We start from the raw sequence: 57,671 nt of genomic DNA on the forward strand, positions 1-57,671 counted from the left end.
CTCTAATTCCATTTGGTTTGCGTTCTCTCATATCGCTTTTAGTCTAAACTCCAGTTGACAGGCTCTTAGATAAAAATTGCAACACCCTGCACTTTAGGAGTACAGGGTGTAATACAGCTAAATTTTGTGTGATTCCCAGTTTCTATTTACCTCAAAGCCAATCTCGGTAAGCTGATATTTCATTTACGCTGATTTCAAATGGCATCCCCTTGCCAAATGGCGGATAAACGCGGATTTTGCCATTGCTAGCAAACCGCTCTAATCTATTACCCAACTGGGCAATATTGCTAACAATATGCCAGTAAGATACTAAATCAGGGCAGTCAACAATTAATGTGAGGATGCTAGCATTTGTTGTGATATACCACTGACAATTAGACAACAGGACTCGCGTAATGCGATCGCAGGCTAGATAAAAGCATCTGCCAGTAGACTGTTCTAGCTCCATTTGCAGCATTCCATCCTGTTTCGTTACCTCAGTGGGAGGTAAATCATCGGGAGGAAGCAAGTATAGTTTAGAAGACATAATTTCGCACCTCTTGGTTGTAGCGCGTCAAACTGTCCAGGTTTTTTTGCAGATCCGCAGACGAGGGTTTGAGTGCTAGCGTACCTAAATCTAATTCGTCCTGAAATTTCTTGATTTTGTTTCGACAAGTCTCCACATCACCGATAATTGAATTCTCAATCAAATAATCTTCGTCGAAACAAATATTTGTGCGATCAAATGGTTTTTGGTTGGGATTCGCACTATTTTGCAATACTTGAGCCGTATTAGCTTTCATTTTCTGGCTAAATTGGCGAACGAAAGGTAACGCTTCACTCACAGCCTCATCAAATGTTTTGCCAACAAAAAAGAAGCGTGCCAGCACCAACTTTTCCGCACCACTAGAATTTAAGGCTCGATATTTGGCAACAGTATCTTTCAATCTCTCTAGGGAAAATGGCGGCCCACCCATCAAGCTGAAGGAATGTTTAGCGGCAAACTCGATACCATCATCGCCGCCAGTGGCAACATACACTGGTATTTGACTCTGCAATGGTTTTGGGTAAATTGTCAGGCGATCGCACTGATAATACTTACCGTTAAATGATACATCAGTTTCATATAACAGCTTGTGAATCAGTGCGATCGCCTCTAGCATCTTGGGACGGGCTTCACTGGGGAGTGTTGCAAAATGCTTATTTTGTTGGGGAAAGGGGCCACCTTTAGCAACTCCAAACAATAATCGTCCATTGCAAAGGTTATCCAGAGTGGCAATATCTTCCGCTACCCGAATCGGGTTATGGAATGGCAGTAACACCGCCGCCGTCCCTAATTGGATAGTTGAAGTCAATCCCGCCAAGTGTGCCATTAACAGCAACATAGACGGGCTGAGATTGGATTCACTAAAATGATGCTCACTCACCCACGCTTCCTCAAAACCTAAGCTTTCAGCCTGTTTTACCAGCGCTACTTGCTCAAACATGGCACGATGAGCATCTTGGTGAAAATTATCGTAATTGCAGAAAATTCCAGTTTTCATTACTTGCGTTAATACTTTGTACTCACCGTAGGTGCTGGCTATTCTGGTTTGTAGTAAGCACTTTAGTGCTTAAATATTTGAAGACTAAATTCCTCTCTACAAACACATTTCCCCTCTTAATTAATGCGATGAATTACTAAGTTGCAACCCACTGCAACTCCAACCATAGGCGTGGGTTGTTCTCTTTTACCTTCGACATCGGATCGCGCAATAATCGCTTGGCATTCATGCAGACAACCTGGATTAAACCCATATTGTCTGCTACTTCTCTGAGTATTTCTTTTTGAGCTTGCACACAGGAAATCATTTCGTCAGAGCAATAAATTCCTATATATTGCAAACGTCTGGCAGGTCGTCCCCAAAAACAGGTGATGACTTTCACATAACACCCATCCAGCAATTCCCCAACTTGCGGATAGTAATGGTTGACGACTCTTGTGAATTCTTTGGCTAAGATATCTTCAGCAATCATTGGAACTGATATTTCTGTAGCGTCCATCACGCTATTTAATATAACATAATTTTGTCAGTTAAATATGACAAAATAGCCTATTAGGCTTAAATAAAATGTTAAATATTAATTGAATAATAATTCAGGAGTCAGAATTCAGAATTCAGAATTTAGAATCAAGATGCGACGCTCTAAAATACTCACTATCCGCTTTTTCGGTCAGAATTTATTCTGTTACACCATTTCACGAAAATCTTGATACATATAGATTTTTCGTAGGGGTTTAGCACTGCTAAACCCTTACCCACGTATTTGTATCATTATTAAAGTGAAATAGTATTAGCGGGGCATTTAGCCCATTCTGGCTCCTGACTCCTGAATTCTGTTCAATAAAAAAAGAGGTGTACTTTATTTAGTATACCTCCGTGCGTAAAGCATCTTTATAGGACTTACGCAAAAATAATTGAAAAGCCTATTATTCCGTAGCGGTAATTCATGAATTACCGCTACTTACGACGTATTTTGCGTAAGTCCTACTTTATTGTTGAATTCTAACTTTTGAATTTTAATTATTATTATCGAGCATTGCGTTCACAAACTAAAACCTCTGCTACGATATCCGGCACATTCATAAAGTCTGTAAATCCTTCAGAACCACGGATTGGTGATATAAATGTATAGTTTGGATCACACACTCCATTGTCATACACTTGAATAAACCACCTATCGGGAAATCCTTCCACACCTAATTCCACAGTGTACCAACTCTCGCCAATCAGACGAGAGTTAAAGATTGTGAACCACTCTCTGTTTTCTTCTGAGATATTCCAATCTGCCATGAGCAGTTCTAAAGCTATTTGTCCTGCATCCGTTGAAGTCAACAGCATTTTTACTCCTTATTTGCAACTTCAGTATTTGCAACTTCAGTACTGGGAACTTCCGGGTATAAACCCAATTCTTTAGCTAGCTCACGCGCCACAAAAAATAAAAATTTGGCACCATCTTGATTGCCTTCATGGGCAAACATAGTTGCTACTTGTAACATTGTTTCTACGAAACCAGAATCAATCAATTCTGGCTTTGATTCCAAAATTTCTGGTTCTTGACCATTAGGGCATCTGAGTAATTCGTCAATCAGATTAAAATACAGTTGTTGGCGTTGTTCTGACATGGTAATTTTGTTGATTTGAGTGAGTAAATTGTGAATAGGTTACTGTTCGATACTTTGCTGCCACAGTCTTTCCAACATTTCAACTTGTTCTTTTAAAACAGCAGCACGATGAACAAGATACCTGTCGTAAAAGAGAATCCCTAACCCAACACAAATCGGGGTTAACAAGAAGAACCATTGCAGGATAGTAGCAAATTTATATTGTTCAGCAACAATCAGCATTTGATGAACCACATTACGATCAGAGGATTGAATGCTAGTCTGAGGGGAATGTGTACCCTCTGTTCGGGGAGCCAAGGTGGGAGCCTGTGTACTAGCATTGTTCACTTCGTAAGCTAAATTCTGGGATTTTACTAACTCCAGATGTCGCTCCCAAACTATGCCAAATACTACTAGCTCTGGTGAAAGCACTGCTAAGGTAACGACGAAAACTGTAAGGACATTTAAAAGTTTGGCTTTCATCTTGGCTCTCCCTTGCTAGGTAGTATGCACCCCAATACTTCTCGGATTTTGGGGAAAAGGGGAACGGGAAAGGGAAAAGAAAAAATCTTTACTCCTTAACCTTTAACCTTTAACCTTTTTCCCAAACCCGATTCCGAGTTAAAAGTGATTAACCGAGAAGTATTGATATGCACCCAGTAAGAAAATATCTTTTGCTGTTTAGCTAAAGTAGTTATATATTTCTACCTCTGAAACAGTTTTGATATTAAAATATGTGTAAACGGTAATTTTCACAATTGTTAGTTCTCAGTTATTTTTCTAATCACCACTGATCACTGACTAATGAAAATTTACCAACTTTTTCACAAAACGTAGGATTATTCAGTCAGAAATAACGCACTTAGATTCTGGAATCTGGTTGCATCCTAGTCTCAAAAGAGAGATTAAGAAGTCCCCCCTAGTTCACTAAGCTTTCGCTTAGGAATGTTGGGGGGTAGAGGGGAATCTCTGCGTAAATCCTATACGATTTATATCAGCCGCTCTCCACAAAACAGTTTACCCCAGCCCTGTTAAGATTATTAAATTCATTAGAATAGTACTCAAAGGCTGTAATTCCTATCTGATAAGTCTTATAAAAATTAATTGGGGTATGGGTGCTAGTGTTTTTGAGACGAGGTGCTAGTGTTTTCGAGGTGGGGTTCTGGTGTTTTTGTACTCAACCTAAAAGCAATGTAGACAATGATTCAGGACTATTTTTGATGCAAATTTGGTCGGGTAAAATCTGCACTCAAAAAAGAATACCAATGTCTCTTGATCAAGATAGACTAATAATTTATGAAAAGCAATTAAATGTTTGGAAAGTAGATTATCTTTCCCTAACAAATAGAAAAAATGGTGGAAATTATTCATATATACAGAATTACAGAAATCGAATCTCAAGCAAAGAGACAATAGTCAGCAATTTCAAATGGTAAAATAGAAGGATGCTTCCCTAGTCCTCTGCTGAAGTGAGAATCAATCGGAACATCTAATAAAAGTTCTTCCTAAACTTTCATATTTTGTGGTTTAGTTAGAATACATAGTATATGCACTCATTGACACTACACTACAAATTAAATACACAAAAGCTTATTGTTATAAGTAAATACTCTGTACTAAGATTTAGGATTTTAGGAGATAAATAATGCGGATTGCTCAAGACATCACAGAACTGATTGGACGAACTCCTTTAGTTCAACTGAACAAGATTCCCCAAGCTGAGGGAGTAGTAGCAAGGATAGTTGTCAAATTAGAAGGTATGAACCCAGCGGCTTCGGTGAAAGACCGCATTGGTTTAAGTATGGTACTCTCAGCAGAAGCGGCTGGCTCAATTTCCCCTGGAAAGACCATTTTAGTTGAACCTACCTCTGGTAATACAGGAATTGCTCTAGCGATGGTAGCAGCAGCGCGTGGCTACCGTTTGATTTTGACAATGCCAGAGACGATGAGCCAAGAACGACGAGCTATGCTCAGAGCTTATGGTGCGTCTTTAGAATTGACACCAGGTGCTGAAGGAATGCGGGGAGCAATTCGCAAAGCCGAAGAAATTGTCGCTAATACTCCCGATGCTTTTATGTTGCAACAGTTCCGCAACCCTGCTAATCCCAAAGTTCACCAGGAAACCACCGCCGAAGAAATTTGGGCAGATACAGACGGGGAAGTAGATATCGTCATTGCTGGGGTAGGTACTGGTGGGACGATTACTGGGATTGCAGAAGTACTCAAACAGCGCAAGCCGACTTTTAAAGCGATCGCAGTTGAACCCAGCAACAGCCCAGTTCTCTCTGGTGGTGAAGCTGGCCCACATAAAATTCAAGGTATTGGGGCGGGATTTATCCCAGATGTTCTCCGCCTAGAATTAGTTGATGAAGTAATTAGAGTCAGCGATGAACAAGCGATCGCATTTGGACGACGCTTGGCAAAAGAAGAAGGCTTATTGTCTGGAATATCTTCTGGCGCAGCTTTGTGTGCCGCCATTCAAGTAGGTAAACGTCCAGAAAATGCCGGACGTTTAATCGTGATGATTCAGCCTTCCTTTGGTGAACGTTACCTCAGCACACCTATGTTTCAAGACTTGTCCTTAGAAACTGCTGGCGTCCGTTAAGGATAACTGTAGGGGCATACAGCTGTAGCCCCTACTTCATACAAACGAAAACTGCTTTCTGCCTTTCTTTGTAAGTATTAAAGAGTGGTATTTCAAGCAACAACAATGTTCTTGCTAATTTCCTGTGAAAGTGGAATGCGGATTTGAAACTCCGCTCCCTGTCCGGGTTCTGAGATGCAAGAAAGTGAACCACCATGTTTTTCGGTGACAATTTGGTAACTAATCGACAAACCCATACCTGTCCCTTTGCCCACAGGTTTTGTGGTGAAGAAAGGATCGAACAGGCGTCGTCGAATAGACTCTGGTATACTTAGACCATTGTCTGCAATCCGAATTTCCACTTGATGAGTATTAATTTGCTCAGTATGAATAGTAATGGTTGGAGTTGTTATTTGTCCTTGATTGTCTGCTAATGACTCTTCCAAAGCATCGATCGCATTACTCAACACATTCATAAACACTTGATTCAGCTGCCCTGCATAGCATTCCACTTGGGGCAGATTGCCGTAGTTTTTCACAAGCTGAATATCGGGACGATCTGACTTTGCTTTAAGGCGATGTTGCAGAATCATTAGGGTACTGTCGATCCCCTCATGAATATTAACGGCTTTAATCTCGGCTTCATCCATGCGTGAGAAGGTTCGTAGAGAAGCGACAATTTGTCGAATCCGGTCTGCTCCAACCCACATAGAAGACAGTAGCTTAGGCAGGTCTTCCAGCAGGAATTCCAGATCAATTGCCAGGGCTTCTTCCTGAATCTCTGGATGGGGAGATGGGTAATGTTTCTGGTAAAGTTCCAGTAGTCCCAGCACCTCTTGGGTGTAGTTGTTGGCATGGGTCAGGTTGCCAAAGATAAAATTGACCGGATTGTTGATTTCGTGGGCAACACCTGCTACTAGTTGCCCCAAGCTCGACATTTTCTCGGTCTGCACAAGTTGAGCCTGGGTTTGTTGGAGTTTGTGCAGGGATTGTGCGAGTTGTTCTGCTTTTTCTCGCTCTCGCGTTTCGGATGCTTGGAAAGCTTCGTTTTTAGCTTCGAGTTCTTGTGATTTGGTTTCCAGTTGTTGCGAGTAGGTTTGCAGATTGGTGTAGAGACGAGCGTTGTCGAGCGCAATGGAAATTTGTGCTATCAACAGACTCAGCACATTTACCCGTTCTGGGGTAAAAGCACCAGTAATGAGATTATTTTCCAGATAAATAATACCAGTAAATTTGCCAGAGTGAATCAACGGTAGACACAAAATCGACTTAGATTGATAAGTGGTGATATAAGCATCAGCCGCAAAACGGGAGTCTTTAACAGCATTGTCTAAAACTAAGTTGTTTCTGGTTCTTTCAACATAGTTGAGTAAAGCAACTGGGAGCAAAGCTGAATCAATTTCATCTTTCGAGTTAACAATAGCAGTTGATACACTAACGTCCTGACCTTCAACAATTCCCACTGCTTCTAGCAGCCATTGATTATCGTGCTTGGCAATAAAGTAACCTTGTTCAGCGCCAGCATTTTCGATGACAATCTTCATCAATTTTTCAAGCAGGTGAGTTAGCACCATTTCTTCCGACAGCACCTGAGCAGCTTTCATCACTGTCATGAAGTCGAGAATGTGAGCGCCTCCAGTGGTCGTAGAGTGTGTTTGAATAGTGTGCAGGTAATTCGTTTCTAGTTTTTCTGTATTTGATTGCACAATCAATTGCGGATAACGTGCTTCTAAATCTTTGACTTTAGCAACAGCGCCCCAATGGCTATAGGCGTAGTAGGCATTGGTCATGTAGGTTTGAGCGATCGCTTCTTTACCCCATAACAAATAGAATTTGGCTGCGAGTTCGTAAGCGATCGCTTCTTCGTTGATGTACTTGTTTTCTTTCGCAAGTGCGATCGCCTGATCGTACATCTCAATGGCTTCTATTTTTTCGCCTAAAATTCGATGCCGTTCTGCCTCTACTAAATAAAATTTGTGTAAATGATTCATTGGGGCATGATCCGCCCATTTTTGCATTTTTTCTTGATTAGCTTGGACGCGATCGCGAATTTCCTGTTGCTCTGACTCTGAGCGATCGCCATACACCGCTAGCCGTACTAAAGAATCGTAACAATGGAATACAGGAACAAAGGGCATTCCTACCACTGTATCTAAATACTTCTCTGCTATAGCGAGATTCTCAATCGCTTCTGAGTAATTTTCAAACCAATAACAAAGTAAAAATTTGTTCAAATATATGTAGCCAACTCCCGCATTATCGTTCGCTTGCTGGTGCAATGGCAACCTGATCTGCTCATCGCAGGCATCACCCTTTAGAAGGCACGGATTTTCACTTTTTCCGAGCAGATTTAAGGTAGCCTGCCAATAGATTTCTATATAATTAAGCGCTGTTTCTTGCTTGATTTTATGAATAGCATCTCTGTTTCTTGCTATCTCTCTTTCAAGGACAGTCAATTCTTTACCGCTAAAGTAAGCTAAACAGGAGTACTGGAGTAGACTATAGCCTGCATATTCTAAATCTCCTGTTTCCATCCCGCTAGAATAGCCTGATAACAAAGGCTCTAAGGTTTCTCTTAAATGCTCTTTCCAATGTCGGATAAATAGATTTACGATGAAAAGTGTCTTAGGTTTGATTTCTTGAGCATTTAACTTTGACAATAGATTTAAAGCTAATTGGCCGAACTGATAACCTGAATCAATATCTCCCACAATGGCACAAAGAAGAAAACCATAATTGGCATAAGCAAAGGGAGAAACGGAAGCATTACCATATTGGACGGATAATTGTACTTGTTTGCACACCGTCAATGGCAATAGTGCCGGAGCAGCAATGTATGCAGGAGCAAAAATACTTGACAATAGTCTCATGGCTGCTAATTTATAGCGATCGCTCATTTGAGGCAGGTCAATTAAATCCTCAATTTGTGTTCCACTCAAAATTGCCGCAGTTTCTGCCAATGCTTGCCCAATATCTGATGGGTTCGGCTGTTGGGGAAACTCAACTCCCAATAGCTTTAAAACTTCTAGCGCTGTGTTAACCGCTTCTAGCAGCCTGTTCTGCGCCATATAAGCTTGCATCTGGACTTCATACACTTTAATTTTGTCCAGTAGCGTCATAGCGCAGTTTTGGATTATTTCAAAGAATCTCTGCATTTCTTCAAAATCACCGCTCAAAAAAGCCGCCTCTGCTGCTTCTGAGTAGAGTGTTAATGTCAGTTCATATTCACACTTCCAGCTTTCTTCTACTAACAGTCCTAAAGCAACTTGCAAATATTTGACACCGGAATCGTGCGCTGTGGCTGCTTTAGCTCTCTGTCCGGCGATGAGATTGAGTTCTGCAAGTTGATATTTTTCGGTTTCAGATATCAGTAAATCAGTACCGTAATTGAGTTGATTAACTAAAGCAAATATATTTTCTTTACGTTCTTCAGGTGTAGTGTTTTGCAGTAGTAATTGACCAATTTTCAGATGCGTTGCTTTCTTCTGCTCATCGGGAATCAGACAATATGCCGCTTGCTGTACTCGGTCATGTAAAAACTTGTAATCAACTTTGATATCAGTTAAAGCAATTTTGCCAGATTCCTCCTGACTAAAGACTAAGGGAATTTTGTAATCCTGACTTAAAGGCAAAATTAACCCAGCTTGCAGGGCTGACCACAATTGCGCCGCAGTCGTTAGAGAAGATGTTTCATTAACGATCGCCAATACATCTAAGTTAAAAGTATTACCAATACAAGCAGCCAGTTTCAGGACTTTTTGCGTTTCTAATGAGAGTTTACGAATATTTCTCGCTGTCAGTTCAACAACATTTAGGTCGCTAATGCCAATCGCTTGAATATGTTGAATATCCCACTGCCACATCCCAAACTGGAAGTCATACGTTAGCAAGTCTTCTTGGTGTAGGGTTTTCAGCAATTGTGTTAAGAAGAACGGATTTCCCCCGGTTTTGTGGAATAGTAATTCTGCTAGTGGCTGACTGCATTCTATGTGATTAAATGTATCGCCAATTAACGCTTCCACATTCATTAACTGCAATGGTGATAAGACAATGTTATTCACTAGTGCACCAGAGGCTTGAATCTTGGACAAACTCATCATCAGTGAATGGGTGGGCGACACTTCATTATCACGGTATGCCCCGATTAGCAATAAATATTTGCGTTCAGTATCCGTTATTAATAGCTCAATTAAGTTCAGCGATGCCGAATCTGCCCACTGTAAGTCATCAAGAAACACAACTAAGGGATGGTCTTGGTTCGTGAATACCCCAATGAATTGCCCAAAGACGCGATTGAAGCGATTTTGCGATTCTGTCGCTCCCAATTGTGTTACATCTGGCACAGTTCCAATAATTAGTTCGACTTCTGGAATCACATCAATAATGACTTGTCCGTTTTCTCCCAACGCAGTTAACAGTTTCTCTTTCCACCCTTGGATTTGGGCAACGCTTTCGGTGAGTAATTGCTGAATCAAAGATTGGAATGCCTGAATCAACGACGCATATGGAATATTGCGCTTGAACTGGTCAAACTTGCCTGCAATGAAATAACCCCTTGCTCCCACAATCGGTTTATGAACTTCATTGACGACACTTGTCTTGCCAATACCCGAATAACCAGAAACTAGCATGAGTTCGCTGCTACCATCTGCCACACGCTCAAATGCAGCCATCAATGTTGCTACTTCTGCTTCGCGTCCATACAGCTTTTGCGGAATCAAAAAATGCCCAGATTTGTCCTGTCTCCCTGGTACGAAGTTTTCAATCTTGCCAATCACTTGAAGCTGAAACAAGCAGTCCTCTAAATCCGCTTTCAGTCCCCAAGCGCTTTGATACCGCTCCTCTGCTGTTTTCGCTAACAGCTTCAAAATAATTGCACTAATCGCCTCTGGCACATTTCCCAGAACGCGACACACGGTTTTTTGACAGGGTACGGCTGGCATTTTGGCGATGTGACAGTGTATCAACTCCATCGGGTCAGCAGCATAAAACGGCAGCGTACCCGTCAGCATTTCATACAAGGTGACACCCAACGAATAAAAGTCGGTGCGATAGTCGCACACCCGATTCATTCTGCCTGTTTGCTCAGGCGACATATAGGCAAGGGTACCTTCGAGCAAATGAGGATTGCTCAAGGTGGTATTTTCTTGATCAAGGCGTGAGGAGATACTGAAGTCAATCAGTTTAATTTCCCCAGATTCAGGATTAATTAGAATATTGTGCGGCTTAATATCTTTATGTATAATTTTTTGGGCGTGCAGCTCTCCTAATGTGTGTGCCAAATTAATCGCCACCTTCAGAAAAATAATTAAGGTGGTTGTTTGAGTGGCAATAAGTTCTTTGAGCAAGCAACCTGGAATATCTTCTAAAACTAAAGCTAGACCATGCTGATAATTCTTTAACTCGTAGGCTTTAACAATGCCAGAAATTCGTAGCGGCTCAATGATTTGATATTCGTGGCGCAGTCGAGCAACATCTTCTAGAGGTGGATGTTCGCACAGAAGAGTTTTGATTACGACAGAAGCATTATCGGTTTCTCGCCGTCCACGATAAATGACGGTTTTACTACCGGAGTGAAGAGTTTCGAGGAGTTGATAACCAGATAAAGTGGCTGTCATAATTTTTTCTTGCAATATAAGCATTCTTAATATGCCCATGCAAGTTTAGCTTCGTAACATCTGAGACAAAAATAAGCATATTTTTACGAGATGTTACGAACACTAATTCACTCCGAAGTTGTATATTGATACTTGAGGTATTGTTACATCTCAAACTCAATAATTCAGGTTTTAATAGATTACATCACTTTGACATCCTCCCACCACTAATTCGGAGTACCGAATATAGTGGGGGATTCCAAAGATTACTCTTTGGGTTTCCTCTTTCCACGAGTTGATTTGCTTGAAGGAATTTCTTCACTCAAGTATTGATCAGTCTCTCCAGAGGCGTTAGTTCCGACGTGACCCGCCGTACTCAATCCTTTTTCTAATATGTTCCGTGCTGCGTTCCAATCCCTATCTTGGGTATGTCCACAATGAGGACAAACATGGGTTCTAGTGCTAAGAGTTTTTTTCACAACCTCTCCACAATTAGAGCAATTTTGCGAAGTGTAGTGAGGTGGAACGGCAACCGTTACCACGCCAAACACTTTACCAAAATATTCAACCCACTCACGAAACAGCGACCACGACGCATCACTGATAGATTTAGCCAAGCGATGATTCTTGACCATATTACGCACCTGCAAATCTTCATACGCCACGAGGTCGTTAGACTTCACTACGCACCTTGCTGTCTTAACAGCAAAGTCTTTACGTTGGCGACTTACTTTGAGATGTTTTCGCGCAAGTTTATTTCTAAACTTGACTCTGTTATTAGAACCTTTTTTAGTCTTAGACAAGCGGCGTTGCAACCGTTTCAAAGACTTTTCACTCTTACGCAGGTGTCGGGGATTGGCGATGGTTTCCCCATTACTATCGGTCAAAAAGTGGTTCAATCCAACATCAATACCAATAGTTTTACCTGTTGGTTCTCGCCTTTCTACTCGCTCTTGGTCGATGCAAAACTGGGCATAGTACCCATCGGCACGACGAACGACACGAACACGCTTGAACTGTTTGAGTTGGTAGAAATGCAGGTCACGGGTTCCCCACAACTTGAAGGTTCCTGCTTTAAACCCATCTGAGAAAGTGATATGCCTGCGGTCGTCAGAAAGTCGCCATCCACAGGTTTTGTATTCAACAGAACCATGTGTTTGTTCTTTCTTAAACCTTGGAAATCCTTTCTTGCCTGGTTTAGACTTTTTGCAATGATCAAAAAATCGAGCAATTGCAGACCACGCCCTTTCAGCGCTGGCTTGTCTTGCCATCGAATTAAGCTTGGCGACCCAAGGGAACTCAGTGTTAGCAGCAAGTACAGCGCAGAATTTACTCAGATCGTATCGCCCAACGCCCTTGTTATCCATCCAGTACCGAAGACAAGCATTGCAAACAAACCGCGCAGTTCTAATCGCTTCATCAAGCGCTTGATACTGTACGTTTTGTCCCTCAAGTTTTGCTTCAAATACCAGCATATTTACGTCATATCTACTAACGTAAATCATTAGCATGGATTTGCGAAAAACTCAACTATTCTCTCTCCCCCACTGGCTTACAGCCAGTCATTTGTCGGAGAATGTCTCGTTTTTCGCCCTCGATTCATCTCGCCGCCAAATCACAGATTATGGCGGGAGCCTTCTCTCCGATTTAGGTAAAAATCCTCTACTAATGTTTACAGTTGCCTTTCTTTTGGTGTTCATGACCATGTTCATGATGACCATGACCGTGGGAGCAGCCTTGCAAATTTTCCTTCATCAGATTGTCGCTAATTTGTTGCAAGGATTCATCCACAGCTTGTAAGCCAATCCAAGCATCAATCTTTTGTACATCAAATCCTACCTCGCGCTGTTCGCCTACTTCTAACAAAGGACGGCGAATCAACAACGGCTCTTTCAGCATCAGCGCCAAGGCGGTTTGTTCATCTAGTTTTTCAGGAACTACCTCACCAGATTTTACCTTTGGGGCGGAAGGATTAAACCATTCAGCTACAGGGCGATCGCCAAAAAATGAGCGCAACCGTTCAACTGTCCAAGGTTCTGTTAGCAGGTTGTATGGTATCACCTCATGACCAGCAGCTGTGAGCAAAACTTTTTGCTTAGTACCACCTTTACAGCCTGGTTTGCTATAGAAACTTACTCTTGCCATGCAATTATCTCCTAATTACTCAATTGTTTTTAGTTGGCGCTTTAGCGCTAAAGCGTCTAACTATAAACCCTGACGATGCCTAATTAAAAATTCCTAGCCTGATGAGTACCTAAGTCAAACTCAAATCTCTCATCTGGATCAGTTTCGCCGTAGATATTAAAAGTCACAGTTGGTTCATCACCCATTGCTTCTACACTGTGAATTGCATCAGGAGTGAAGCTAATAATATCCCCTGGCAATAGAGTTATCTCTCCCGTCTGTTCAATTTTGTCCTGAAATTCTGGGCTATGAGTGCGTCGCCAAAAAGTATTTTTTTCCTCACCTTTTAACACCGCTACTATTCCCCATGTCCCATGATTATGAATGGTTGATCGAGTTCCTGGTGCAAATGTTACTGTTTGCACCGTCAACGGAAAACCCAATTCATCATATAGGAGTAAAACAGAGTTTCCCGTTTTGGGTGAAGGCTCTAAATGTTGACTTTGCACCCAGTAGGAATTTACTATCAAGCGCCTTACGAGCATCCGAATTTCTGGCAGACAATTGGCTTCATTGTCACCACTATTGAGAACATCTTCCACCTCAGTTAAAAACCGATAAAGGCGGTAGTTTTCTCTCAATAAATCCCATGCTCTCACAGATTTACAGGCTTGATACTGACCGTCCCCCGTTAGCAGCCAATCCCTACCTTTCATAACTTTTAAATTGATAACGGCGAAGATTGGATGATCAGGATCGGAGAGACATTAGGAATATTGCCTACAGGAAGTTTAGTAGGTATGGTGATAGGAGGAAAGATAGAGTTACTATCAGTAGCCGCTCCTAACAGGGAGTAAGAGGAATATGATCTAGTAGATAACCAATTGTTCATGATTGTTCACCTTGATTTTTGATTGCTGACTAATTAATCATCTTCTTCTGGTGGACGTGTCAAAATATCCAGCAGAATCCCAGCACCAAAATCATTCTTTTCATCTATCTGTTTGACTCTGGTGCTGATTTCTTTTGCTTCCTCGATTGCCCCTAAATTTGCTAGTACTAATCCAGAAGCAGCATAAGCATTTAAGTACAATCGAATTTGTGGGTCTTCTTTGCGATTGACTAATATCGGCTTAAGTTGCTCCCAGTCATCAGGTAATTTTTCTAGTTCTTTAATTTTATCTAATAATTTGATTGTTGTTTGTAGTGCAAGAGAATAATTATTCTTATAATAGAAAAATCTATATGCTGCTACTAAGACATCTGTATTTTCACCAGTCTTAGCTAAAGCTTGTTGAATATACTTTTCCGATTCTGATGTGTTCTCCCAGTTTTGTGCAGCTAAAACTAATAGATTTTTGATGTCTTCTGGAACCTCGAACCATGAGAATTTGTTTGTATTAGCTTGCATAATTAACTCCTGAATGGAGATAAGGAATATCAGGGATATGAGGCAATACGGTTCGGTTAAAGCAAGAGAGGCGACAAATCGCCATCAAGACGAAAGATTGATTATTGTAGAGACGGCGATTTATCGCGTCTTTGCTTTGCCCAATGCCCAATGCCCCACTCCCTTTTAAAACAAAGTAAGAACGTACACCAAGGTGAATAATACAATCCAAATAATATCTACGAAGTGCCAGTAAATTTCTGTCATTTCGATGAAAGTATGATTGGTTGCAGAATATTCACCGGGAAGACGCGATCGCCACAATACTCGTAATATCAATAACAGTCCCACAAAAACGTGCAAACCGTGGAACCCAGTCATGATATAAAAGCAGTTGGCGAAGACGTTGGTAGTCAGACCATATCCTAATGTTGAGTACTCATAAACCTGACCACCCAAGAAAATTGCCCCCATGATTGCAGTAATCGCGTACCACAGTTGCATTCCCTTGACATTATTCTTTTTAATCGCCTTATCACCGAAGTGAATCACGAAACTACTAGACACCAGAATAATGGTGTTAATCGTCGGCACAAGTAGTTCTACTTCAGTTTCTTCTGGAGGCCAAACTGCTGTAATACCTCGGAAAAACAAATAAGTGGCAAAAAATCCGCCAAACATCAGAGATTCAGAGGCGAGGAATGTCAAAAGTCCCCAAACTCTTAAATCGGGATGTTCTTCGTGTCCTGCACTGTGATCTTCGCTTGTCGTAGCTATGGTCATATTGTTTACCCTTAAAGGTGAAGCGTCGGGCAATTGAATTCTTCACAATCTTGATTCTCTTGTGGGATGGGTGTCTCACCCGTCTTAGATTCAGGGCGGGCAGGATGCCCACCCCACAAGAGTTATTGCATAACTAAGCACTAGCTTCCGGTGTTGCAGATGTCTCTACTTCAGTACTATGACCATGACCGTAGTCATAAGGGCCATGAGTCACAACTGGCAACACTTCCCAGTTTTCAATTATGGGTGGTGAGCTAGTTGTCCATTCTAAAGTCAAAGCTTGCCAAGGATTATCACCTGCCAAAGGCCCCTTCAGCCAACTGTAGATCATGTTGATAGCGAAGGGAATTACCGATATCCCTAAAACAAATGAACCAAAGGTACAAATTTGATTGAGGTCGATAAATTGGGGGTCATACATTGCCACTCGTCGGGGCATTCCTTTCAAGCCCAACTCGTGCATGGGTAAAAAGGTCAGATTAGTACCGATAAAGGTGAGGGCGAAATGAATCCGTCCCCAGGTTTCATTCAGCATTCGTCCGGTCATTTTGGGGAACCAGTGATAAATACCGGCGTAGATACCAAAGACAGAACCGCCAAACAGAACGTAGTGGAAATGTCCAACAACATAATATGTGTCATGGACGTGAACATCAAAGGGGGCTGTTCCCATCGTCACACCACTTAAGCCGCCCATGACAAACATGGATAACAAGCCAATGGCGAAAAGCATCGCACCGGTGAAGCGGATTTTACCACCCCAGAGGGTAGCAACCCAGGCAAAAATCTTCACGCCAGTGGGAACTGCAACTATAAGAGTGGAGATGGTGAAGAACATCCGCATCCAACCGGGTGTGCCACTGGTAAACATGTGGTGTACCCAGACAAACAAACCGACAACGCAGATGGCTACACTAGAATAAGCGATCGCTTTATAACCAAAGATTGGCTTACGAGCGTGAACTGGAATTACCTCCGACATGATGCCGAAGATGGGCAGAATCATTAAATATACTGCCGGGTGAGAATAAAACCAGAATAAGTGTTGATAAATTACAACGTTACCGCCTGCATCTGGTTTAAAGAAGGAGGTGCCAAAGTTGAGGTCAAACAACAGCAGAACTAAACCGGCTGCTAATACAGGTGTGGAAAGCAACGCTAGAATAGAGGTTGCCAAGATTGCCCAACAAAACAGGGGCACTTGATCCCATTTCATGCTAGGAACTTTCATCATCAAAATGGTGATCACAAAGTTCAGTGAACCCAAAATTGAAGAAGTTCCTACCAAGACGATCGCAAGTATCCACATAGTTTGAGCAATTGGTGCTGTCACCAAACTCAATGGTGGGTAAGCTGTCCAACCAGATTGGGAACCGCCAAAAATGAAACTACCTAAAATCAGCGCACCGGCTGGTGGGTTTAACCAAAAGGCGATCGCATTCAGCTTCGGGAAAGCCATATCCCTAGCACCGACCATCAACGGCACTAAATAGTTACCAAATCCCCCAATGGCGCTAGGGACAATCCACAGGAAGATCATAATCGTCCCGTGATTGGTCATGAAAGCGTTATACAAATTGGGGTCGAGTACGTCTGCATCTGGTGTTGCTAATTCGACACGGATAGCGATCGCCATCAGTCCGCCAATGAGATAGAACACAAACGCCGTCACCAGGTATTGAATACCAATAACCTTGTGGTCAACATTAAATGTAAAATAATCTTGCCATTTCCACGCCTTCGGATGAGAGGTGTGGCCAGCCACCATTTCCGGTTTATTTCCTTCTGGTGGAGTATTCCGTGGAAATTCTACCTGCGTCATATTTTTTTACCACTATGGGGAGTCCAGGGTCAAACGTCCTGCAATTTTAGATTTTGGATTTTGGATTTTGGATTAAAAGAATGTTTTGGTTTATGTCTCGTCCCTTGTAGGTAGAACCAATCTAAAATCTAAAATCTAAAATCCAAAATCGTTTGACTAATGACTAATGACCAATGACTCTAGAGTTGCTGCACTGATTCCCATTTCATGGGTGTGGGGTGCGAGAAACTCTGATGTTGATAAGTCGGCTGGATTAACCGCAACGACTTGATTGAGATTTTGTTGTTGAGCAATCTGGTTTTCTGTCCGCCAGCTATCATATTCTTCCGCTGTGTGGACAATTACCTCTGTCCGCATTGAACCGTGATAACCACCGCACAACTCAGCACAAACTACAGGATATGTACCTGGTTTGGTAGCAACAAATCGTAGTTCGGTAGGGATACCGGGAAGTGCATCTTGCTTCAAGCGGAAGTTTGGAACCCAGAATGAATGAATTACATCTTGTGCTGAAAGGTTGAGTTGGACATCAGCACCGACGGGAATATGCAATTCCCCAGAGGTAATGCCACTATCAGGATAGTTAAATATCCAGGCATACTGTATGCCTTTGACATCAACAACTAAGTCGGCTGGTTTCCCCAGGGTTTGAGGAGATGCGCCAATCCCAATTGTTGGAGAAACTGTTGTTTCAGAAATATCGCTTAATGTAGCTGCAATAGCTGTTCCCGACTTATGAGCAACATGAGCTGCTGAATGAGGATGACCCGCAGGCTCAAAGCCGCCCATTTGGTTAAAAACATCTACGCTGTAGATGCCCAAACAGAGAACAATCACTGTTGGAATTGCTGTCCAGAAGATTTCTAAGGGAACGTTACCTTCTATTGGCAAACCATCGGTATCATCACCGCGACGGCGACGAAACTTCACCAAAAAAACTACAATTGTTCCTTCTACCACCAAAAAGAGTGCGATCGCAATGGTAAACATAACGTTGAAAAAACCGTCTACCAAAGGCGCTTGTAACGATGCCTGCACCGGCATAAGAGTGTGGTTTTGACCAATCCAAATACTGATTGCTGTAACTACTATCCCAGCAACCAGAGTCCATAGTGAAACAGGAACTTGTTGCATACATGCTACCTGTGTAAACAGTCTTTTAAGGTGTGATTTTTTGGGTTTTAGATATTAGGTATTGGGCACTCAGCATTTTTATCTATTGCCTATTCCCCATTCCCCATTCCCTATTCCCCATTCCCTTTTCACTTATTAACTTTCTAACGTGCAGTCATAAAAAAAGGGGGAAACTTCCAGATTTTTTCCATATCTTTCCCCCAGAAAATTACAAATTATATTTCAACTCCTATGACAAAGTTAGCCCCCTGCTTTCAGAAAAGCTAGTTGTTCCAAGAGGGCACTGTTAGTCCTAATATTGATTAGGCTATATTAGCAGCAAGTTTAAATTTGTTAATAGCTAACATTTTGCGATTTACGGATTTGTTTACTGTGAACTTTTTATTAATTACAGTAAATATTTAGTATTCCCCTCAAGTTACCTTGCCTAGCGCATTAGCGCTTTATACAAACAGTGCCTCCTTGAATGAACAACAATTTTGACTAACTTCCAAAACCTTAATTGTTTAATACAACATGGGTGTAGCAATTCTTGGGGCAAATCCTTGAACAAGCTTCACAACCAATACAATTCTCTGGAGAAGTAACTGCCATTACTTTCCGTTCAATTTCTTCATCATCTTCATCTTCTACAAATTCGCCTTCTTCATTGAGCGCCTTCAAACCTAGCACATTGTAGCCGCATACTTTAACGCATCTGCCACAGCCGATACATTTATCCTTGTCAATTTCTTGAGCGAATTTTGGTGTCCAAGCCTTACCACCAAATGTCAAACCTGTTAGTTGTGCCATGAATAATTCCTCGGCAATTTTGCCTGTCAATCTGTGTGTGCATTAATCATCATATTATCCTAATCTTTTCTTTTTTTGTATTCAAAGCTGACTTTTGTCTCATCAAAATTCGATGACTATGAACACAATTGCACATTGTTTTTTATTTCAAATAATAAATGAAAGTTATTGCCAATAATTATTATACATATTTGGTTATCAACTAACTTATCAGCCATTAACCCTAGTAGATAATGGGGATAATTCAAAAAATCTCTCCTTATATAAAAGAGGTTTTTCAGATAAAAATGATGATATTATTTTTCAAATATATTTAGGTTGAGGCAGATAGATATAGATAAACTGTATACATGAATACAAAATAATATGTTCATGAGTTACAGTTTGATATATGCAATATGTATTTTATAAAGCAACAATTTTAAATTCGCTTTGGATTCAATTATTTAGATAAATGATGACATTTTTCTTTCATGTGAAGAAATCGAATTGATTTATGAAGGAACTGTAAATTTGATGGCAGAATATGATCATGCATTAAATATTAAAATTATTAATAAATCAGATGAAATCAAATCGTCACAGACTTAAATATGTTCTAAAAACACTCTATGGTCAAATGTAAAATGTTCATTAAATACGTAATTAAATAAATGTTAAGGTTTTTTTCTAAGCTCGACACGAACAAATTAATCATTTTTTTCATGAAATGTATAGTTAATAAAGAAGTTTTATCAGGCTCGCTTTAAAAGCCTTAAATAGCTTCCAATTGGATGCAAATTCAAGATATGGATGTGGAAAGTGAATGTGGCGAGAAAAGATTATTCTCGCCAGAAAGATAATGTGGTGGCGAGTCATGAATAAACAGGACTCATCCAGGGGAGACCTGAGACAGACATCTCAACGATTAGAGTGGGAAAAGAGCCTTATGCCTTATACAATTCCTAACAACAGTTGCGTTGGATGTGACAACTGCCGCCCCCAATGTCCTACGGGTGCAATCAAAATAGAGGACAATGAATACTGGGTTGATCCTGGTCTTTGTAATAATTGTGAGGGCTATTATCCCGAACCACAATGTGTAATAGCTTGTCCAACTAAGTCTCCCATTCCTTGGCAAGCGAAAAAGGGGAGATGCAAAGTTGAACCGAGAGATGCTACCAGTTTAGACTTGTTTTCTAATGGTAAGAATAATCCATTTGCTTCAGCGATCGCAATTTGGGAAGCTTGTAATGTATTAGCGCAACGCACATCGCTACACTGGGAAACCGATGAGGAAGGCTACATCAGTTATGGGCGACAAGTCAATCAAGGCCGAGGTGCGATCGCTTTTCACATCCAAGATCCCTTCAAAGTTAACGACAAAGCCACAGATATAGCCGCAATTGAAGGGCTTGACATCAGAGCCGCTTGCATACATCTGATTTTTGCAGCTTACGCTACAGCTTTAGAGCAACCTTGGGAGCAAGAATTTGCGATCGATGAGCGGCAAATTGAGAAATATTTGGGGATGGAGAAACGCAAAGATTTAAGCAAAGCTGCCAAACTAGCTTTAATGAAAAATCTTGTCCAGCAAGCTTGTTCCCTGGTTATCTCCATTGACTGGCCCCAACAAGGTCGAATTAACGGATTTTCTGTTACAAACAGCCGCTTATGGCATTTAGTAGACATTCAACACCACTTTCAAGAAGACAATCTCGGATGCAAATATCTAATTGGGCTAACTTTTAAAGTAAAAGCAGGCTTATGGGCGCAATATTTCTTAAACAAACAAGCATGTAAAGAGCGAACCGCCTTCTATCAATACGGCAGTCTCCCTAAGACGCTGTTAACCACAGTTATGAGCATTTGGCAGCAACATGAAGGCGCAGTCCGACTAATGCTGTGGTTGCTGTTTAAAACCAAAATGGGCAAAGAACAACGCATCACCATTCCTACCTTGCTGCGTATTGCTTATGGTGAGGAAAAAGTCGCCCTTGCATCCAGACAACGAGAAGAACGCAAACGTCTGCTGCGAACTTTTGAAAGTGATTTGGAAATTCTCAATCACTATGGAATGAAACCACTTTTCGATCCAGTTACTTACCCACCAGAAATTCAACCTTTGTGGGCGAAGTTAATCGATCTTCCCGAAGATCCAGATGAAGCATTAGAATTTTGGACTAATGACGGTGGTGCTGAAACTCGCCTCACAGACACAGGCCCCCGTGGTAAATGGAATCTGCTCATGAATGCGCGGATTTTGGCTTTTGAACTTCCAGCAGAATGGGAACAGCAAATCTCAGAATCAGAAAAAAAGCAACGACGAACTGCTAAAGCCAAAAAGAAGCCTAAAGCTACAAATGATTTACTAGGTGAACAGATTTTGGAAGCGCGAAAAAATTTGAATCTTTCCCAAAGAGAATTGGCCAAACTCACAGGTAAAAGCCAAAGCTGGATTCGAGATATTGAAAATGGCCGTTTAAAGGCCAAATTAGAAGACCAAATACTTTTAAGAAAAGTCTTAAATATGACTTAATCTTGATTCGGAATTTAAACGCAAAGGGGCGCAGTAGACGCTTTTGCGGCTTGCCGCAGGCTGGGAAACGCAGAGGTACACAGAGATTTTGTTACGAATTTGTGCAGCGTTATACTAAATTCAGCAATACTCCGCGCACCTCTGCGCTTCCCCTTGCGTCCCTCTGCGTTTAAAAACTCACCTTTTTTATGTACTATAACTCATGACCTTACTAGAGGTAATCCAGAGACTACCTACAGCATATTTGGTAACTACTAACTCTCGTGTAGCATTACATGAACTCTTCAGTTGTTGAGTCTTAGTTTCGTCTTTCACAAGTTTAGCCTGGTAAGTGTAGAAAGAACCAGAAGGTTGTTCAAAACTTAGTTCAGCTAGGATAGTATTATTGTCTAAACTTTGCTCCAAAATTTTGCCTGAAACTTTGTAGTTAAACCAATCCCATCCATTACAGAGGATTAGTTCTCTTTCCAAAACCTGAAGTGCAGCAGGCAGAATTCCCCAGCCCCGATAGACTTTATTTAAGCATTGAATATCGCCAGTCCGAGTCAAAATTGATCTAAATGAATCTATATCTATACGACCGTAATATCTTCCTTCTGGCAAGTCTATAATTGTTGGTGCAAACCGATGTCCACCAAAGTGCGATGATTTCCAAATTCGCACATTATCCAAGCACAAATCAGCATTACTCGCTGTAATTTTGAAGTAAAAAGGAGCGCCATATCTGGCACAGCACTTATCATGGCTACCGTGGGTACAAACTAAAATATCTCTAGTTGTACTAGTTTCTACTTCAGAATTAGAACTGATACCCCATAACCATTTTTGGACAACTTCTGCTACTTCCTCAATATTGCCTAGCTTAAACTCTTGCTTATGGTATCCATTACTTAAACCCTCTTTTTTTTGATAAATCAAAAGCGTAGTGTGGTTTACTTTGTGTGATACATCATTAGCAATTAAGAGGAATCTAATCGGTAATTTAGCACGCTTAACTTCTTCTACCAAAATCCTTAAATTCTGGGGCACCCATTTGGAATTCAAGGCTTCTGATGTCCAAGGTAAAGGACACTCAACTAAAATATAAGTTTGATAATTGGTGGCACTACCAATAACATCTTCTCCTACTTGCTGTGAATCGTCAGAACAAAAAAAAGTATTCATCTATCTATACTCATTAGCGTATTTTATGGACAAAAGGTATTACAAACTACAATTGTGTTCTGGGCTACAATATCCTTCAGTCAAGGAGATAAAAAAGAACAATATGTATTTCCCAGTCAAAACTAGGTAGCCACTTTATAACATCATTATTGATCAAGGTCTTTCCGGTTAATAAATTCTCCACAATAGAGATAAATAGTGTCAAGATAGATTTTTCCGTATAAGCGGCGTTAATTTTGTATCTAGTTTTATTGTTATTTGGTATTTTATAAATTTTCACTTGCTGAAACTCGGCTTTTCTGAATTTGGTTTCTTTCTCCAAATCAAATATATTCAATACTGTGTGTATATGCAAAGTGGCTTGAAAAGTTACCAACTATTAGCTTACTTGCAATATCGATGTAGCTGATACTACAATTCAAAAGATTGCTAGCAGCAACACACTTGTTTAAAGTTTTGCTGAAGTTATCTACATAGCTAGTTACAAATCCTGTTTTTACACATAAAGATATAATGCTGTGTCGCTCTTGTGAATAATATATTCCTAAAGGTAGATGCGGAAATATTTGATAAGTAGAGATCACTTTCGTAAGCCAATACTGTTTTAAGACTTCTTCCACACTATCTGCTTTTAATGCATCTATCGAAGTGTACATGTTGCAAATAATTCTCAATTAGATGAGAAAAAATAAAAATAACAAAGTCAGGGGTAAATCCTTTACTGCCCCGTACTCCATGTGCGATAAGTTAAGAATCAAAACTAGTGACTAATTATTAGCAGCGTCACTGAGATTAACCTTAACAAACCTAGTATTTACCTTTTTACCTAATCTAACTTCCTGAAGTTCATGTCAGGGTTTGATGATAGGTATCTGCCTTGACTTTAACTGAAGTCAATTAGAAATGCAAGTATTTAGGAATCTTTATGGCTTCTTTACAGTTTGTTGCTTCCAGGAGGTTGGTGAAATCAAGCTTAATGAGCATTTGTTAGTGGAGATAGCTGACTAGAACAAGTATTTATACTTTCAATATAATAGATACAATTTTGCAATTGTGACAAATTGTTGCTAGTCAGGGCGTATAGTTGTGTGCCTCTACTAATCGAAATAACTGTGGTTATGGCGATCGCATATTTTTACTTTAATGCAGAATTGAATCATTTTTTACCAAAGCACTCTCATTTTGTTGAGGACAAAGCCTCAATCGACTTTCTTGAGCTTGGGTTTTACCAAATCAGCGATCGCAAAATGGTAAACCACCTTGATATAGGAATCCGGTTTGATTACTGAAATCATTTGCGTAGGTAGGCAATAGGATTTCAGAAGATTAAGGTGTACCGATTTTTTTTCAAAAATCAAATATGAGTCCTATATAAATACTATGAAAGTAAAAATATATTGAATTATTCCAACGGAAATTGTGAATATTTTGATAAAGTAAAACAGATGTGGAGGTAAGATTATGACCCAAGCCTTGCCCAAATTACTCACCTTCAATGAATTTAGCGAATGGTATCCCAACGATGGTAAACGCTATGAATTACACAAGGGAGTAATTGTTGAAATGCCACCCCCAACCGGAGCGCATGAAAAAGTTGTTGCATTTTTGTCGCGGAAATTAACCGTGGAGTTTGATCGTCTTAATTTACCCTACGGAATTCCCAAAACCGCATTAGTCAAAACTCCTACTGCCGAATCAGCTTATTCACCTGATGTGTTGCTGCTAAATCTTGATAATCTCGACAATGAACCGCTTTTTCAAAAACAGTCAACAGTAAGCCAAGCAGCATCGGTTCCAATAGTTATTGAAGTTGTTTCAACTAACTGGCGAGATGATTACTACAATAAATTTAGAGATTATGAGGAAATGGGCATTCCTGAATATTGGATTGCTGATTATGCTGCATTGGGTGCAAGAAAGTTCATCGGCAATCCTAAGCAACCCACTATTTTTGTATGCGAATTAGTTGATGGTGAATATCAAATGACACCGTTTCAAGGTAACACCGCAATTTCATCACCTATCTTTCCCCAATTAAATTTAACCGCACAACAGATTTTTGATGCGGCTAACTAAACCATATCTTGCCATCATTTATAAGAAGAATTCAGAACTCAGGAGTCAGAATTCAGTATGAATTCTGTACAAGTGGGTGAGTAAGTTAATAATATTTAGAGTCAGTCTAATTGCAAACTGCTTGCACCGGGAATGTTAGCAAAATTACCAACATTTTCTGCACTTTCTTCTTGGCCATTAAAAGCATTATTAATGGGGTCATCCTCAGTCTGACCGCTAATTTCTTCCGGTTCAAGGGGAGCGGCTTCCTTATTCTCATCAAGATTGATAGAACGAGGAGGTTCTTTTGCATGAGACAAATCAATAAGTGGTTTTGCTTGTTCGGGAGTCATTATTTGCTAAATCATGTACTTTTCTTTATGGTTAAATTTATTTTGCTTTCAAACATCTTTCTTGAGAATGAAACTACGTATAGTAATGATGTATAAAGGGCATAAAAAAGTATGACATTAATTTTAGCTCTCGATTTTGGCGGAACTAAGCTGGCGGCAGCCTTGGTAAATATGGGTTCGAGAAAGTGGTTACGTTATGAACGTCGTCTATCGCCAGTCGATGCAGATGCTAACACTGACTTAGAAATTATGCGATCGCTCATTTACTCTTTGCTAGAAGATGCAAAACCTGCTGCGATCGGTGTCAGCTTTGGTGGCCCAGTGGATGCTTCCACAGGGACAGTGCGACTATCTCATCATGTCGCTGGATGGGAAAATATTCCTCTCAAAAGGTTGCTAGAGGAGGAATTTGGTGTTCCTGTTGGTGTAGATAATGATGCTAACGTTGCGGCTTTGGGTGAACACCGCTTTGGTGCGGGACAGGGATACGATAGCCTGTTTTACATTACTGTCAGCACTGGCGTGGGTGGTGGTTGGATACTCAATGGCCAGCCTTGGCGGGGTGCTGGTGGGATGGCTGGCGAAATTGGACACGTGGTTGTAGATCCGGCTGGGCCAGTTTGTTTGTGTGGGAAGCGGGGATGTGTGGAACGTTTGGCTTCGGGGCCTTATATGGCGCAAAATGCAAGAGAAATTTTGGAACTTGAACCGCAGAGGCGCGGAGGACTCAGAGATGGGGAGGTTTTGAGGGGTTTGGTGGGCGATAATTTAACGTTGCTGACAGGACAGTTGGTAAGTGAGGCGGCGGCGGCTGGGGATGATTTGGCTAAGGAAGTTTTGCACAAAGCTGCTTGGGCGCTGGGTGTGGGTATTGGCAATGTAGCGAACTTGATGAATCCGCAGCGCTTTGTGTTGGGAGGCGGTGTGACGAAGGCGGGGGAGTATTTTTGGCAAGTGGTGCGTCAAGTGGCGCGGGAGACGGCTTTACCAGAAGTTGATTTTGAAATTGTGCCCGCAGTGCTGGGAGATGATGCGCCATTGTGGGGCGGTGTAGCGATCGCTTCTATTCTGGTAGAGGTATTAAAGTTCTCAGTAGAGTAATAACCTCAACTGTGACTTCAGCTGGTGCTTTGCAAGCAAACTCGGTTTTTCTTTCTTGCCAATCGAAAGACTTCACCTGTGCCAGCACTACTCCTGATACTGCTAAACCTTCTGAAACAGGTACTTCAAAAGGATATCCCTTGACTTTTGTAGTAATCGGACATACCAAGACCAGTCGAACTCGACGATTATATTTAAGTGGTGAGATGACAAGAGCAGGACGCCTACCTGCTTGCTCACGTCCAATTTGAGGCGTGAAGTTTATCCAAATAATATCACCCTGCTTCGGTATGTATAATTCATATTCAGAATATTTCATGACCTACAGGCTTTCCACTGTCAATTTCACTATGTAAATTATCGGGTGTTACTCGTGACAGAAGTTCATCGAGGTCATGTACTTTTTCACTTAAGGAAGATAAGTTGCTCGTAATGCTTTGCAATGCTAAGGATTCTATAGATTTACCAGTTAACTCCGCAAGATGATGCAATTGCTCAAACAGAGATTCTGGAATTTCTAAGGTCAGCTTTTGGTTAGTCATCTTTGGAAAGATTTGATTATTGTTTTCTTTAACCTACTATTACTGTTGAATATCTTGGCGAAACTCTCTAATAGCTTCCAAGGAGACGATAATAACAGACAACGATTAAGCAGGGATAAATCTAATTCTGGGAATAACTTACTTTTAACCATATTTATCTCATTTCCATTTTAAGTCAAAACCAAATTATCTCGATGAATCACGGTTTCCACACCTGGATAACCTAAAATAGTGGAAATTTCTCGTGAATGACACCCACGAATCTTTTGCAGTTCATTGCTGTTGTAATTCACAAGTCCTCTGGCAATTTCGTTACCGTTGCTGTCACATAATTGCACAGCATCTTGTGTGTCAAATTCTCCTTCTACGGCTTTAATTCCAGCAGCTAATAAAGATTTTCCTCCTAGAGAAATTGCCGCGATCGCACCTTCATCTAAATACAATTTTCCCGCAGGTACTAGACCGTAAGCTATCCAACGTTTACGCGCCGAAGTTGGTTCTGGTTGCGGTTCAAAATGCGTCCCAATCAGTTCACCTTGGATAATTTTTTCGATATTCCGAGGAAATCGCCCTTGGGTAATTACAGTCCGCACTCCAGCGGCGATCGCAATTCTCGCAGCCGAAATTTTTGTCGCCATCCCACCAGTACCCCACTGAGAACCTTGGGAACCTGTTTGTATCTGTAATTGAGCTAATTCTTTAATGCTACTAACTAGAGCAATCGGCCGCGCATCTGGCACAGAACGCGGATCGGCTGAGTACAACCTATCGACATCGGTGAGCAAAAATAGCCAATCTGCTTCTACTAAGCTGGCAACCAATGCCGAAAGGGTATCATTATCACCAAATTTTAGTTCGTCTATTGCTACGGTATCATTTTCATTGACTATGGGGATCACTCCCAGTCCCAGTAATTCCTGAAAGGTGTTGTAGGCGTTGAGATAGCGGCTGCGCTGTACTAAGTCGCTCCGTGTCAGTAATACTTGAGCGATCGCCTGTTGGAGAGTAGTAAATAAATCATCATATATACGGATTAACCTACCTTGTCCAACTGCTGCTACAGCCTGTTTGAGTGCGATCGCCTTGGGACGTTCAGTTAAGCCTAATCGCGCACAACCCACCCCCACAGCGCCAGAGGAAACCAAAATTACCCGATGTCCTTGGCGTCTTAAATGGCAGAGTGTTTCCGCTAAAGTAGCGATGGTAGAAAGCGCTAATTGTCCCGTTTCTGGTTGAGTTAGGCTAGAAGTACCGATTTTGACAACAATTGTTTTAGTCATTGGTCGTTAGTCATTGGTCGTTAGTCATTAGTCATTGGTCATTAGTCATTGGTCATTAGTAACTGACGAATGACAACGGACAAATGACAAAGGACAAATGACTAAAGAAATTGTAAAGCGCCAATCCCTCTATGGTGAAGGTTGACGCTTTACGGGGTATATTTACTTAGTATGAGTTAGGGTCTTTTTTGGCTGACCCCATGTTATTAATACTTATGATCCCCGATTTTTGGATTCCATAAAGATTCCTTAATGATTTCTTTAGATTTACTTTCCTGACGACTTCTCAACTTTTGTGAATCTTAGTTTTCTTGGGGGTAATAGAGGCTCCCAGAATTTCAGATATCCAAACTTCAAAGTTGCGGATGGGATGAGAGCGGAGAGCCGCATCGGCATGAACAATCGGCTCGACTAAAATGGTAAACATTCCCAGGCGATTACCTGCTATGACATCGGTAAACAAGCGATCGCCTACCATACCCACTTGATGCACTGGTAGATCCATTCCCCTAAGTGCTGCCCTAATTTTGCGTCGGGAAGGCTTGGCTGCACCCAAGTAGTAAGGCAAGTTGAGCGATCGCGCAATGCCACCAATTCGCGCTTCACTGAGATTGTTACTGACCAAGCACAATGCAGTACAGGTACGGATTTGCTCTACCCACTCTCGTAGTTCTGGGGAAGCTATCCCGACTGTAAAAGGTACCAAAGTTTCATCTACATCCAATACCAGCCCTTTAAGCCCGTATTTTTGGATAATATCTGGTGTTAGGTTCAACACTGAACCTTCTAAAATCAAGTCAGGCTGTAAAAGATTGTTCCAGACCATAGTCAACAGTCAAATGTAGATAGCTAAGACAAATGAGCATAACCCAATATAGTTTAGTTAGTCGAACCCGATCCTGGAATATCTCCCTGAACACTTTGAGATAAAATCCCTAAAATCTTATCTATTTCTTTGATGTAATAATTACTCAAATCAATAAATATATTGTTTTCTTCTAACTGCAAAAACTTCCAAATATCCCCTGTTGTTACTGCACCATAAATTTTACTAATTTCATTTCCTTCTTGTTGATTAAACAGTTGTGCTGCCAACATTGCTGCTGCACATTGACCTAATCCACCTTTAATATTTTCATTTTTGGCTTCAATAATAACCACTACAGGCACATTAATTGTTAGTTGCTCTTTAGAACGACTGATAATAAAGTCACAATAGCCATTCAGACCCTTTTCTGGATCTACATTAAAATCTGTTCCTGAAAACAAACTAATTGGATAATTAGCCCTGCGTCTTACCTCCAACAATATCGGAGTGATAATCATTTCTGAACGGGATTTTTCAGTATTAATTGCTAAAGCCAGTTCTGTAGTTTCTTCTAAAGAATTTTTGAGTTTTTCGCTTGCCTGTAGAGGTTCTATGTCCGCACATAAATCAGTTTCTTCATCAATGTGGATGCTGAATGACTTTTTAAATTTACTTAATGTAAAGTCGCTATAAGCCATTTTCAGCACCTCATAGCAATTTTGGATTTTGGATAATGGAATTGAAAATCTCTGCCAACTAAAATGCTTTTTTCAGGATTTTAAACAACATTAATTGTCGCAATTTAGCGCTAGTCTTTCATTGCTTCCACATTTAATGAGACATGGTAAAAGGTTTAACTGGATTGTGATGACAATCAAAATTCCCAATTAAAAAATTCAAAATGAAAATGTAACATTTTGAATTTTTTATCTTATTCCACTTCATTAAAAAGATGTTCCTCTAACAGAGGCTGCACTTGGCGGAACTCCTCTGGAGAAAGTAATTCAGGTTCACCTGTTTTTGCTATCCGTGCAAAAAACAACAGTGGATCAAGTGGTGTATAAATTGCATACTCCTGATCTTCATCATAGAAGCTAGCGAGTAGCTGTAATTGCTCTGGCTCTAAATCTTCACCTTCGTCTTCGATTTCTAAGGTGAAGAGTTCTGATTCTTCAACTGGTGGTAAATCGCCTGCAACTGTCAGAGCATAAGCTGTGTTCTTTAGTATCAGGTTCTGCTCAGATAGTACAGCTTGAGCATTAGCAAAAATTTGCTCAATTATGTTGTCGTCTTCTACTAGAACTGCTTCTTCTTCCTCATCGTCGCCTTCCCAAGAAAAAATTTCTACAGGTGAGTCTACAGGAAGAAGTAAAACGTATTCTTGTCCATCTACCTCCAGGGAATGCTCTATGTAACAGTCGAGCGATCGCCCTTTGTCATCGGTTAAAGTGATGGAACCCGCGTGAGCGTTATCATTTTCTTCAGGAAATGGAGGAGAAAACATAGCCGAAATGTAAAAATTTAATAAATACCAGCAACTTTGAAAATCGCTTAACTATCATTAATGACAGATTATGTCAATCAAATAGCTTTATACGTAGATACAACTGCTGGCTAATCGTTTTCAGAATATCATGTTAAAAGGTATCAATACTCAATAACCGCCACTGAACTACGGGAACTGGCACGCTTAACATCCAGCCATTGTTGCAAAATCAAAGCGGCTGCCTTGCGGTCAATCAAACCTTTATGGCGTGACGGGGAGCGGTTTTCAGCTATCAGCAGTTGCTCTGCTTGAAATGAAGTTAATCGCTCATCCACATATTCCACAGGCAGTTTTAGTGCTTTAGCAAGTCTTGTTGTAAATTTCTGAACTTGACGCGCCTGAAATCCTATTGAGCCATCCATTGAATAAGGTAAGCCCATCACTAGGACTTGCACCTCACGTTCATTAACTAGTTGTCGGATTTGCTCGACATCTTGCTCAAAAGATGCACGCTCAATTGTGGTGATCCCCGTGGCAATTAAACCCGTGCGATCGCACCCAGCCACACCAATTCGCTTGCGACCAAAATCTAGTCCCAAGGCTGAAATAAACGGTTTTGCTTGCTCTTGGGATATCACACTAATTCTCCTGTTGTACATCTGCTGATTCAGGAATCAGCGATGCTTCCATGCTAGGGTTTTTTCCCGAAAAGTTAATCGGTTCTGACTTACTTGGCAGTGGTTTATCTGACGATGGCAGCTTTCCTGGTTGTATCCATGACATTCCACCTGGTATAGGTTTACGTGCCGGTTGTAAACCTTGCAGCATATCAGTCCACTGGATTCCTTCTAAGGAGACGAATTTAGACTCCCGTAGCTTGTGCCACACAGAGCGAGACATAACTAATGTATGTTCTATGCGTTTTGCCCCAATTCGCTCCAAATATTCTTCTCGCTCTGCCTGATAATCTGAAGAGGCTAGTTGTAACCCTTGCTGGGGAAAATCTTGGGCAATGCGAGCCAGTTGAGATAGTAATTCTGGATATAGCCAGGTGTAAGCAGGATGAACTGTCAGCGTCGCAGCATGGGGAACTTCACCCTTGCGGTCAAGTTGCACCTGAAAATAGCCGATCGCAGCTTTGCGTTGAGGTTCAAATACGTAACCACTCACCACTTCTGTTTTGGTCAGCCATTGCTTCACTGCATCAGTTAAAGCGCCGAACAAGCTGGTTTTAAAGTCGCGGGTATTGCGGTCAAAAACTTGACGTACCAAAGGTGGCATTGATGCCGTATCTAGTTGATATAGCAACTGGGCATCAGCATTACTCACTGGCATGAGGTTGGGCAAATCTGGCTCTGCTTGTGCCAATTCAGCCAGTAATTCTGGCCCAATTTCCCAGTAAGTCATTTCTGCCAGACGCTGGAATCCATTTTGTCGATATAATGCCAGCGCCTCAATGTCGTTAATATTAACTTCCAGTAGCCAAGTCCGAGCTTCCAAAATCGATTCAAAGCAATGACGCAAAAGTTGCGAACCAATTCCTTGTTTATCGACACCACGCTCTAGTAGCACTTGATCAATCCGCCAAGTGCTGCGTGTCCGATTAAAGGGTGACACTTGAATCATTCCTAGAAGCAACCGCCCTTGCTCTGCTACATAGGCGCAGAGGCGATACTGAAGCGGGTTAGGAAACCAGCTTAAAAATTTGAGTAATCCATACCAGCGACGCAGCCTTTGCATCTGGCTGATGGCAAAACCTGCTCCCTTGGGAGTTAGGGCTGCGAATGACTCTTGAGTTATGCGCTCAATCCCGTCCAGATCCCGGTATTGGACTGGTCGGATAACAACGCTGAGGTTTCTGGGAAGTAATGAAGTCATTTTTATTCGAGCCGACATTTAGCCGTAACTAACTGCTCTTCAAAGGAACTGCTGCAATCATCTTAACTAGTTTCTGCTTTCTACTATTGTGCCAAAAGGGTGATTTTAGTAACTTAATACTTAAAGAAGCAGAAAAAGCAGACCTTGTGAGAACACCATTGGTATTGACCCAACAACATCTGCCCTTATTTTATTTGAATTTTGATTAAAATTTGTATATATTTATAGCCCTTGTCGAGAAACTAGCTTTTCAAAGTTGGCTTGGGTTTGATGGAGTAATTGCTGGCGACTATCTACCAGTGTTTGCTTCAGGGTTGGAACAAGATTGCGAGCTTGCAGAGTCATGTGAAGTTGCAGGTTGGCGACATATTCACTGAAATCTTGATTCATTTCATCTGCGCCCGCATCCGTTAATAAATTTGATTCCATTGCCACTGTGTTCTCCTGTGTTAATCCTGTGCTATCTCTCTTCATGACCAAAAACTATCACGTTGTTTAGACTAACTTCTTAATTTGCAATGAAGTTTAACGCTTCTTAGGGATAGCGATCGCTATATGATTTTCATCTGCCCATTAAAATCTCAAACCAACACCACCCTGTACAGAGATAGCTGTACCACCGCTATCACGGTAGGCATCAAAAGCAATGATGGCGTTGCCAAAAAGCACAGTATTGCTATTTGGGATCATATAATCAATGCCCGGTTGTAAAGCAAAACTAATTTTATCGCCCACAGGAGAAGAACCACCACTAGCCAACACTAATCCAGCGCCCAGGTAGGCATCAGTTTGCCAGTTCAGGGGGAAATCGTAGGAAACCGTTGGCACAATTGCCGTATTATTACCAATTAACACTTGGGCACGCAGTGAAATCGGTGCTTCCAAAAGCTTGTATCGTCCCGCTATCACTCCTCCAAGTTGGATACCATCGGTAACACCAATAGTGGGGCCTATACCGATATAACTACCATAGGCTACTTGAGCTTGTGCTGGTTTAGTAGTCGCCAGACTCAAGACCAAACCAGCCCCCAGAACTGAAACCAAATATGGAATATATTTCATCACCTAACTCCTCACACCATTTTGTCATTTGTCATTTGTCATTTGTCATTTGTCATTTGTCATTGGGTATGGGGAATTGGGCATCGGTTATTCTCTTCCTGCTCCCCTGCTTCCTCATCTCCCAGTTCCCAGTTCCCAGTCCCCAGTTCCTAGTCCCCAGTCCCCAGTCCCCATTCTACGGGCAACGGGGATGAATGCCTCCTTGAGTACAAATGTACGCTAATTGCTTGGCATCTAAATTTTTGGCTTGAGAAAAATCAACACCTTGGACTACGGCAGATACTGAGCCTAAATCTGGGGTTTGGACAAATTGATCTGCTGGATCTTGTTTGCTAGGGGCGAGAATTGCTCCCTTAAAATCTGCTCCAGTAACATTCGCCCCCCGTAAATCTGCAAGACTCAGGTCGGCATTTTGCAAGTTAACGTTTTCCATCTGGGCAGAACGCAAAACAGCACCAGCTAATCGAGTGGCGCTGAGGTTAGCATTGCTGAGATTAGCACGATCCAAATAGGCTCCTGATAAATCTGCCCCTTGCCAATCAGTGTTAGTTAAATTGGCAAAGGATAATTGTGTTCCTATAGCAGTGGCGCGACCTAAACGCGCGGCATATAGATTGGCTTCGTTCAATTTGGCGTCACCTAAATCAGCCCCAGTCAAGCTGGCTTTTTCCAAAACTGCGTTTCGCAGATCGGCTCCTACTAGCTGGGTGCTATTGAGTTTAGCGTCATATAGACGCGCATTTGATAAGTTAGCTCTATTGAGAGTGGCGCGGCTCAAGTCGGTACGGTTCATCAATACACGACTGAGGTTAGCATCAGTAAGATTGGCTTGCTGCAACTGAGCTTGGCTTAAATCAGCCATCACATCGTCGTAAGTATCCCAGCGTCCATCCTCACCCGCACTCCGGAAGCGGCTACCTTTAAAGCTGGCTTGGTTAAGATTTGCAGATTTAAACTTAACTCCTGATAAATCAAGGCTGTCTAGTACCAAGTTGAAGAAGGAACTTCCAGGAGTACCGCTTTGACCTAATTGGGTGCTACTAAGGTCAACGCCCTCGATTTTCCCGCTGTAAACAGAGAGAATCTTGTTGATCGTCCGCTGGTTTCTTTGTAGCCGTCCTTGCCGCAATTCCCGCTCTTTGGTTGCAGTGCTACCCACAGATTCCAGTTCGCTAACCAAAAACTGATTCTTATTTTTTAATTCAGGGATGGCTTGAGGCCCGACAGTTGTCAAAGCTTGTTGAATCGTATCCAGAAGACTAGAGTTGGTTTCGCTAACTAATAAATCTGCCAGAAATTTAATGGATTGTGGGTCATTAAGACCACCCATAGCTAGAATTGCACTTTGGCGTTGCTCATTAGTCGCCCCAGAGTTGGGAGTCAATTGTTTGACAAGTTCGAGGAACTGTTGGCTATTAATTTGCTGAGTTGTTCGCTGGGATTGTTGAATTTGGATATAAACTTGAGTGCCAATTAAAGTTGCCAACACAGCAGTCATACTCGTCAGCCCTACCCCAAACAAAGTTAGATTGGGATTTTGCTGTATCCGCCGCCACAGATTAGGCGACTGATTGGTTTGGGCTGCCGCTAATTCTTCATTTCCCTCTTGCCATTCTTCTGCTTCATCATTACCGCCAGCAGACTGAACTTGTCTGTTGCTAGCTAAGAGTGCATCTATTGTATGAGTGCCTGCGAGTTGATCGTGCAATGCGCGACGCCCCCGACGTGACGGTAAGCCTATCCCTTCACCCACAATCATTAACAAAGACAAAAATGTGAATAATCCTAAATTCGGAAAAGCAAAGCTGTAGCGCCACAGCAGATAAGCGATGGAAATGGGTACAGTCCAACGCCCAACTCCTTCTCTAATCACCACTGCGCCCAAACCAGGCGGCTTCCCTTGCTCGTTGACAACCCGCACTTTTAACCAACGTTTAGGAATTGTGCTACCAGTCTTAGCTAGTAAATACAATTGCCACCATGAGAGAGTTACAGGTGCTAACAGGGCGATCATCCACAAAATATTAGTTGGCCATGCGACGTTACGGATGCCATAGCTCACAGGCAAAGCTAAGGGTCTAGCGATCGCTCTTTCTGTGACTACCAGCACGGGGTTAAGCGGTACTCGGTTCAGATCGCTTCTAGAATTGGCATAGACACCAATGCCGAAGGGAATCAACCCACTAGTAACCACTAGTGTGATTTCAGCCGCCCAAGCAGCAAAACGCCTGCTTGCTAGCAACAGCGAATTGGCTCTTTCCGGTTCTTTTGACTGACCAGATTGATTACTTCTCCTGACAATTGGTGATGTCATCGCATAATTCCCTTTGATATTATTTCTACGCCGCGATCGGCACAATTAAAATAGATTAAGCTGATCAGCAAAAAGAAAAGCATATTGAAATAGACTTTAGAAGTCATAAGTCAGGAACCCTTTGTATTCTTGCTCCTGACTTTCATAACTCCGGGCAGAGTGCAAAGTAAATGCATATCAACTTATTGCTTACGTTGAAAGCTACCAGACACAAAAAATTTGTATCCAACATACACTAACACTGCCAAAAGTGCCACACTGATTACAGATGCAACTAGTTTAAACACTGCTTGCAGCATCGCCAAGCCCACTAGCACCGTCAGACCCGAAACTACCAGCTTTTTTGTTCCAGATAAGCTGTTGAACCAAATCTGAAATCGCTCCAACTGCAAGTTCAAGTTAGCAAAAACAGACTGAGGCGTTTGTTTTTGTTCTTGTGGTTCGGAAACCACCCCAGGTGGGGAATTAATTTCTGCCTCTAGCTTATCGAGGCGACGCTGTAAGTCTTCTTCTGGTTGAGGATTCATCAATCTTTTCTACCTCAGTTAGCACACTTATTCAACAGACCAGCCAAATTCTATTTTTGGTGGCTGTCTTAGTGATTTTAGCTAATGTCTGTGCCTGTAAGACCTGTCTGCACAGGGAAAATTTATGTTTTTTTCTTGTTGCCTTTCAGACATCAATATTTCTCAGGGCTTACGCAAACAATAGCCGAAACCCTTTTTTTCAGGTAAGGGAAATTCATCAATTGCCCCTACAGCATTTAGTTTTGCGTAAGTCCAATTTCTGATGTAGAGACTTTGCAATGCAAAGTCTCTACACACATCCATCAAATCTTCACAAACAATCCCTAACTGAATGGTATTACTTTATACGGCAGATTTTGGAACCAAGACGGCTTGCCGTCGTCTATTAAATCAGACCATATAACAATATTGCTCTAAAAAAATCTGGAGCATTAATTAAAATGAAGACGCTTAGGCTACTTGCAATTGTTCCCACAGCTTTGGTGATGAGTTTGGTTTTCACTGAGGCTAATTTGGCACAAACACCAACAATCCAAATTAATCGGAATCTCCAACCAGATCCACTGATTTTGAACGGAAAGTCTGGGGGAACTGTGAAAAGCAATTGTGGCAATATTACTACTGAACCTAATCAATTGATCCAGGTTACGGAGTCACTACCTTATTTGCGATTAACAGTAGAGAGTCAAGGGAAACCAACACTGTTGATCGACGGGCCTGGAGGGCGCTTTTGTGTACTAGCAGATAGTTACTCTGGAGGTAAGTCAGAACTTTCTGGTTACTGGCAGGCAGGAAAATACTCGCTGTACGTGGGCGAACTATCACCACAAGAGTATAACTACACCCTCTCGATCTCGCAAAAAAATAAATAGTCATTAGTCATTTGGACTTCGCTAATGACTAATGACCAATGACTAATCTTCCAACGATTTGGCTGGAACTTCCACAGCAGTGACATCAATTGTGCCTTCTGGTGTGAAGCGCTGAAAATGACTATTTTGTACTAGCAGTGACTCTCCACAGCTAGGACACTGCAACTGACTGTTGTTTAAACCTGTAAATTCATATCCACAGACGGGACACTGATCAGCAACCAAGTTGCGTTGCAGCCACCAACGAAAGCCAAAAAAAGCCACAATGGGTGCCAAAAACAGCAACCCGACAATAATTAGTAACGAATTGACTAACCAACCCAAGCCCAGTGATGCTAGCAACCAAATAACTGCCAGCAGGGTGAGCCAAGGTCGGAGATTTAAAAGGTTCAATTGAAATGACTTAAAGCTCATTTTTTAAATGTTGTCCTGCTCTCCTTCTAGGATAGCGATTTTAGTCATTTGTTATTAGGACTCAAAACTGAGGATATAAGCATTTTTTGCAAGTGCTGTTGGAAGGCATCTATGCCAAACAGAGCGATCGCTTGTTCTCGCAGCCACTTTCCATCACATCGCTGGTCATCCCCTTGAAGCATTTCTATACAAGCTGCTGCTACAGCATCAGGACTGCGGTGTGGTACTCGCCATCCCAGTTTACCATCCTGCAAGGGGTCAGCTGAACCATCGTCGTCACCAGATAATACAGGTACTCCACAAGCCATTGCTTCTAGATAAACAATGCCAAAGCCTTCTTGCGAAGGCATAATATAGGCATCAGCAAGGCGGTAATGTTCCATTAATTCTTCTGTAGCAACGAAACCAGCAAATACGACGCGATCGCTCACACCCAAATCTTTTGCTAGCTGCGCCAATCGTGGTTGGTCATCACCGCGACCAATTACCAAATATTTTACTTCTGGAAAAACCTGAGCGATTTGTGGTAATGCCCGAATGGTGACATCTACACCCTTGTAAATATCCCCTGACCATAACCGCGCTACTGTCATCAACACCTTAGCACCAGTGAAGCCATACTTCTGAAGTAATTCTGGCTGCTTGGAACCAGGTGTAAATTTATCTCCATCAATTGCACAAGGCATCATTTGTACCATTTTGGGGTTTAGACTATTAGCAACACAAGCGCGATCGCGGCTGTAGCGACTAATTGTCCAAATTCCAATTGCTGATATCAAGGCGCGACGTTCTTGATTTTTCAGCGGTTCCCAAACTTCTTTACCGTAAGTTAGCACAGTGTAAGGAATCCCCAAGGGCTGGCAAAGAGTTTGTACTAGTACTGCTAAGTTAATATGACCGCAGAAAACTTGCTGGGGACGGCTTTGCAACAGACATTTAAGTAAAGCCGCTGCCATTTGCAGTCTCCCCAAATAGGGAGACTGATTTTTAAAGTAATGAAATTTTAAGTTCTCGTCTTCAAACACATTTAAGCTATCAGGACTATCTCGTAGCAAAAAGACTTCTGCCTTGTAGTCTTGGCTCAATCCCAGATAAGCGCGAAAAATATCTTTTATATATGATTGAATACCACCTTCGTGAGCAAAAATTTCTAAGAACACGAAGACATGGTTAGTTTTTTTGTTAACTTTATCACCTAACTTGAGGTTTTCTGCCACTGTAGTGATGTGCATATTAGATCATTTAAACTCGCGGTAAGGGTGCGATTGCACCACTCTGTAAGCGCTCCAAATCTGTTTTGACCATTTTTTCTAAAAGTTCCTCAAAGCTCACTTGGGGTTCCCAGCCGAGGTTTCTTTTCGCTTTACTGGGGTTAGCTACTAGTTGAAAATGCTCATCTTGCCGCAATAAACTAGTATTTAGGACTACATGGTGTGTCCAATCCAAGCCGACAGACTCAAAAGCTGTGGCAACTAAATCTCTGACACTATGCAGTTTACCTGTACCAATCACATATTCTTCGGGTTCATCAACTTGCAACATCAGCCACATTGCTTCTGCGTAATCTCCCGCAAAACCCCAATCGCGTTTGGCATCTAGATTACCTATTTCTAAGGTGTCAGTTAAACCCAATTTTATCGATGCGACTGCTAAAGAAACTTTTCGTGTGACAAACTGAGGTGCGCGTAGAGGAGACTCGTGATTATATAAAATTCCGCTACAAGCAAATAGTCCATAGCGCTGTCTGTGATGCACCATTGTCCAGTGGGCGTGCATCTTAGCCGCAGCATAGGGATTTTTAGGACGAAAAGGAGTTTCCTCATCTTGAGGCGAGAGGAATACATCGCCAAACATTTCTGAACTGCTGGCTTGATAAAATCTGGTAGACAAACCAACTTTTCGTACTGCTTCTAAGAGTCTAGTAGCTGTACCAGTTATCAAGTCTAGGGTTCCCAACGGATCGTTCCAGGAGTCGGGGACAAAACTGGGAGCCGCTAGATTGTAAATTTCTTGGGGACGTAGTTGTTCAACTGCGGTCAGTAGTGCCGCACTATCCCTCAAGTCAACCGTAAAAATTTCTACCTGATTTGCCAGTGTGCCCAGTTTTGTCAAATTCGGTTGTCGATGTGGAGGCACTAATCCTACAACACGATAACCACGGTTGAGAAGCAGATGGCTGAGATAGTAGCCATCTTGACCAGTAATTCCTGTAATTAGGGCTGTCTTAGTCATATTTCTCCCCTGTTCTCTCTATCTCTTTAAGCACAAAATGGCATCTTGTTGGAGAACAAAAAATAAGGCTCTCAACACTGCTGACAAATGTTAACAAGTGAGCTAGTGTAACTCGAATGCTATCTTTACTGTATTCACTAATTTTTTTTATACAAAAATATTCTTTGAAATTTTACAAAAAAATCATAATTACTAAGCAATTTCACGTAAAAAATATATTACTCCAATTCAGGTAATTTTGAAAAAAGAGTATACTTTTATCAATCAAATAACTTTATATTTGAGCAGAAACTCCTTCTGCTGGTGCTTCTGTTTTAAAGTGAGTGGCTAAAATTTAGCAGCGGCGACCACAGGAGAATTTTTTTTGTCTTGCTTGCTGTTAAGTATAACCAAGCTAGCAAGAGCGTCTGTCTGCGACACGCTGCGCGAACGTAGAGAAGACAAGTCCTCGCACTCCGTCGGTACTCTTTCCCTACGCTCCGCCTCTTCTTAAAAGCCAAAATTGGCATCAGAAGTATTCTTAGCTTCCTTTACCCTTGACTAGTTCACTTTTACTTTTGTGCTTCTACAGAGTATTTGACGATGAGCAGGCAATTTCTACCATCTGTACCGCGTTCGTATACAACACGGTCTGCCAACCGCCGGAGGAGAAACCATCCATACCCGCCTACTTGTAGAGTACCTGGGGCTGGCTCTGCGATCGCATCAGGATTGAAAGGTTTTCCATAATCCCAAATTCTAATCTCTAGTCGGTCAATCCACAGATAAACATTAATCTCAATAGTTGTTTCTGGCGGTAAAGCATGATGAGCGTGACGAACAGCGTTGGTAAAGCCTTCTGCTAATGCTAAATTAAGGCGATCAAGTTGGGTTTTTGACCAGCCAAGTTGAGACAAATGTTGCAGACAAAATTGCTCAAACCATTCTTGCACCTGGTTTAGGAGCCTGAGTTCGCTCTTAACCGTCAGATGGTCTTGCTGCACTATAGTAAGCATTAACTGTGACTTGAATATAAGTAAACCCAAGTTGCTAGTTATTAAATTTTGCGCTACTCGCAAAATTTCTCTGACATAAAAAAATCTAAATTTACATATTCTGCGTACCAAAATACAAAACATGAACGATTTTGGCATTCGGAGGGTTGTAACTAGCAACTTACGTTAAGTAAGTAAAAAATGTTTGTATTTGTTGATTCTTGGTGATTTGAGATTCTGGAATAGTTTTTCCATCCAAAACTTCAAAATCCCAGATGCAATCTGAACTATTGAAGAAGGTAGAAGACAGGAGGCAGGTGGCAGGAAGGAATTTATCTCTTGCTTTCAACACACAGTCCTCCTGCCTCTCTTGTTAAAATTGACGCCTGTTAATTGTTTTCAAAAGCACATCTGCATCTGCTCTTGAAACTCACAGGCGTCAAAGCACTTTGTGGTGACTAATTTAGAATAGTCCCAAGGTCAAAGATTTATCCAATGGCAAAGCAGCACCAATACCCAGCCATACGGTTACAAGAGTACCAACAAGGAATACTGTGGTTGCAACTGGACGGCGGAAGGGGTTTTGGAACTTATTCACGTTCTCAATAAAGGGAACGAGGATTAGACCTACTGGTACGGAACCCATTGCTAACACTCCTAAAAGTTTGTTAGGAAGCGATCGCAAAATCTGGAAGACTGGATACAAGTACCACTCTGGCAAAATTTCCAATGGTGTGGCGAAAGGATTTGCTGGTTCACCGGTCATTGCGGGATCTAGCACAGCTAGAGCCACAATGGCAGCGAAGGAACCCATGATCACAATTGGAAAGACGTAAAGTAGATCATTAGGCCAAGCGGGTTCACCATAGTAGTTGTGACCCATGCCTTTAGCGAGTTTGGCTCTTAACTGAGGATCGCTCAGGTCAGGTTTTTTTTGTGTTGACATTTTGAAATGTGCTCTCCTGCTTAAGTTAAATTAAAGCATTTGTGAAAGCTATCAGCTACTAGGCAAACAGCAGGGGGCAAACAGTGTTTCTCTATCTACAGTCTGCCGCCTGGAGGGCATCTACAGCTTTAAGCTTCAGATACAAGTGTTTGTTTTTTGTAACTTATGTGCAATTAATTTCTTGTGTTTCATAAGTTTAAAACAAACAACTTGATCTGAAAACTGATAAATGTTGCCTTTTGCTAATAGCTAAAGATTACAAAGGACCGGAAATGCCTTGCTTGCGGATCATCAAGAAGTGAAACAGCATGAAGACTGCAATCAACCAAGGCAGTACAAAGGTGTGGGCGCTGTAGTAACGAGTTAGTGTTGCTTGACCAACACTCGAACCGCCGCGCAACAGGTCAGAAATCAGAACGCCAACCACGGGAATTGCTTCTGGTACGCCGCTAACAATTTTCACAGCCCAGTAGCCAACTTGATCCCAAGGTAGGGAGTAGCCAGTAACTCCAAAGGAAACTGTAATCACAGCCAGGATCACACCACTTATCCAGGTTAGTTCGCGGGGCTTTTTGAAACCACCAGTAAGATAAACCCGGAAGACGTGCAAAATCATCATCAACACCATCATGCTCGCAGACCAGCGATGGATGGAGCGAATTAGCCAACCGAAGTTGACTTCATTCATGATGTATTCTACTGAGGAGAAAGCTTCAGTAACTGTTGGTCTGTAGTAGAACGTCATGGCAAATCCAGTGGCAAACTGGATCAGAAAGCAAACCAGGGTAATTCCACCCAGACAGTAAAAGATATTGACGTGGGGAGGGACGTACTTGCTAGTGACATCTTCAGCGAGCGCCTGAATTTCTAGGCGTTCCTCAAACCAGTCGTAAACGTTGGCCATACAATCTCAAGTTCCTAAAAGTCGGTTGCGGTTGATAAATCCCGAAGTTCTGAATCGGCAGAAGCCTTCGCTCAGACTTCTCTCCCAATTAGCAATTTTGGGATTTTCGTAAAGGGGAGTTTTTTAGTTTGCTTGTCAGCTTTCAGCGTGCTAAGAGACTTCAGAAACTTTACACTCTGTAAAGATAGAATATATTGCGATCTCTTTACGCCCCTACACACAAAATGGTGGACACAAAGTAGATTTTATCCTTTGGTGAGTGGATACGATGCATCAGTTGACTGAACAACTTGATGAGAAAAATGCACCACTTCTATAAAAAAAGTAACATAATCGAGAGATAGATTTCATCAACAACAGGGGAAGTGAGCATTTCTAGCCAATTTGGGTTGAGGTGGAATTGATAATGGGGTTCATGAACAAACAAGTCTTTCGGGTTGGATTTTCATTGCTAATGGCGTTTTGGTTGGCGTTGGGTACGCTCACCCAGCCGGCTCTGGCTTTGACGACGGAACAAAAGCTGGTTTCGGAAGTTTGGCGAATTGTTAATCGCACTTATCTAGATGAGACTTTTAATCATCAAAACTGGGCAGCAGTCAGGCAAAAGGTTCTGGAGAAGCCGTTGGCAGACTCAAATGCCAGTTATGCGGCGATTGGGAAGATGCTCAAGAGCCTGGACGATCCTTTTACCCGTTTTTTAGATCCAGAGCAGTACCGCAGCTTGCAGGTAAATACTTCTGGGGAACTGACTGGGGTAGGATTACAAATTGCCTTGAATTCTGAGAATGGGAAGTTAGAAGTAGTGGCTCCCATCGCCGGTTCACCGGCAGATAAAGCGGGGATTAGACCACGCGATCGCATTCTCAAAATTGAAGGCGTCTCTACAGAAAATCTCACCCTTGATGAAGCTGCAACCAGAATGCGCGGGCCAAGTGGCAGCCTTGTCACTTTACTGATCGAACGGGACGGAGAAGCAGAAACGGAAATTAGACTAACACGCGATCGCATTGCTCTTAACCCTGTGGTTTCCGAATTGCGTGTTTCCACGGACAATACGCCTATCGGCTACCTACGCCTGACTCAATTCAATGCCAACGCCTCAACGGAATTGGCACACGCTATTTCTAGTCTAGAAAAAAAAGGGGCTGCTGCCTACATTCTAGATTTGCGAAATAATCCTGGGGGGCTATTGCAATCAGGAATTGAAATTGCCCGTCTATGGTTAGACTCCGGCACTATCGTTTACACTGTTAACCGACAAGGCATTCAGGGCAGTTTTGAAGCCCTTGGACCAGCCCTGACGAACGATCCTCTGGTGATTTTGGTGAATCAAGGAACTGCTAGTGCCAGTGAGATTCTCGCCGGCGCACTCCAAGATAATGGTCGCGCCCAGTTGGTAGGCGAAACCACCTTTGGAAAAGGCTTAATTCAATCCTTATTTGAATTATCAGATGGTTCGGGCTTGGCAGTCACAATTGCTAAGTATGAAACTCCTCAACACCGGGATATTAACAAACTAGGTATTAAACCGGATACAGTTATTTCCCAAGCAGCCATTAACCGCGAACAGATTGGTACTGAAGCGGATCTGCAATATCAAGCAGCAGTACAACTTTTGGTGAAAAATTCGGTGGTGGCGGGAAAGGCATGAAGAGTGCTGAGTGCTGAGTAGGGAATCTCACTTATTACTCAGCATTCAATACGGTTCGGTTAAGGTTTTTTGATGAAAATTCTAGATCCTAAAAATGCGATAGATCATCACAAAGACATAGTTAGGGCAGCGACAAGTTATTTTTATCCTACAAAAACTGCGATTATCTCATTTATGCCGACAATAGTAGCTGAATCACAAATTCAGTTCCTTCGCCAAGTCGAGAATTGACTTCGATCGCTCCGCCATGTTTTTCTACAATAATTTGACGGGCGATCGCAAGTCCTAACCCCGTTCCTTTCCCAACAGCTTTTGTAGTAAACAAATGGTCAAATATTTTTTCTTTCACTTCTTCATTTATCCCTTTACCATTATCAGCAATAGCAATTTTAACTAGATTATTGGCGACTGAGGTTGTAATTTTAATCCAGTTAGGATTAGCTTTAGTTTCTTCAAAACTGCGTCCCTGATTAGATTCATCTAAGGCATCAATAGCATTTGCTAGAAGGTTCATAAATACCTGATTTAATTGACCAGGAAAACATTCAACCTGGGGCAAATTACCATAGTTTGTGATAACTTCAATGGCAGGACGTTGTTCATTAGCCTTCAGACGATGTTTGAGAATGAGAATGGTGCTATCAATGCCTTGATGGATATTGAAAGGCACTTTATAATCTTGATCGGTACGAGAAAAAGTTCTTAAACTGGTGCTAATATTTTTGAGCCTGTCACACGCCATAGACATGGAATCAATCATCTTGGGCAAGTCTTCTAAGCTATAATCCAAATCGATTTCTTCGGCGTGATCGAGAATTTCTTCATTTTTGTTAGGTAAACTTTCTTGATAGAGTTTTAAGTGTTCGACAATATCAGCAATAGTAGGTTTAGCTTGTTTAAGACTGGCAGCAATAAACCCAAGGGGATTATTCATTTCGTGAGCAACGCCTGCAACTAAATTGCCTAGTGCAGACATTTTCTCACTTTGCACCATTTGTAATTGTGCTTGTTGCAGGTTTTGTAAAGCAGCTTCTAGCTCTTGTGCTTTTTGTTGAAGTTGCACTTCGGCAACTTTGCGTTCGCGTAGTGCAGCTTGCTGTTCCGTAATATCATCCGCTAGGGAAGCAACTCCGATTAACTCGCCATCTGCATTTACAAGCGGATTGTTATACCAAGCACAAATGATGATTTTACCATCCTTTGTCACATTTTCATTGATACTGTAATTGCCGCCCTCCTGCGATATAATCTCGACGCTGACTCGCTCCATTTCTGTTTGAATCTTTTGAGGAATGATGAATTTGAATCCACAACCCAAAGCCTCTTGTTTGCTGTAGCCAAAGATTCTTTCTGAGGCTGGGTTCCAGTCAGTAACTTGATAATTGATATCCCACTCTATAACTGCCAGTGGAGTTTGCTGAACCAATAGCTGGAGTCGTTGCTGGGATGTTTGGAAGACAGACTGGGCGGTACTCAATTCATCAAGCGATCGCTCTAGTTGTTGGGCATTTTCTAGCGATCGCTCATAAAGTCGGGCATTTTCTAGGGAAATTGCGGCTTGAGCGCAGAGTAAATTGAGCAGTTCGACGCGATCGCTCGTGAACGCCCCAGTTGCTAAATTATTTTCCAGATACAAAATCCCCAGCAACTTTCCTTGATGTAAAATCGGGCTGCACAAGATACTCTGAGGCTGCTGACGAATGATATAGGGGTCATTGGCTAAAATCGGATCGGCCGTCACATCAAGCAGCACAGTAGTCTGGCTGTTGTTCTTCACTTTGTAAATCAGCTTTAGGGGAATATCTTGACTCTCCTCAATCAGAAGGCGCTGCAATACGACAGGCTGCGAACCCTCAATAATTGACCCTTTTATCAGTAGGCGTTCACCCTTGGTGTCACCTAGCGAATCGTCTCGCAAGAGCATGAATACACACTTATCGGCCCCCGCATTTTCGATGACGATCTTCAGCAACGATGAGAGCAGTTTTTCTAGTTCGATTTCACCTGAGATACTTTGGGAAGCCTTGAGAATAGCAGCTAAATCGAGAGAATCGGAGACGCTGGAGGAAGAACTAGAAGAACTAGTGGAGGTGACTGTTCCTAATGCGAAGACGGTTTCGTTAACCGAGAGAACCGTGCGAGTTTTTTGGAGAATAGGAGCTAAAAGTTGGGGATAGCGTCTTTCCAAGTCAGCGACTTTGGCTTTTGCACCCCAACGAGCATAGCCATAGTAAGCCTTCGTCATGTATGACTGGGCAATCTCCTGTTTATCCCAGTCGAGGTAAAACTTTGCGGCTAGTTCATTAGCCAGCGCTTCTTCCTGAATATAATCATTTTCTTTGGCTCCAATGATGGCGCGATCGTAATGTTCAATTGCTTCGGCTTTATTGCCCAAAACCCGATGTTTTTCTGCCTCAACTAAATACCATTTATGCAGATGATTCATCGGAGCATTTTGCGCCCACTGTTGCAAAGTGATTTGATGGGTTTGGGCCAAAGACAAAAATTCGCCTTGCTCCGACTCTGGCTGTGTGGGTAAGAGCGCCAAATGCGTCAGGGCTGTATAGAAATGAAAAATGGGAATAAAAATCATCCCTGATACTGCCATTAAATACTGTTTGGCTTGGGCGTTATAGTCTAGGGCAGCCGTGTAATTACCAAAAAAGTAGGCAAGCATCAGTTTGTAAGTGTAAGCAATAGCGATCACTGTGAGATCGTTGTCCTGATGGTGCTTAGAAAGCATCACCGTTTCATCGTAGGCAGTGCCAATTAAGCAATCCGACAGAATACGGCCTTCCCTCAAGTTCTGCACAGTCTGCTGCATCATATCCAAAAAAGTCTGGGCAGAATATTGTTTTACCTGCACTAAGACAACCCTGTAAGTTGCTATTTCGGGTTCCCAAATGTCCAGTTCTACCCCAGCAAAAAGTTTGGCAATGAGGTAATCGAGGGAGTTGTAGCCAGCGTTGAGAAAATCACCAGTTTCGATACCAGTTGCATAGCCATCTTTCATCGTCAACATCGTTGCTTTGAGAGATTCCTGATGATGTTGAACCCAAGCTGCAAACAGAAGTAGAACTTTAGACTTGAATTCCCCGACATTAAATTGATCCAGCAAGTTGATTGCCAATCGCCCAAAGCTATACCCTGTTTTCACTTCTCCCAAAAAGGCACACAACACCATACTGTGAATCGCATACCCCACCGTTGATCCTGGTGCATTGCCAAACTCAAGTGATAAACTCACCATTGTTGCGCTCAGTATGGGCATTAATCCAGGCATTGCCTGGAGAATTGGTGAAAATAATATTCCTAACAGTTGCATAGCTGCCTGAGTCTGGCGATCGCTCATTACAGGTAGATCGACTAATTCCTCAATTCCTCTGTCACCTTGAAGACTAACTACAGTTTGTAGGGCTTGAGCAATTTTGGCTTCGTCAGGTGCAGTGGGGAGTTCAACCCCCAATTGCAAGAGTGCATCTCTTCCGACTGCAATTGCTTCTAATATCTTGCCCTGGGCTGTCTGGGCGACGATTTGAATTTGGTAAATTTTGATTTTGTCTAAAATCGTCTCAGCTTTTTGTAACACCAGTGCTGCTATTTTTTCCATACCATCAAAATCAGCATTCAAATAAGCAGCTTCGGTAGCAGCAACATGGAGATTCAGAGTCAATTCATATTGATCTTGCCAGCAGTTGGCTGTCAGTATTTCAATCCCTGTTTGCAAATAAACTCTTGCCGCAGTATAAGCTGTAGAATTTCTTGCCTTCACTCCAGCTTTGAAGTTAAGTTGGGCTAAATCTTCCCGTTCTTGCGGTTGGGTGATTAGCTCAATTCCTTGGTTTAAATGCAGGGCAATATCAAACAGTTTTTCTTCCAGTTCTACTTCCGAGGAACTGTGCAGTAGTAATTTTCCAATTTTGAGGTGAGTTGCTTGTTTTTGCTCATCGGGAATCAGAGAATAGGCAGCTTGCTGTACTCGGTCATGTAAGAATCTATATTTGGCTATTTGTTTACTGGTATTATGATCTGACAGCGCTAATTGCTCGCGTTCTTCTCCTTGATAAAACTTATAAACATCACTAATCGGTAAAATCAACCCTTCTTGTAATGCTTTCCACAAATCTGAAGCCGTTTCGATTTGGGATTGTTCAGAAGCAATTGCCAAAGTTTCTAAATCAAAAGAGTTGCCAATACAAGCAGCTAACTGTAATACCTGTTGAGTTGATTGTGATAGTTTTCGCAATTGAAAACTCATAAAAGCCACCACATCATCTGTAACCGCTTGCTGATTTACTTGTACAATGTCACATTGCCAACTCCCTGCTTGGTAAGGGGGGATTGGGGGGGTAAATTCAATTAGCTTATCTTGATGCAATGCTTTGAGAAACTGGGTTGCAAAAAACGGATTACCTTGAGTTTTTTGATAGACTAATTGAGAAAGACTCCATGCCAAAGTTTCCTTACATTTCAGTGTATCAGCAACTAATTGATTCAGTATGACTTGATTCAGTGGTGCTAAAGTAATCGTATTAATAGTTGCTTGGTTTTTTTGAATCTCACTCAAAGTCAACATTAATCGATGTCCCGGATTGACTTCGTTATCACGGTACGCACCAATTAACAAAAGATGTTTTGTATCAGCCATCAATAGCTGCATTAACTTCAGCGATGCTGAATCTGCCCATTGCAAATCATCTAAAAACATCACTAAGGGATGTTCAGCACTGGTAAAAACTTGGATAAATTTTTGAAACAATAAATTAAATCTATTTTCTGCCGCCGTTCCTGATAATTCTATGGCGGCTGTTTGTTCGCCAATAATTCTTGATAATTCGGGGATAACTTCAATAATTACTTGTCCATTTTCTCCAACTGCCTCTAATATTTGGTTTCTCCATTGCTGGATTTGGATATCACTTTCAGTTAATAATTGTCCAATTAAATCCCGGAATGCTTGCACAAAGCCACTGAAGGGAATATTTCGTTGAAACTGGTCATATTTCCCTTTGATAAAATAACCCCGTTGACGCACAATCGGTTTATGAACTTCGTTGACAACCGCAGTTTTCCCAATCCCCGAAAACCCAGCTACCAGCATCATTTCCGTTGCGCCAAGGCTGACTCTTTCAAAGGCTTCCAGTAGAGTTGATACCTCGGTTTCTCGTCCATAAAGTTTATCAGGGATGATGAAGCGATCGCACACATCCCGTTGTGCGATCTCAAAACCCTCAATCAAACCCGTAACTTGTAACTGAGACAAACAATTTTCTAAATCAAACTTCAATCCCAAAGCACTTTGATAGCGGTCTTCGGCATTTTTTGCCATCAATTTCATGACAATATCACAAATAACTTGGGGAATCTCTTTTCTATTGCCTAATGCCATAGGCATTTTAGCAATATGAGAATGTACCAACTCCATTGGATCATTTGATTGAAATGGCAAAATTCCAGTAAGTAATTCGTAGAATGTCACACCCAAAGAATAGAAATCTGTACGGTAATCAATCCCCCGATTCATCCTCCCCGTTTGTTCTGGGGAAATATAAGCTAGTGTCCCTTCTAAAATATTAGGATTGACAAGTGTCTGGGTTTCTCGTGATAGCAGAGATGCAATACTAAAGTCAATTAATTTAACTTGTTTGGTTTCGAGGTTAATTAAAATATTGGCAGGTTTAATATCTTTATGAACGATCCGCTCTCGATACAATCTATCTAAGGTATTGCAGAGTGCGATCGCAATTCGCAAAAACTCTTCACTAGACGCGATATATAGCGTCTGGTCAGAGGTGAAATAATCTTTAAGAGAAATTCCCCCAAAGTCTTCCATCACCAGCGCATAGCCATTTTGGTAAGGTTCTAGGCTGTAGGTTTGGATGATTAGCGGGGAGTTAAGATTTTTGGCAATGTTGTACTGATTACGAAACGACAAGAGTTCAGAGAAGCTGGGATAAGGATTTTTCAGCAGTTTAATCACTACTGGTAATGAGTCAGTCTCTCGATACCCTCGATAAACTAGGGTTCTGGAACCATTGTAGAGTTCCTCGCTGATGCGATATCGGGGAATATTGACAAGAGTGCTAACCATGCTGCTAAATCTTTAAGATTTCCAGATTTAGTATTCCCAGATATCTGAAGTTGTTTACCAAAAATCACTAAAAATCATACCGGAATTTCAATGATAAATTCGGTTCCTTCGCCCAAAACCGAGTTAAAATTCAATTTTCCGCAGTGGGTTTCTTCAACAATTTGACGGGCGATCGCGAGTCCTAATCCTGTTCCTTTGCCAACAGCTTTCGTCGTAAATAAATGGTCAAATATCTTTTGTTTTACCTCTTGAGCCATTCCCTTCCCATTGTCAACAATTGTAATTTTTACACCTTTAATTTCTAGTGATGTTTTAATTGTGATGCGGTTAGGATTAATTTTAATTTCCTCAAAACTCCGATTTGTATTTGATTCATCCAATGCATCAATCGCATTTGCTAAGATATTCATAAATACTTGATTTAATTGTCCAGGAAAACACTCAACTTGAGGTAAAGTGCTGTACTCAGTTATCACTTCAATTGCTGGGCGTTGCTCGTTAGCCTTGAGACGATGTTTCAAAATTAAAATCGTGCTGTCGATGCCTTGATGAATATTAAACGGCACTTTATAATCTTTGTCGGCACGGGAGAAAGTTCGTAAACTGGTGCTGATATTTTTTAGGCGATCGCACGCCATAGTCATAGAATCAATCATCTTGGGCAAGTCTTCTAAGCTATAATCCAAGTCGATTTCTTCGGCGTGATTAAGAATTTGATCATTTTTGTTGGGTACACTTTCTTGATAAAGCTTTAAGTGTTCAAAAATATCAGCAACAGTCGGTTTAGCTTGCTTGAGACTAGCAGCTATAAAACCAAGGGGATTATTCATTTCGTGAGCCACACCAGCAACTAGATTCCCCAGTGCTGACATTTTTTCACTTTGGACAATTTGTAATTGGGCGTTTTGTAAATCGTTCAATGCTTGTTGCAAATCTTGTGATTTTTGCTGCAAGGCAAGTTCAGCTTGTTTGCGCTCGCTAATATCTCGCATCACAACTACCGCACCTGCTTTGTTACCCGAAGGATCGAAGATCGCTTGTCCGCTAGCTAACAAAATTCTCGTAGAACCATGCTTTGGCGCAATTACCATTTCGGCATTTTCGACTATTTCCCCTTGCAAGGCGCGAAACAAAGGAATTTCGGTTTTTAATAGAGGTGTTTGACCATCAGGTTGATAAAGATCGAAGTATTCTGCCCATTCTTCTGCTGGTAATGATTCTAGTGGTAAGCCATGAAATTCACGAGTTGCTTTGTTAAATAGAGTCAATTTACCATTAGCATCACAAACAACAATCCCATCTGTAATATTGTGAATGATGGCATTCAAAAACTCTCGTTCTTTGGCTAGAGATGCTTCGGCCTGTTTGCGTAAGCGCAGCTCGTTGTAGACATCGCTAATATCAATCATCACCCCATCCCAGACGATTGCGCCATCGACTTGTCGCTCTGGCCGAGCAAGAGATTGAATCCATTTGACGGTTCCTGAAGGCAGGATAATCCGACATTCTATGTCAAATGGTGTCAGATTTTGAGCAGAGTAGGCGATCGCTTGGGCAATAGCTGGTTGATCGTCAGGATGATTCATGGCGTAAAGGCTACGTTTCCCTGTCATCACTGATTCTGGCTCTAACCCATACAAGTCCAAACAGCCAGAGCTAACGTAGGGTGTTGAAGTTGAACCGTCAGCCGCCAAACGGAATTGGTACACCATACCAGGAATATTATTCGTCAAATTTTGAAAGCGGATTTCACTAGCCTGCAATTGTGCTAGAGATTGTTCCAACTGTTGAGCATAGTTCTGGGAATTGCGATAAAGGCGGGCATTTTCCACAGAAATTGCAGCTTGAGCGCAAAGTAAGTTGAGTAGCTTGACGCGATCGCTTGTAAATGCTCCAGTTGCCAAATTGTTTTCCAAATACAAAATGCCCAGCAACTTACCCTGATGCAAAATCGGGATGCACAAGATACTTTTGGGCTGCTGTTGCTGAATATACGGGTCATTAATTAATTGCTGATGCACCGTGGCATCAATAATCACTACTGGTTTTAAGTTGCGTTTGACGGTATTAATTAAGCTAACTGGTAGATCAAGAGAGTCTTCAACAGGCTGTGGGTTCGACAACATTGGGTAAAAATCGACTTCAGCAATTCCTTTGTTCTGTAGAGATGTGCCACCAAAGGAAAGCTGTGCTGACGCCTGAATTAATAAATCACCTGACTCCAAAAGCATGAACACACACTTATCGGCTCCCGCATTTTCAATGACGATATGCAGCAACGCCGAGAGCAGTTTTTCGAGTTCGATTTCGCTAGAAAGGGTTTGGGAAGCTTTGAGAATGGTAGCTAAATCTAAAGCAACAGAGACGTTGCTAGTACTGGAAGTGGCAGAACTGGTGGAGGTGATACTCTCTAATGTGAAGATAGTTTCGTTAGTTGAGAGGGGAGAACGGGTTGGCTGGAGAATGGGAGCGAGGAGTTGGGGATAGCGTCGTTCCAAGTAGGCGACTTTGGCTTTAGCTTCCCAACGAGCATAGCCGTAGTAGGCTTGGGTCATGTATTCCTGAGCAATCCGCTCTTTGCCCCAGTCGAGGTAAAATTTGGCAGCTAGTTCATTGGCAAGTGCTTCTTCTTGGATGTAATCGTTTTCTTTGGCTCCTTTGATCGCGCGATCGTACAAATCTATTGCCTCAGCTTTGTTGCCTTGGACTCGTTCTCGTTCCGCCTCGACTAGATAAAACTTGTGCAAGAAATTCATCGGCGCATGAGTTGCCCAGTATTTGAGTTTTTCTTGATTGGCAGCGATGCATTCCTTGATTGGCTGCTGTTCTGGGGTTGAAAGTTCTCCAAAATATGCTATTTGGGTTAAAGATTCATAGAAATGAAAGATGGGTACATATAAAAAAGCCATGACAGCATCCAAATACTGTCTTGCTTGTCCAGCCTGTTCTACGGCTTGTTCAAACTCTGAAAACAGATAGGACACAACTAGTTTGTTAATCCACAGCAATGCTAATCCGGTGCGATCGCCCGCTGTTTCATGTAATGGAAGTTGATGCTGTTCATTGTAGGCTGTACCACTCAACACCACTACTTCATCCCCATTCCCCATTAAATTCAGCAAAATTTGTCGAATCAACTGGGAATAGGTCAAACTGAGATTTTGCTTGAGGTGCTTGAGGGCTTCACAATATCGGGCAACTTCTGACTCCAGTTGCGTTAAATTCTTTCCAGCAAAATAGGAGTAAAAACCGTAGTTATACGCAGAGTAACCCGCAAAAGCCAAATCGCCTACATCTAAACAACTACAATAAGCTATCTGCAAAGGGTTTAATGTCTCACGCAGGTGCATTTTCCAATGCCTTGTGTACACATAGACTAGTAATAAAGTTTTCCCCTTCAATTCGGAATTTTGCTGAGGTGATAGCAGATCGAGGGCTAACTGACCGAATTCATAACCTAATCCAACCTTTCCGAACACACCACACATCAATATTCCATAAGAGACATAGCTAAAGGTCGAGGTTGACTCATTGCCATACACAACAGACAAATAAACCTTTTTTAAAATCACCAGTAAATACAACAGTGGCTGATACAGATAGGCGCAGGGTGCTACCGATGTCAAAATTCGAGCCGCTGCCAGGATGTTTGCATCCTTTGCTTCGCTGAGGTTGAGTAACTCACCAGGTAGACGTTCTCCAATCGCATCGGAAACGGTACTAAAGGCAGCTGCTACATCGTCCTGGGTAGGCTCTGTGGGCAGTTCCACTCCCAATTGCTTTAAAATGGCAAGTGCTGCTGCGATCGCTTGAGCAAATTGACCCTGGGCAGTGAATGCTTCAATCTTCACCTCATAGACGCTGATTTGAGCTAATGGAGTTTTGGCGTGATTTAGGACAAGGCTGGCATTGGCTGCCATCTGCTCTAAATCACCGCTTAGATAGGCGGCTTCTGTGGCGACTTGATGGAGTGCTAAGGTCAACTCATACTGATGCTGCCAATTGTTTTGGGCAAGTAACCCAATGCCTACCTGAGCATATTTGCAGGCAGCAGTATAGGCCGTAACCACCTTTGCCTTGCGACTTGCCATCAGGTTAAATTCGGCTAATGTTTGACGTTCTGCGGATTGGGCGATCAATTCAGTCGCAATATTGAGTTGACTGACTATTTCAAAAATCCGTTCTTCTCGGTTACTTTCGGGAGTATTACTTAAGAGTAACTGTCCAATCTTCAGGTGAACGAGTTGTTTTTCATCGGCGGGAATTAGTGAGTATGCTGCTTGTTGCACCCGGTCATGTAAAAATTTATAAGTAACTGTCATTTGTCCTTGGTCATTGGTCATTTGTTTTTGATCGTCTACAAATGACAAATCACTATTGACAAATGACTCCTGTTGATAAAACTTATAAACTTCATTTTGGGGTATAATTAAGCCTTCTTGTAAAGCTTTCCATAAACTTGTAGCCGCTTCAATTTGCGATTGTTCAGAAACGATCGCCAATGTCTTCAAATCAAATTGATTACCAATACACGCTGCCAGTTTCAAGATATCTTGAGTGTTGGGTGGCAATTTCTGAAGTTGTTGTGCCATAAATTCCACCACGTCATCAGTGAGAGCGAGCGATGTCTGACTACAAGCCGCTGCGCGTCTATGCACTTGTGCTACATCACATTGCCAGAAACCTATCTCCCAATCAAAGGTAATCAGCCCATCCTCATGCAGCGCTTTCAAAAACTGAGTCGTGAAAAAGGGATTGCCTTTGGCTTTTTGATAAACCAACTCTGTCAACGGCAATGCCTGTTCAATTGCACAACTGAGGGAGTCGGCAATTAAATGGTTAACATCTGCTTGACTCAAGGGATCTAGAGTTAAAGTCTTGACGCAGGAAGATGCCTTTTCAATTTCATCTAACGTCAACATCAGTGGATGAGCTGCAAACACCTCGTTATCGCGGTAGGCGCCAATAATGAATAGATAACCCCAATCACTCTGGGCCATCAACAGCTTCAGCAAATTGAGCGATGCCGAATCTGCCCACTGCAAGTCATCAAGAAACATCACCAACGGATGCTCTCTTGTGGTGAAGACTTGAATGAACTTTTGGAACAGCAGATTAAAACGGTTCTGTGCCGCACTACCCGATAATTGTGCGATGGCTCCGCCAACGCCAGGGGCGAACGCAGGCTGTTTGCCGATCAGCTGCTCCAGTTCAGGAATTACCTCGATCAGGAGTTGCCCATTGTCTCCAACTGCCGCTAAAATCTTGCTCTGCCATTGCTTCAGTTGGGTATCACTTTCACTGAGCAACTGTCCCATCAGATCACGAAAAGCTTGCACAAAAGCAGATAGAGGAATATTGAGGTTGAACTGGTCGTATTTGCCCTTGATGAAATAGCCGTTCCACCGGACAATTGGCTTATGCACTTCATTGACGACTGCGGTTTTACCAATACCAGAGAAACCTGCTACTAGCATCAGTTGGGAGCGACCATTAGCAACATAACCAAAGGTATCCAGTAACGTTTGCACTTCCGATTCTCGCCCGTAGAGTTTTTCGGGTATGAGAAAGCGATCGCTGATATCTCGCTGTCCCAAATCAAACCAGGTGTGCTTACCTGTTTCTCGCCACTGTTCTAAGCAAGTTACTAGGTCATGTTTAATTCCTAGCGCACTCTGATAGCGGTCTTCGGCGTTCTTCGCCATCAGTTTGCGGACAATTTCCCCCAGCATCAAGGGCAAATCGAGGTTGAAATCGCAGAGAAAGGGTGGAAGCTTTGCAATGTGACAATGCAGCAATTCCATTGGCTCATTGGACTCAAAGGGTAATTGTCCACTCAGCAGTTCAAAGAAAGTTACGCCTAATGAATAAAAGTCACTGCGGTAGTCAATACCCCTGTTCATCCGTCCGGTTTGCTCTGGCGACAGATAGGCTAGGGTTCCCTCCAGTCCGTTGGGACTTTGGATCTCCTGGGTTTCTCGTGGTAAGAGCGAGGCAATACTGAAGTCAATCAGCTTGATTTGTTTATTCTGAGGGTGAATTAGGATGTTGGCTGGTTTTATGTCTTTGTGAATGACACTCTGTTTATGCAACTGGTGTAAGGTGTCTAATAATTGCAAAGCAATAGGTAGAAATTGCTCTAATGTCAGTATTTTTCCTTGAATAAATTGCCGCAAGGAAACACCACCAAAGTCTTCCATGACCAGAACATAGCCATTATGATAGGCTTCCAGACTATAAGGTTTGATAATGCCGGGAATATCTAAATTTTTAGCGATCGCATATTGGTTGCGAAACTGTACTAATTCACTAAAAGTCGGGTATTCTCGTTTTAAGAGCTTGATGACAACTGGCAGGCGATCACATTCTCGAACTGCCCGATACACTTGGGTGCGAGAACCTGAATATAGTTGTTCTATAGTTCGGTAGCCAGCGATCCTTAAAGTTCCATCAACTTTGGCGCTCATAAGTTTTTACGAGAATATCTGTATACTAGCGTTATAATTCCCAGGACAATATCTTGGTTAACAAACGTTAGAAAACTGTAATTGAGCAAAACAGTTCCCAGTTCCGTTAGCGGTAGCTTTAACGCACCCGACAATTTAAGATTTACTTTATAAAAGGGTCTCTTATACCAATTTAATGTGAAGTTACACATATCTTGATCCCCCTAAATCCCCCTTAAAAAGGGGGACTTTGATAGATGTTTTTCCGGTTCCCCCTTTATTAAGGGGGGCTAGGGGGGATCGAATTCTATGCAGCTTCATAAAAAATTGGTATTACGCTCCTATTTTGTTAATTCCAAAATTTTCTCAAAATCAAAGTTATTTACTAACTGCCTTAACCCATTAGCTAAATGAGCAATGGAATGAGGGAATTTGATTAATTAATTGCAGAATTTGCTGACCATGAACTTTAGTTGCACAGTCACGTAATTGTGCTACCCATACATCTGGCATAACTGCTAACTCCCTTGCTTTTAAACTAGAGGCTCTATCCGCAACAAAGCTGGTAAATCTAGAGAGGCGAGGTGTTGATAAGCTTGATCTATGACTCGCTTGCCTCTAAGAAAGCCTGTATTAGCTCCAGGACAAATATACTGAAGAGTTTCTGGTGTAAAATGTTCTAACAATAATCGAAGACTCTGAA

General features: G+C 41.9%; 46 protein-coding genes (1 of these 46 running past the window's edge). 8 read left to right on the forward strand and 38 right to left on the reverse strand.

The features are described from left to right. Positions 1-151 precede the first annotated feature (151 nt). The 6 genes from ABF638_RS08100 to ABF638_RS08125 all read right to left on the reverse strand — a co-directional run bounded on the left by ABF638_RS08100 (position 152) and on the right by ABF638_RS08125 (position 3,607). Positions 152-526, reverse strand: a complete 375-nt coding sequence (locus ABF638_RS08100) for a hypothetical protein (protein WP_181930331.1) — start codon at positions 524-526, stop codon at positions 152-154. Beyond that, the gene (locus ABF638_RS08105) at positions 516-1,523 is read right to left on the reverse strand and encodes an LLM class flavin-dependent oxidoreductase (protein ID WP_435021792.1); all 1,008 of its coding nucleotides are present in this window, start codon (positions 1,521-1,523) and stop codon (positions 516-518) included. The genes ABF638_RS08100 and ABF638_RS08105 overlap by 11 nt, the downstream gene beginning before the upstream one ends. A 136-nt stretch (positions 1,524-1,659) precedes the next feature. After that, complete coding sequence (locus ABF638_RS08110; RefSeq protein ID WP_069068421.1) at positions 1,660-2,022, reverse strand: hypothetical protein; 363 nt, start codon at positions 2,020-2,022, stop codon at positions 1,660-1,662. A 527-nt stretch (positions 2,023-2,549) separates the two neighbouring features. Beyond that, positions 2,550-2,861 (reverse strand): hypothetical protein, encoded by a 312-nt coding sequence (locus ABF638_RS08115; RefSeq protein WP_435021795.1) that lies wholly within the window; start codon positions 2,859-2,861, stop codon positions 2,550-2,552. Between the two features lie 2 nt (positions 2,862-2,863). Then, positions 2,864-3,145 (reverse strand): hypothetical protein, encoded by a 282-nt coding sequence (locus tag ABF638_RS08120; protein ID WP_069068423.1) that lies wholly within the window; start codon positions 3,143-3,145, stop codon positions 2,864-2,866. A gap of 39 nt (positions 3,146-3,184) precedes the next feature. Further along, positions 3,185-3,607, reverse strand: coding sequence for a hypothetical protein (locus ABF638_RS08125; protein WP_435021797.1), 423 nt, complete (start codon positions 3,605-3,607; stop codon positions 3,185-3,187). Between the two features lie 1,162 nt (positions 3,608-4,769). On the opposite strand from ABF638_RS08125, the gene cysK reads away from it, so the two are divergent. After that, positions 4,770-5,729 (forward strand): cysteine synthase A, encoded by a 960-nt coding sequence (cysK, locus tag ABF638_RS08130; protein WP_435021799.1) that lies wholly within the window; start codon positions 4,770-4,772, stop codon positions 5,727-5,729. Positions 5,730-5,821: 92 nt separating this feature from the next. On the opposite strand, the gene ABF638_RS08135 is transcribed toward cysK, so the two are convergent. The 5 genes from ABF638_RS08135 to ABF638_RS08155 form a co-directional block, all read right to left on the reverse strand. Beyond that, entirely contained in the window at positions 5,822-11,326 is a 5,505-nt protein-coding gene (locus ABF638_RS08135) for a trifunctional serine/threonine-protein kinase/ATP-binding protein/sensor histidine kinase (protein ID WP_435021801.1), read from the reverse strand. A gap of 245 nt (positions 11,327-11,571) precedes the next feature. Further along, positions 11,572-12,780, reverse strand: coding sequence for an RNA-guided endonuclease InsQ/TnpB family protein (locus ABF638_RS08140; protein WP_435021878.1), 1,209 nt, complete (start codon positions 12,778-12,780; stop codon positions 11,572-11,574). A gap of 190 nt (positions 12,781-12,970) precedes the next feature. Then, positions 12,971-13,450 (reverse strand): ArsC/Spx/MgsR family protein, encoded by a 480-nt coding sequence (locus ABF638_RS08145; RefSeq protein ID WP_435021803.1) that lies wholly within the window; start codon positions 13,448-13,450, stop codon positions 12,971-12,973. 83 nt (positions 13,451-13,533) lie between these two features. Further along, on the reverse strand, positions 13,534-14,145 hold the full coding sequence (locus tag ABF638_RS08150) for a cupin (protein WP_196509914.1): 612 nt from the start codon (positions 14,143-14,145) through the stop codon (positions 13,534-13,536). 209 nt (positions 14,146-14,354) lie between these two features. Next, a complete protein-coding gene (locus tag ABF638_RS08155) occupies positions 14,355-14,840 on the reverse strand; it encodes a hypothetical protein (protein WP_435021806.1) in 486 nt (161 codons plus the stop codon). 37 nt (positions 14,841-14,877) lie between these two features. Here ABF638_RS08155 and ABF638_RS08160 point away from each other — a divergent pair, with 37 nt between their 5' ends. Then, entirely contained in the window at positions 14,878-15,009 is a 132-nt protein-coding gene (locus tag ABF638_RS08160) for a hypothetical protein (RefSeq protein WP_435021808.1), read from the forward strand. On the opposite strand, the gene ABF638_RS08165 is transcribed toward ABF638_RS08160, so the two are convergent. From ABF638_RS08165 to fdxB, 4 genes are all read right to left on the reverse strand, one after another. Continuing rightward, a complete protein-coding gene (locus ABF638_RS08165; RefSeq protein WP_435021810.1) occupies positions 15,006-15,602 on the reverse strand; it encodes a cytochrome c oxidase subunit 3 in 597 nt (198 codons plus the stop codon). The two genes, ABF638_RS08160 and ABF638_RS08165, sit on opposite strands and share 4 nt — an antisense overlap. A 133-nt stretch (positions 15,603-15,735) precedes the next feature. Then, positions 15,736-17,424: a cytochrome c oxidase subunit I gene (gene ctaD, locus ABF638_RS08170; protein ID WP_435021812.1), complete on the reverse strand. Its 1,689-nt coding sequence runs from the start codon at positions 17,422-17,424 to the stop codon at positions 15,736-15,738. A gap of 156 nt (positions 17,425-17,580) precedes the next feature. Further along, on the reverse strand, positions 17,581-18,558 hold the full coding sequence (locus tag ABF638_RS08175; RefSeq protein WP_435021814.1) for a cytochrome c oxidase subunit II: 978 nt from the start codon (positions 18,556-18,558) through the stop codon (positions 17,581-17,583). Positions 18,559-19,056: 498 nt separating this feature from the next. Continuing rightward, positions 19,057-19,350: a ferredoxin III, nif-specific gene (gene fdxB, locus ABF638_RS08180; RefSeq protein WP_069068483.1), complete on the reverse strand. Its 294-nt coding sequence runs from the start codon at positions 19,348-19,350 to the stop codon at positions 19,057-19,059. Positions 19,351-20,278: 928 nt separating this feature from the next. On the opposite strand from fdxB, the gene ABF638_RS08185 reads away from it, so the two are divergent. Beyond that, positions 20,279-21,868: a helix-turn-helix domain-containing protein gene (locus tag ABF638_RS08185; RefSeq protein WP_435021817.1), complete on the forward strand. Its 1,590-nt coding sequence runs from the start codon at positions 20,279-20,281 to the stop codon at positions 21,866-21,868. 186 nt (positions 21,869-22,054) lie between these two features. Here ABF638_RS08185 and ABF638_RS08190 read toward each other — a convergent pair whose 3' ends face one another. Then, the gene (locus ABF638_RS08190) at positions 22,055-23,032 is read right to left on the reverse strand and encodes a sucrase ferredoxin (RefSeq protein ID WP_435021819.1); all 978 of its coding nucleotides are present in this window, start codon (positions 23,030-23,032) and stop codon (positions 22,055-22,057) included. A 1,088-nt stretch (positions 23,033-24,120) separates the two neighbouring features. Between ABF638_RS08190 and ABF638_RS08195 the strand changes: the two genes are divergently transcribed. Both ABF638_RS08195 and ABF638_RS08200 read left to right on the forward strand, forming a co-directional pair. Continuing rightward, positions 24,121-24,321, forward strand: a complete 201-nt coding sequence (locus tag ABF638_RS08195; protein ID WP_435021821.1) for a hypothetical protein — start codon at positions 24,121-24,123, stop codon at positions 24,319-24,321. 172 nt (positions 24,322-24,493) lie between these two features. Beyond that, positions 24,494-25,108 carry a Uma2 family endonuclease gene (locus ABF638_RS08200; RefSeq protein WP_435021824.1) on the forward strand — a complete coding sequence of 205 codons (615 nt, stop codon included), beginning with the start codon at positions 24,494-24,496 and terminating at the stop codon, positions 25,106-25,108. A 101-nt stretch (positions 25,109-25,209) separates the two neighbouring features. On the opposite strand, the gene ABF638_RS08205 is transcribed toward ABF638_RS08200, so the two are convergent. Next, the gene (locus ABF638_RS08205; protein ID WP_435021826.1) at positions 25,210-25,440 is read right to left on the reverse strand and encodes a hypothetical protein; all 231 of its coding nucleotides are present in this window, start codon (positions 25,438-25,440) and stop codon (positions 25,210-25,212) included. A 111-nt stretch (positions 25,441-25,551) separates the two neighbouring features. On the opposite strand from ABF638_RS08205, the gene ABF638_RS08210 reads away from it, so the two are divergent. Beyond that, positions 25,552-26,541 carry an ROK family protein gene (locus ABF638_RS08210; RefSeq protein ID WP_435021829.1) on the forward strand — a complete coding sequence of 330 codons (990 nt, stop codon included), beginning with the start codon at positions 25,552-25,554 and terminating at the stop codon, positions 26,539-26,541. Here ABF638_RS08210 and ABF638_RS08215 read toward each other — a convergent pair. The 12 genes from ABF638_RS08215 to ABF638_RS08270 form a co-directional block, all read right to left on the reverse strand. Continuing rightward, positions 26,504-26,860, reverse strand: a complete 357-nt coding sequence (locus ABF638_RS08215) for a type II toxin-antitoxin system PemK/MazF family toxin (protein ID WP_435021831.1) — start codon at positions 26,858-26,860, stop codon at positions 26,504-26,506. The two genes, ABF638_RS08210 and ABF638_RS08215, sit on opposite strands and share 38 nt — an antisense overlap. Further along, positions 26,847-27,083: an AbrB/MazE/SpoVT family DNA-binding domain-containing protein gene (locus ABF638_RS08220; RefSeq protein WP_069068439.1), complete on the reverse strand. Its 237-nt coding sequence runs from the start codon at positions 27,081-27,083 to the stop codon at positions 26,847-26,849. Before ABF638_RS08220 ends, ABF638_RS08215 begins: the two co-directional genes overlap by 14 nt. A 170-nt stretch (positions 27,084-27,253) precedes the next feature. Beyond that, positions 27,254-28,363, reverse strand: a complete 1,110-nt coding sequence (gene proB, locus ABF638_RS08225; RefSeq protein ID WP_435021834.1) for a glutamate 5-kinase — start codon at positions 28,361-28,363, stop codon at positions 27,254-27,256. A gap of 286 nt (positions 28,364-28,649) precedes the next feature. Next, positions 28,650-29,189: a YqeG family HAD IIIA-type phosphatase gene (locus tag ABF638_RS08230; RefSeq protein ID WP_181930350.1), complete on the reverse strand. Its 540-nt coding sequence runs from the start codon at positions 29,187-29,189 to the stop codon at positions 28,650-28,652. Between the two features lie 53 nt (positions 29,190-29,242). Continuing rightward, positions 29,243-29,869, reverse strand: a complete 627-nt coding sequence (locus ABF638_RS08235) for a hypothetical protein (RefSeq protein ID WP_435021836.1) — start codon at positions 29,867-29,869, stop codon at positions 29,243-29,245. A 233-nt stretch (positions 29,870-30,102) separates the two neighbouring features. Then, complete coding sequence (locus tag ABF638_RS08240; RefSeq protein WP_069068442.1) at positions 30,103-30,675, reverse strand: DUF3727 domain-containing protein; 573 nt, start codon at positions 30,673-30,675, stop codon at positions 30,103-30,105. Between the two features lie 143 nt (positions 30,676-30,818). After that, positions 30,819-31,295: a Holliday junction resolvase RuvX gene (gene ruvX / locus ABF638_RS08245; RefSeq protein ID WP_435021839.1), complete on the reverse strand. Its 477-nt coding sequence runs from the start codon at positions 31,293-31,295 to the stop codon at positions 30,819-30,821. A 1-nt stretch (position 31,296) separates the two neighbouring features. Further along, positions 31,297-32,553 (reverse strand): GNAT family N-acetyltransferase, encoded by a 1,257-nt coding sequence (locus ABF638_RS08250; RefSeq protein WP_435021842.1) that lies wholly within the window; start codon positions 32,551-32,553, stop codon positions 31,297-31,299. Positions 32,554-32,757: 204 nt separating this feature from the next. Next, positions 32,758-32,964: a hypothetical protein gene (locus ABF638_RS08255; protein WP_069068445.1), complete on the reverse strand. Its 207-nt coding sequence runs from the start codon at positions 32,962-32,964 to the stop codon at positions 32,758-32,760. 144 nt (positions 32,965-33,108) lie between these two features. Next, positions 33,109-33,597 carry a hypothetical protein gene (locus ABF638_RS08260; protein WP_435021844.1) on the reverse strand — a complete coding sequence of 163 codons (489 nt, stop codon included), beginning with the start codon at positions 33,595-33,597 and terminating at the stop codon, positions 33,109-33,111. 175 nt (positions 33,598-33,772) lie between these two features. Further along, entirely contained in the window at positions 33,773-35,911 is a 2,139-nt protein-coding gene (locus tag ABF638_RS08265) for a pentapeptide repeat-containing protein (protein WP_435021846.1), read from the reverse strand. 182 nt (positions 35,912-36,093) lie between these two features. Then, the gene (locus ABF638_RS08270) at positions 36,094-36,438 is read right to left on the reverse strand and encodes a hypothetical protein (RefSeq protein WP_435021848.1); all 345 of its coding nucleotides are present in this window, start codon (positions 36,436-36,438) and stop codon (positions 36,094-36,096) included. A 440-nt stretch (positions 36,439-36,878) separates the two neighbouring features. Between ABF638_RS08270 and ABF638_RS08275 the strand changes: the two genes are divergently transcribed. Next, complete coding sequence (locus tag ABF638_RS08275; protein ID WP_435021850.1) at positions 36,879-37,310, forward strand: hypothetical protein; 432 nt, start codon at positions 36,879-36,881, stop codon at positions 37,308-37,310. A 42-nt stretch (positions 37,311-37,352) separates the two neighbouring features. Here ABF638_RS08275 and ABF638_RS08280 read toward each other — a convergent pair whose 3' ends face one another. The 6 genes from ABF638_RS08280 to petB form a co-directional block, all read right to left on the reverse strand. Then, positions 37,353-37,724 carry a hypothetical protein gene (locus tag ABF638_RS08280; RefSeq protein ID WP_420758457.1) on the reverse strand — a complete coding sequence of 124 codons (372 nt, stop codon included), beginning with the start codon at positions 37,722-37,724 and terminating at the stop codon, positions 37,353-37,355. Between the two features lie 44 nt (positions 37,725-37,768). Then, the gene (locus tag ABF638_RS08285; RefSeq protein WP_435021852.1) at positions 37,769-38,956 is read right to left on the reverse strand and encodes a glycosyltransferase family 4 protein; all 1,188 of its coding nucleotides are present in this window, start codon (positions 38,954-38,956) and stop codon (positions 37,769-37,771) included. Between the two features lie 10 nt (positions 38,957-38,966). After that, complete coding sequence (locus ABF638_RS08290; protein ID WP_435021854.1) at positions 38,967-39,956, reverse strand: GDP-mannose 4,6-dehydratase; 990 nt, start codon at positions 39,954-39,956, stop codon at positions 38,967-38,969. 551 nt (positions 39,957-40,507) lie between these two features. Next, positions 40,508-40,951, reverse strand: a complete 444-nt coding sequence (locus ABF638_RS08295) for an ATP-binding protein (protein WP_069068486.1) — start codon at positions 40,949-40,951, stop codon at positions 40,508-40,510. Between the two features lie 442 nt (positions 40,952-41,393). Continuing rightward, the gene (gene petD / locus ABF638_RS08300; RefSeq protein ID WP_181930359.1) at positions 41,394-41,876 is read right to left on the reverse strand and encodes a cytochrome b6-f complex subunit IV; all 483 of its coding nucleotides are present in this window, start codon (positions 41,874-41,876) and stop codon (positions 41,394-41,396) included. A gap of 256 nt (positions 41,877-42,132) precedes the next feature. Next, on the reverse strand, positions 42,133-42,780 hold the full coding sequence (gene petB / locus ABF638_RS08305; protein WP_181930360.1) for a cytochrome b6: 648 nt from the start codon (positions 42,778-42,780) through the stop codon (positions 42,133-42,135). 406 nt (positions 42,781-43,186) lie between these two features. On the opposite strand from petB, the gene ctpA reads away from it, so the two are divergent. Next, complete coding sequence (gene ctpA, locus ABF638_RS08310) at positions 43,187-44,431, forward strand: carboxyl-terminal processing protease CtpA (RefSeq protein ID WP_435021857.1); 1,245 nt, start codon at positions 43,187-43,189, stop codon at positions 44,429-44,431. Between the two features lie 172 nt (positions 44,432-44,603). On the opposite strand, the gene ABF638_RS08315 is transcribed toward ctpA, so the two are convergent. From ABF638_RS08315 to ABF638_RS08325, 3 genes are all read right to left on the reverse strand, one after another. Next, a complete protein-coding gene (locus tag ABF638_RS08315) occupies positions 44,604-50,522 on the reverse strand; it encodes a trifunctional serine/threonine-protein kinase/ATP-binding protein/sensor histidine kinase (RefSeq protein WP_435021860.1) in 5,919 nt (1,972 codons plus the stop codon). A gap of 74 nt (positions 50,523-50,596) precedes the next feature. Next, positions 50,597-56,989 carry an ATP-binding sensor histidine kinase gene (locus ABF638_RS08320; RefSeq protein ID WP_435021862.1) on the reverse strand — a complete coding sequence of 2,131 codons (6,393 nt, stop codon included), beginning with the start codon at positions 56,987-56,989 and terminating at the stop codon, positions 50,597-50,599. A gap of 512 nt (positions 56,990-57,501) precedes the next feature. Next, positions 57,502-57,671, reverse strand: the 3' portion of a protein-coding gene (locus tag ABF638_RS08325) for an MBL fold metallo-hydrolase (RefSeq protein ID WP_435021880.1). 565 nt of this gene lie beyond the right edge of the window; the window shows 170 of its 735 coding nt (coding positions 566-735); its start codon lies off the right edge, out of view — the gene reads right to left on this strand; it ends in the stop codon at positions 57,502-57,504.

Source organism: Nostoc sp. CALU 1950 (assembly GCF_051172895.1).
GTDB lineage: Bacteria > Cyanobacteriota > Cyanobacteriia > Cyanobacteriales > Nostocaceae > Nostoc > Nostoc edaphicum_A.

What these genes read in the sequence shown, in the direction of transcription:
- ABF638_RS08235 (WP_435021836.1), bottom strand. Translation starts at nt 29,869, where the DNA reads ATGGCTTATAGCGACTTTACATTAAGTAAATTTAAAAAGTCATTCAGC.
- ABF638_RS08140 (WP_435021878.1), bottom strand. Translation starts at nt 12,780, where the DNA reads ATGCTGGTATTTGAAGCAAAACTTGAGGGACAAAACGTACAGTATCAA.
- ABF638_RS08280 (WP_420758457.1), bottom strand. Translation starts at nt 37,724, where the DNA reads ATGAGCTTTAAGTCATTTCAATTGAACCTTTTAAATCTCCGACCTTGG.
- ABF638_RS08110 (WP_069068421.1), bottom strand. Translation starts at nt 2,022, where the DNA reads ATGGACGCTACAGAAATATCAGTTCCAATGATTGCTGAAGATATCTTA.
- ABF638_RS08160 (WP_435021808.1), top strand. Translation starts at nt 14,878, where the DNA reads ATGAGGCAATACGGTTCGGTTAAAGCAAGAGAGGCGACAAATCGCCAT.
- ABF638_RS08210 (WP_435021829.1), top strand. Translation starts at nt 25,552, where the DNA reads ATGACATTAATTTTAGCTCTCGATTTTGGCGGAACTAAGCTGGCGGCA.
- ABF638_RS08295 (WP_069068486.1), bottom strand. Translation starts at nt 40,951, where the DNA reads ATGCTTACTATAGTGCAGCAAGACCATCTGACGGTTAAGAGCGAACTC.
- ABF638_RS08285 (WP_435021852.1), bottom strand. Translation starts at nt 38,956, where the DNA reads ATGCACATCACTACAGTGGCAGAAAACCTCAAGTTAGGTGATAAAGTT.
- ABF638_RS08185 (WP_435021817.1), top strand. Translation starts at nt 20,279, where the DNA reads ATGCCTTATACAATTCCTAACAACAGTTGCGTTGGATGTGACAACTGC.
- ABF638_RS08115 (WP_435021795.1), bottom strand. Translation starts at nt 2,861, where the DNA reads ATGCTGTTGACTTCAACGGATGCAGGACAAATAGCTTTAGAACTGCTC.
- ABF638_RS08315 (WP_435021860.1), bottom strand. Translation starts at nt 50,522, where the DNA reads ATGGTTAGCACTCTTGTCAATATTCCCCGATATCGCATCAGCGAGGAA.
- ABF638_RS08165 (WP_435021810.1), bottom strand. Translation starts at nt 15,602, where the DNA reads ATGACCATAGCTACGACAAGCGAAGATCACAGTGCAGGACACGAAGAA.
- petD (WP_181930359.1), bottom strand. Translation starts at nt 41,876, where the DNA reads ATGTCAACACAAAAAAAACCTGACCTGAGCGATCCTCAGTTAAGAGCC.
- ABF638_RS08145 (WP_435021803.1), bottom strand. Translation starts at nt 13,450, where the DNA reads ATGGCAAGAGTAAGTTTCTATAGCAAACCAGGCTGTAAAGGTGGTACT.
- ABF638_RS08290 (WP_435021854.1), bottom strand. Translation starts at nt 39,956, where the DNA reads ATGACTAAGACAGCCCTAATTACAGGAATTACTGGTCAAGATGGCTAC.
- ABF638_RS08175 (WP_435021814.1), bottom strand. Translation starts at nt 18,558, where the DNA reads ATGCAACAAGTTCCTGTTTCACTATGGACTCTGGTTGCTGGGATAGTA.
- ABF638_RS08240 (WP_069068442.1), bottom strand. Translation starts at nt 30,675, where the DNA reads ATGTTTTCTCCTCCATTTCCTGAAGAAAATGATAACGCTCACGCGGGT.
- ABF638_RS08220 (WP_069068439.1), bottom strand. Translation starts at nt 27,083, where the DNA reads ATGACTAACCAAAAGCTGACCTTAGAAATTCCAGAATCTCTGTTTGAG.
- ABF638_RS08275 (WP_435021850.1), top strand. Translation starts at nt 36,879, where the DNA reads ATGAAGACGCTTAGGCTACTTGCAATTGTTCCCACAGCTTTGGTGATG.
- petB (WP_181930360.1), bottom strand. Translation starts at nt 42,780, where the DNA reads ATGGCCAACGTTTACGACTGGTTTGAGGAACGCCTAGAAATTCAGGCG.
- fdxB (WP_069068483.1), bottom strand. Translation starts at nt 19,350, where the DNA reads ATGGCACAACTAACAGGTTTGACATTTGGTGGTAAGGCTTGGACACCA.
- ABF638_RS08205 (WP_435021826.1), bottom strand. Translation starts at nt 25,440, where the DNA reads ATGACTCCCGAACAAGCAAAACCACTTATTGATTTGTCTCATGCAAAA.
- ABF638_RS08255 (WP_069068445.1), bottom strand. Translation starts at nt 32,964, where the DNA reads ATGGAATCAAATTTATTAACGGATGCGGGCGCAGATGAAATGAATCAA.
- ABF638_RS08150 (WP_196509914.1), bottom strand. Translation starts at nt 14,145, where the DNA reads ATGAAAGGTAGGGATTGGCTGCTAACGGGGGACGGTCAGTATCAAGCC.
- cysK (WP_435021799.1), top strand. Translation starts at nt 4,770, where the DNA reads ATGCGGATTGCTCAAGACATCACAGAACTGATTGGACGAACTCCTTTA.
- ABF638_RS08265 (WP_435021846.1), bottom strand. Translation starts at nt 35,911, where the DNA reads ATGACATCACCAATTGTCAGGAGAAGTAATCAATCTGGTCAGTCAAAA.
- ABF638_RS08190 (WP_435021819.1), bottom strand. Translation starts at nt 23,032, where the DNA reads ATGAATACTTTTTTTTGTTCTGACGATTCACAGCAAGTAGGAGAAGAT.
- ABF638_RS08260 (WP_435021844.1), bottom strand. Translation starts at nt 33,597, where the DNA reads ATGAAATATATTCCATATTTGGTTTCAGTTCTGGGGGCTGGTTTGGTC.
- ABF638_RS08125 (WP_435021797.1), bottom strand. Translation starts at nt 3,607, where the DNA reads ATGAAAGCCAAACTTTTAAATGTCCTTACAGTTTTCGTCGTTACCTTA.
- ctpA (WP_435021857.1), top strand. Translation starts at nt 43,187, where the DNA reads ATGGGGTTCATGAACAAACAAGTCTTTCGGGTTGGATTTTCATTGCTA.
- ABF638_RS08320 (WP_435021862.1), bottom strand. Translation starts at nt 56,989, where the DNA reads ATGAGCGCCAAAGTTGATGGAACTTTAAGGATCGCTGGCTACCGAACT.
- ABF638_RS08230 (WP_181930350.1), bottom strand. Translation starts at nt 29,189, where the DNA reads ATGGTCTGGAACAATCTTTTACAGCCTGACTTGATTTTAGAAGGTTCA.
- ABF638_RS08155 (WP_435021806.1), bottom strand. Translation starts at nt 14,840, where the DNA reads ATGCAAGCTAATACAAACAAATTCTCATGGTTCGAGGTTCCAGAAGAC.
- ABF638_RS08100 (WP_181930331.1), bottom strand. Translation starts at nt 526, where the DNA reads ATGTCTTCTAAACTATACTTGCTTCCTCCCGATGATTTACCTCCCACT.
- proB (WP_435021834.1), bottom strand. Translation starts at nt 28,363, where the DNA reads ATGACTAAAACAATTGTTGTCAAAATCGGTACTTCTAGCCTAACTCAA.
- ABF638_RS08105 (WP_435021792.1), bottom strand. Translation starts at nt 1,523, where the DNA reads ATGAAAACTGGAATTTTCTGCAATTACGATAATTTTCACCAAGATGCT.
- ABF638_RS08200 (WP_435021824.1), top strand. Translation starts at nt 24,494, where the DNA reads ATGACCCAAGCCTTGCCCAAATTACTCACCTTCAATGAATTTAGCGAA.
- ABF638_RS08250 (WP_435021842.1), bottom strand. Translation starts at nt 32,553, where the DNA reads ATGTCGGCTCGAATAAAAATGACTTCATTACTTCCCAGAAACCTCAGC.
- ABF638_RS08215 (WP_435021831.1), bottom strand. Translation starts at nt 26,860, where the DNA reads ATGAAATATTCTGAATATGAATTATACATACCGAAGCAGGGTGATATT.
- ABF638_RS08135 (WP_435021801.1), bottom strand. Translation starts at nt 11,326, where the DNA reads ATGACAGCCACTTTATCTGGTTATCAACTCCTCGAAACTCTTCACTCC.
- ABF638_RS08120 (WP_069068423.1), bottom strand. Translation starts at nt 3,145, where the DNA reads ATGTCAGAACAACGCCAACAACTGTATTTTAATCTGATTGACGAATTA.
- ABF638_RS08270 (WP_435021848.1), bottom strand. Translation starts at nt 36,438, where the DNA reads ATGAATCCTCAACCAGAAGAAGACTTACAGCGTCGCCTCGATAAGCTA.
- ctaD (WP_435021812.1), bottom strand. Translation starts at nt 17,424, where the DNA reads ATGACGCAGGTAGAATTTCCACGGAATACTCCACCAGAAGGAAATAAA.